The organism is Mycobacterium sp., from assembly GCF_035633495.1.
GTDB lineage: Bacteria > Actinomycetota > Actinomycetes > Mycobacteriales > Mycobacteriaceae > Mycobacterium.
The window spans coordinates 1-57,671 of the sequence record NZ_DASQEU010000101.1 but is presented as its reverse complement, the minus strand read 5'-3'; the positions used below and the strand labels follow the sequence as shown (position 1 = coordinate 57,671).

At 67.2% G+C, this 57,671-nt stretch carries 50 protein-coding genes, 1 tRNA gene, 1 other RNA gene and 2 pseudogenes (1 of these 54 running past the window's edge); 26 read left to right on the top strand and 28 right to left on the bottom strand.

Annotation, left to right across the window (positions count from 1 at the left end; translation table 11 throughout):
* Nucleotides 1-509, bottom strand: partial view of a putative inorganic carbon transporter subunit DabA gene (locus VET27_RS15815; RefSeq protein ID WP_526519733.1) — the 5' portion only. Its footprint begins 2,056 nt before the window's first position; 509 of the gene's 2,565 nt are visible here — the first part of the coding sequence; the start codon lies at nucleotides 507-509; its stop codon lies off the left edge, out of view.
* Complete coding sequence (locus VET27_RS15810) at nucleotides 506-2,023, bottom strand: proton-conducting transporter transmembrane domain-containing protein (protein ID WP_526519731.1); 1,518 nt, start codon at nucleotides 2,021-2,023, stop codon at nucleotides 506-508. The genes VET27_RS15815 and VET27_RS15810 overlap by 4 nt, the downstream gene beginning before the upstream one ends.
* Before the next feature lie 85 nt (nucleotides 2,024-2,108).
* Here VET27_RS15810 and VET27_RS15805 point away from each other — a divergent pair, with 85 nt between their 5' ends.
* Entirely contained in the window at nucleotides 2,109-2,369 is a 261-nt protein-coding gene (locus tag VET27_RS15805) for a hypothetical protein (protein WP_526519729.1), read from the top strand.
* A 21-nt stretch (nucleotides 2,370-2,390) separates the two neighbouring features.
* On the opposite strand, the gene VET27_RS15800 is transcribed toward VET27_RS15805, so the two are convergent.
* The 7 genes from VET27_RS15800 to VET27_RS15770 form a co-directional block, all read right to left on the bottom strand.
* Nucleotides 2,391-3,251 (bottom strand): TIGR03619 family F420-dependent LLM class oxidoreductase, encoded by an 861-nt coding sequence (locus VET27_RS15800; RefSeq protein WP_526519727.1) that lies wholly within the window; start codon nucleotides 3,249-3,251, stop codon nucleotides 2,391-2,393.
* On the bottom strand, nucleotides 3,248-3,877 hold the full coding sequence (locus tag VET27_RS15795; protein ID WP_526519799.1) for a PaaI family thioesterase: 630 nt from the start codon (nucleotides 3,875-3,877) through the stop codon (nucleotides 3,248-3,250). The genes VET27_RS15800 and VET27_RS15795 overlap by 4 nt, the downstream gene beginning before the upstream one ends.
* Nucleotides 3,878-3,879: 2 nt before the next feature.
* Nucleotides 3,880-6,834 carry a bifunctional [glutamine synthetase] adenylyltransferase/[glutamine synthetase]-adenylyl-L-tyrosine phosphorylase gene (locus VET27_RS15790; protein ID WP_526519725.1) on the bottom strand — a complete coding sequence of 985 codons (2,955 nt, stop codon included), beginning with the start codon at nucleotides 6,832-6,834 and terminating at the stop codon, nucleotides 3,880-3,882.
* A gap of 36 nt (nucleotides 6,835-6,870) precedes the next feature.
* On the bottom strand, nucleotides 6,871-8,211 hold the full coding sequence (gene glnA / locus VET27_RS15785) for a type I glutamate--ammonia ligase (protein WP_526519723.1): 1,341 nt from the start codon (nucleotides 8,209-8,211) through the stop codon (nucleotides 6,871-6,873).
* Between the two features lie 48 nt (nucleotides 8,212-8,259).
* The gene (locus tag VET27_RS15780; protein ID WP_526519721.1) at nucleotides 8,260-9,780 is read right to left on the bottom strand and encodes an alpha/beta fold hydrolase; all 1,521 of its coding nucleotides are present in this window, start codon (nucleotides 9,778-9,780) and stop codon (nucleotides 8,260-8,262) included.
* Between the two features lie 122 nt (nucleotides 9,781-9,902).
* A complete protein-coding gene (locus VET27_RS15775; protein WP_526519797.1) occupies nucleotides 9,903-11,411 on the bottom strand; it encodes an alpha/beta fold hydrolase in 1,509 nt (502 codons plus the stop codon).
* Nucleotides 11,412-11,456: 45 nt separating this feature from the next.
* Nucleotides 11,457-12,848: a WS/DGAT/MGAT family O-acyltransferase gene (locus tag VET27_RS15770; protein WP_526519719.1), complete on the bottom strand. Its 1,392-nt coding sequence runs from the start codon at nucleotides 12,846-12,848 to the stop codon at nucleotides 11,457-11,459.
* 155 nt (nucleotides 12,849-13,003) lie between these two features.
* Here VET27_RS15770 and panB point away from each other — a divergent pair, with 155 nt between their 5' ends.
* Entirely contained in the window at nucleotides 13,004-13,846 is an 843-nt protein-coding gene (gene panB / locus VET27_RS15765; RefSeq protein WP_526519717.1) for a 3-methyl-2-oxobutanoate hydroxymethyltransferase, read from the top strand.
* A 7-nt stretch (nucleotides 13,847-13,853) separates the two neighbouring features.
* Here panB and VET27_RS15760 read toward each other — a convergent pair whose 3' ends face one another.
* Entirely contained in the window at nucleotides 13,854-14,633 is a 780-nt protein-coding gene (locus VET27_RS15760; RefSeq protein WP_526519715.1) for an enoyl-CoA hydratase/isomerase family protein, read from the bottom strand.
* 118 nt (nucleotides 14,634-14,751) lie between these two features.
* Here VET27_RS15760 and VET27_RS15755 point away from each other — a divergent pair, with 118 nt between their 5' ends.
* Nucleotides 14,752-16,269: a CYTH and CHAD domain-containing protein gene (locus VET27_RS15755; protein ID WP_526519713.1), complete on the top strand. Its 1,518-nt coding sequence runs from the start codon at nucleotides 14,752-14,754 to the stop codon at nucleotides 16,267-16,269.
* A 13-nt stretch (nucleotides 16,270-16,282) separates the two neighbouring features.
* On the opposite strand, the gene rnpB is transcribed toward VET27_RS15755, so the two are convergent.
* Nucleotides 16,283-16,681, bottom strand: an RNA gene (rnpB, locus tag VET27_RS15750) — RNase P RNA component class A.
* Between the two features lie 29 nt (nucleotides 16,682-16,710).
* Here rnpB and VET27_RS15745 point away from each other — a divergent pair.
* Together VET27_RS15745 and VET27_RS15740 are read left to right on the top strand one after the other, a co-directional pair.
* Nucleotides 16,711-17,163 carry a helix-turn-helix domain-containing protein gene (locus VET27_RS15745; RefSeq protein ID WP_526519711.1) on the top strand — a complete coding sequence of 151 codons (453 nt, stop codon included), beginning with the start codon at nucleotides 16,711-16,713 and terminating at the stop codon, nucleotides 17,161-17,163.
* Between the two features lie 10 nt (nucleotides 17,164-17,173).
* A complete protein-coding gene (locus tag VET27_RS15740; protein WP_526519709.1) occupies nucleotides 17,174-17,593 on the top strand; it encodes a VOC family protein in 420 nt (139 codons plus the stop codon).
* A 46-nt stretch (nucleotides 17,594-17,639) separates the two neighbouring features.
* On the opposite strand, the gene VET27_RS15735 is transcribed toward VET27_RS15740, so the two are convergent.
* Nucleotides 17,640-18,326: a class I SAM-dependent methyltransferase gene (locus VET27_RS15735; RefSeq protein WP_526519707.1), complete on the bottom strand. Its 687-nt coding sequence runs from the start codon at nucleotides 18,324-18,326 to the stop codon at nucleotides 17,640-17,642.
* Nucleotides 18,327-18,373: 47 nt separating this feature from the next.
* Between VET27_RS15735 and relB the strand changes: the two genes are divergently transcribed.
* Nucleotides 18,374-18,946, top strand: a complete 573-nt coding sequence (gene relB / locus VET27_RS15730; RefSeq protein WP_526519705.1) for a type II toxin-antitoxin system RelB family anti-toxin — start codon at nucleotides 18,374-18,376, stop codon at nucleotides 18,944-18,946.
* Here the strand turns inward: relB and VET27_RS15725 are convergent.
* Entirely contained in the window at nucleotides 18,935-21,835 is a 2,901-nt protein-coding gene (locus VET27_RS15725) for an MMPL/RND family transporter (RefSeq protein ID WP_526519703.1), read from the bottom strand. The genes relB and VET27_RS15725 overlap by 12 nt on opposite strands.
* Nucleotides 21,832-22,236 carry an MmpS family transport accessory protein gene (locus tag VET27_RS15720; protein ID WP_526519795.1) on the bottom strand — a complete coding sequence of 135 codons (405 nt, stop codon included), beginning with the start codon at nucleotides 22,234-22,236 and terminating at the stop codon, nucleotides 21,832-21,834. Before VET27_RS15720 ends, VET27_RS15725 begins: the two co-directional genes overlap by 4 nt.
* A gap of 195 nt (nucleotides 22,237-22,431) precedes the next feature.
* Between VET27_RS15720 and VET27_RS15715 the strand changes: the two genes are divergently transcribed.
* The gene (locus VET27_RS15715; RefSeq protein ID WP_526519701.1) at nucleotides 22,432-23,052 is read left to right on the top strand and encodes a TetR/AcrR family transcriptional regulator; all 621 of its coding nucleotides are present in this window, start codon (nucleotides 22,432-22,434) and stop codon (nucleotides 23,050-23,052) included.
* Here VET27_RS15715 and VET27_RS15710 read toward each other — a convergent pair.
* The 3 genes from VET27_RS15710 to VET27_RS15700 are packed head-to-tail and all read right to left on the bottom strand — an operon-like array spanning nucleotide 23,027 to nucleotide 26,000.
* Complete coding sequence (locus VET27_RS15710; protein WP_526519699.1) at nucleotides 23,027-24,136, bottom strand: bifunctional RNase H/acid phosphatase; 1,110 nt, start codon at nucleotides 24,134-24,136, stop codon at nucleotides 23,027-23,029. The two genes, VET27_RS15715 and VET27_RS15710, sit on opposite strands and share 26 nt — an antisense overlap.
* A complete protein-coding gene (locus tag VET27_RS15705; protein WP_526519697.1) occupies nucleotides 24,133-24,870 on the bottom strand; it encodes a zinc ribbon domain-containing protein in 738 nt (245 codons plus the stop codon). The genes VET27_RS15710 and VET27_RS15705 overlap by 4 nt, the downstream gene beginning before the upstream one ends.
* Entirely contained in the window at nucleotides 24,867-26,000 is a 1,134-nt protein-coding gene (locus VET27_RS15700) for a Nif3-like dinuclear metal center hexameric protein (RefSeq protein ID WP_526519695.1), read from the bottom strand. Before VET27_RS15700 ends, VET27_RS15705 begins: the two co-directional genes overlap by 4 nt.
* 134 nt (nucleotides 26,001-26,134) lie before the next feature.
* On the opposite strand from VET27_RS15700, the gene VET27_RS15695 reads away from it, so the two are divergent.
* From VET27_RS15695 to VET27_RS15685, 3 genes are read left to right on the top strand one after another with little or no spacing between them, the layout of a single operon-like run.
* Nucleotides 26,135-26,782 carry an HAD-IA family hydrolase gene (locus VET27_RS15695; protein ID WP_526519693.1) on the top strand — a complete coding sequence of 216 codons (648 nt, stop codon included), beginning with the start codon at nucleotides 26,135-26,137 and terminating at the stop codon, nucleotides 26,780-26,782.
* Entirely contained in the window at nucleotides 26,775-27,269 is a 495-nt protein-coding gene (locus VET27_RS15690; protein ID WP_526519691.1) for a low molecular weight protein-tyrosine-phosphatase, read from the top strand. The genes VET27_RS15695 and VET27_RS15690 overlap by 8 nt, the downstream gene beginning before the upstream one ends.
* Nucleotides 27,269-28,093 carry an SURF1 family cytochrome oxidase biogenesis protein gene (locus VET27_RS15685; protein WP_526519689.1) on the top strand — a complete coding sequence of 275 codons (825 nt, stop codon included), beginning with the start codon at nucleotides 27,269-27,271 and terminating at the stop codon, nucleotides 28,091-28,093. Before VET27_RS15690 ends, VET27_RS15685 begins: the two co-directional genes overlap by 1 nt.
* Here the strand turns inward: VET27_RS15685 and VET27_RS15680 are convergent.
* Nucleotides 28,047-29,021, bottom strand: coding sequence for a cobalamin biosynthesis protein (locus VET27_RS15680; protein WP_526519687.1), 975 nt, complete (start codon nucleotides 29,019-29,021; stop codon nucleotides 28,047-28,049). The two genes, VET27_RS15685 and VET27_RS15680, sit on opposite strands and share 47 nt — an antisense overlap.
* A gap of 319 nt (nucleotides 29,022-29,340) precedes the next feature.
* On the opposite strand from VET27_RS15680, the pseudogene VET27_RS15675 reads away from it, so the two are divergent.
* A pseudogene (locus tag VET27_RS15675) lies at nucleotides 29,341-29,643 on the top strand (ANTAR domain-containing protein); the annotation flags it as partial.
* Nucleotides 29,644-29,993: 350 nt separating this feature from the next.
* On the opposite strand, the gene glgX reads toward VET27_RS15675, so the two are convergent.
* Nucleotides 29,994-32,087, bottom strand: a complete 2,094-nt coding sequence (gene glgX, locus VET27_RS15670) for a glycogen debranching protein GlgX (RefSeq protein WP_526519685.1) — start codon at nucleotides 32,085-32,087, stop codon at nucleotides 29,994-29,996.
* A gap of 130 nt (nucleotides 32,088-32,217) precedes the next feature.
* Between glgX and VET27_RS15665 the strand changes: the two genes are divergently transcribed.
* Nucleotides 32,218-33,828, top strand: coding sequence for a WS/DGAT domain-containing protein (locus VET27_RS15665; protein ID WP_526519683.1), 1,611 nt, complete (start codon nucleotides 32,218-32,220; stop codon nucleotides 33,826-33,828).
* A 480-nt stretch (nucleotides 33,829-34,308) separates the two neighbouring features.
* On the opposite strand, the gene VET27_RS15660 is transcribed toward VET27_RS15665, so the two are convergent.
* A complete protein-coding gene (locus tag VET27_RS15660; protein ID WP_526519681.1) occupies nucleotides 34,309-34,746 on the bottom strand; it encodes an SRPBCC family protein in 438 nt (145 codons plus the stop codon).
* Entirely contained in the window at nucleotides 34,736-37,381 is a 2,646-nt protein-coding gene (gene adhE, locus VET27_RS15655; RefSeq protein ID WP_526519679.1) for a bifunctional acetaldehyde-CoA/alcohol dehydrogenase, read from the bottom strand. The genes VET27_RS15660 and adhE overlap by 11 nt, the downstream gene beginning before the upstream one ends.
* Nucleotides 37,382-37,885: 504 nt before the next feature.
* Here adhE and VET27_RS15650 point away from each other — a divergent pair.
* The 4 genes from VET27_RS15650 to VET27_RS15635 all read left to right on the top strand — a co-directional run bounded on the left by VET27_RS15650 (nucleotide 37,886) and on the right by VET27_RS15635 (nucleotide 40,941).
* The gene (locus tag VET27_RS15650; RefSeq protein ID WP_526519677.1) at nucleotides 37,886-38,767 is read left to right on the top strand and encodes a 2-oxo acid dehydrogenase subunit E2; all 882 of its coding nucleotides are present in this window, start codon (nucleotides 37,886-37,888) and stop codon (nucleotides 38,765-38,767) included.
* 62 nt (nucleotides 38,768-38,829) lie between these two features.
* Nucleotides 38,830-39,663: a lysophospholipid acyltransferase family protein gene (locus tag VET27_RS15645; RefSeq protein ID WP_526519675.1), complete on the top strand. Its 834-nt coding sequence runs from the start codon at nucleotides 38,830-38,832 to the stop codon at nucleotides 39,661-39,663.
* Nucleotides 39,663-40,097, top strand: coding sequence for an SRPBCC family protein (locus VET27_RS15640; RefSeq protein WP_526519673.1), 435 nt, complete (start codon nucleotides 39,663-39,665; stop codon nucleotides 40,095-40,097). Before VET27_RS15645 ends, VET27_RS15640 begins: the two co-directional genes overlap by 1 nt.
* A gap of 613 nt (nucleotides 40,098-40,710) precedes the next feature.
* Nucleotides 40,711-40,941: a hypothetical protein gene (locus VET27_RS15635; RefSeq protein WP_526519671.1), complete on the top strand. Its 231-nt coding sequence runs from the start codon at nucleotides 40,711-40,713 to the stop codon at nucleotides 40,939-40,941.
* Nucleotides 40,942-41,014: 73 nt separating this feature from the next.
* Here the strand turns inward: VET27_RS15635 and VET27_RS15630 are convergent.
* The 4 genes from VET27_RS15630 to VET27_RS15615 form a co-directional block, all read right to left on the bottom strand.
* Nucleotides 41,015-41,089 (bottom strand) — tRNA-Val (locus VET27_RS15630).
* A gap of 46 nt (nucleotides 41,090-41,135) precedes the next feature.
* Nucleotides 41,136-41,600, bottom strand: coding sequence for a peroxiredoxin (locus VET27_RS15625; RefSeq protein WP_526519669.1), 465 nt, complete (start codon nucleotides 41,598-41,600; stop codon nucleotides 41,136-41,138).
* A 3-nt stretch (nucleotides 41,601-41,603) separates the two neighbouring features.
* Nucleotides 41,604-42,026, bottom strand: coding sequence for a DUF3052 family protein (locus VET27_RS15620; RefSeq protein ID WP_526519667.1), 423 nt, complete (start codon nucleotides 42,024-42,026; stop codon nucleotides 41,604-41,606).
* Nucleotides 42,027-42,110: 84 nt separating this feature from the next.
* Entirely contained in the window at nucleotides 42,111-42,617 is a 507-nt protein-coding gene (locus VET27_RS15615; protein ID WP_526519665.1) for an Rv2240c family protein, read from the bottom strand.
* Nucleotides 42,618-42,838: 221 nt separating this feature from the next.
* Here VET27_RS15615 and aceE point away from each other — a divergent pair, with 221 nt between their 5' ends.
* From aceE to VET27_RS15580, 7 genes are all read left to right on the top strand, one after another.
* Entirely contained in the window at nucleotides 42,839-45,631 is a 2,793-nt protein-coding gene (aceE, locus tag VET27_RS15610) for a pyruvate dehydrogenase (acetyl-transferring), homodimeric type (RefSeq protein ID WP_526519663.1), read from the top strand.
* Nucleotides 45,632-45,679: 48 nt separating this feature from the next.
* Complete coding sequence (locus VET27_RS15605; protein WP_526519661.1) at nucleotides 45,680-46,969, top strand: PucR family transcriptional regulator; 1,290 nt, start codon at nucleotides 45,680-45,682, stop codon at nucleotides 46,967-46,969.
* 142 nt (nucleotides 46,970-47,111) lie between these two features.
* Nucleotides 47,112-48,029: an ACP S-malonyltransferase gene (locus VET27_RS15600; protein ID WP_526519793.1), complete on the top strand. Its 918-nt coding sequence runs from the start codon at nucleotides 47,112-47,114 to the stop codon at nucleotides 48,027-48,029.
* Between the two features lie 74 nt (nucleotides 48,030-48,103).
* Complete coding sequence (gene acpM / locus VET27_RS15595) at nucleotides 48,104-48,397, top strand: meromycolate extension acyl carrier protein AcpM (RefSeq protein WP_526519659.1); 294 nt, start codon at nucleotides 48,104-48,106, stop codon at nucleotides 48,395-48,397.
* Nucleotides 48,394-49,644 carry a 3-oxoacyl-ACP synthase KasA gene (gene kasA, locus VET27_RS15590; RefSeq protein WP_526519657.1) on the top strand — a complete coding sequence of 417 codons (1,251 nt, stop codon included), beginning with the start codon at nucleotides 48,394-48,396 and terminating at the stop codon, nucleotides 49,642-49,644. The genes acpM and kasA overlap by 4 nt, the downstream gene beginning before the upstream one ends.
* Nucleotides 49,645-49,668: 24 nt before the next feature.
* A complete protein-coding gene (gene kasB / locus VET27_RS15585; protein WP_526519655.1) occupies nucleotides 49,669-50,940 on the top strand; it encodes a 3-oxoacyl-ACP synthase KasB in 1,272 nt (423 codons plus the stop codon).
* Between the two features lie 17 nt (nucleotides 50,941-50,957).
* Nucleotides 50,958-52,379: an acyl-CoA carboxylase subunit beta gene (locus tag VET27_RS15580; protein WP_526519653.1), complete on the top strand. Its 1,422-nt coding sequence runs from the start codon at nucleotides 50,958-50,960 to the stop codon at nucleotides 52,377-52,379.
* 1 nt (nucleotide 52,380) lies between these two features.
* On the opposite strand, the gene VET27_RS15575 is transcribed toward VET27_RS15580, so the two are convergent.
* Together VET27_RS15575 and VET27_RS15570 are read right to left on the bottom strand one after the other, a co-directional pair.
* Nucleotides 52,381-53,955, bottom strand: a complete 1,575-nt coding sequence (locus VET27_RS15575) for a glycerol-3-phosphate dehydrogenase/oxidase (protein WP_526519651.1) — start codon at nucleotides 53,953-53,955, stop codon at nucleotides 52,381-52,383.
* A complete protein-coding gene (locus VET27_RS15570; RefSeq protein WP_526519791.1) occupies nucleotides 53,952-54,536 on the bottom strand; it encodes a TetR/AcrR family transcriptional regulator in 585 nt (194 codons plus the stop codon). The genes VET27_RS15575 and VET27_RS15570 overlap by 4 nt, the downstream gene beginning before the upstream one ends.
* Nucleotides 54,537-54,586: 50 nt before the next feature.
* Here VET27_RS15570 and VET27_RS15565 point away from each other — a divergent pair, with 50 nt between their 5' ends.
* The 3 genes from VET27_RS15565 to VET27_RS15555 are packed head-to-tail and all read left to right on the top strand — an operon-like array spanning nucleotide 54,587 to nucleotide 57,392.
* The gene (locus tag VET27_RS15565) at nucleotides 54,587-56,167 is read left to right on the top strand and encodes an FAD-binding oxidoreductase (RefSeq protein ID WP_526519789.1); all 1,581 of its coding nucleotides are present in this window, start codon (nucleotides 54,587-54,589) and stop codon (nucleotides 56,165-56,167) included.
* Nucleotides 56,164-57,060, top strand: coding sequence for a diacylglycerol kinase (locus VET27_RS15560; protein WP_526519649.1), 897 nt, complete (start codon nucleotides 56,164-56,166; stop codon nucleotides 57,058-57,060). Before VET27_RS15565 ends, VET27_RS15560 begins: the two co-directional genes overlap by 4 nt.
* Nucleotides 57,061-57,107: 47 nt before the next feature.
* A complete protein-coding gene (locus VET27_RS15555; protein WP_526519647.1) occupies nucleotides 57,108-57,392 on the top strand; it encodes a hypothetical protein in 285 nt (94 codons plus the stop codon).
* Between the two features lie 156 nt (nucleotides 57,393-57,548).
* Here VET27_RS15555 and VET27_RS15550 read toward each other — a convergent pair.
* A pseudogene (locus tag VET27_RS15550) lies at nucleotides 57,549-57,671 on the bottom strand (transcriptional regulator); the annotation flags it as partial.

Below are 57,671 nucleotides of genomic sequence, written 5' to 3'. Positions count from 1 at the left end.
CCGGGCATCGGCCACGCGCCGGCACCGAAGAACGCCGAGCACCACTTGGCCGCCTGGGTATCGACGGTGGCGGCGACGTCCGGGGCCACCTGCTCGCAGCGTATCCGGTAGCGGCGCAACGGTTCCGGCGCGGTGCTGCCATGCATCAGGTCACCGCGTACCAACTCCACCGGGGTGAACTCGCGGTGACCGAGGCGCACGGTCGGCCGGTCGAGCAAATTCGGGTAGCGGCGGGTGAGCGCCTCGTCGAGGTCGGCGTCGGTGATCCGGCCCTCGCGATGCAACTCGCGGAAAGTCCGCTCGCCCAAGGTGCCCCGGGCGCCGTACAGGTCGCCCGAGCGCCGGATCGCCTGCTCGAACGGCGTGGTCTCCAGACCGGCAAGTGGGTTCACCGCGATGAAGGTTTCCAGGGGGTAATGGGTGGGCAGCACCCGTGCGGCCAGCGTGATGTCGCTGCGCAATCGCGCTCGGCGGGTGTCGAGGCTTGCGGTGAGTTCGGTGGTGGTCACGAACGGGCTCCTGTCAGTCGATCGGGCCGCGACGATGGGATGTGACCGGCGGTCAGCACCCGCGCGTACACGGCGCGGTGCAGCCGGCCCGGCGTCCACCGCAGCACTGCCACGCAGCCCAGCACGCCGACGGCCGCGGCGGTGACCAGCCAGGCGGTGACGGAGGCCGGTACCGCGGTCGGCAGGGCCGGAGCCAGGAACCCGCTGACCGCACTGATCAGCCCGACGTAGCCGAGGGAGACCGGCACCAGGACTGCGCCCGCCGTCAGCGTGCCGCCGGCGCCCGGGCGGCGCCGCAGCCAACCCCAGGTCACGGCGGCGCCGGTCACCCCGGCGAAGATCAGCAGCGCATGCTCGGCGGCGTGGTCGCCGGCGGGCAGCGGGATCGCCAGTACCGCCGCGTAGAGGGCGGCGGCGGGCAGGGTGACCGCGATGATCGCGTTGATCACCGCCACCCGGCGCGCCACCGGGCGCGCGGGTGGGCGTGCTGCCAGCCGACGGTGGTGCGCGATGGCGGATCCCGAGGACAGGAACAGCGTGGCCTTGTAGAACCCGTGAGCGACGAGATGGAACACCGCCGCCGCCCAGAGCCCCAGCCCGCAGGTCAGGATCATGAAGCCCATCTGGGCCATCGTCGAATGTGCAAGGGCCCCTTTGATATCCGGCTTGACCAGCATGATGGCCGCGCCGTAGACCATGGTGGCGGCGCCGGCCAGGATCGTCAGTCCGCGGGCCAGGTCACCGGCCACCAGCGGGCTCAGCCGGATCAGCAGGATGCCCCCGGCGTTGACCACACCGGCGTGCAGCAGGGCCGAGACCGGGGTCGGCGCCGCGAGGGTGGCCGGCAGCCACCGGTGGAACGGAATCTGGGCCGACCGCGACAACGCCGCCGCGACGATGAGACACGCCACCACCGGCAGCACCGGCCCGGCCGGCGCTGCGGGGTCGATGGCGCGCAGGTCTACCGTGCCCCACTGGGCGGTGGCCAGTGCGACCGCGATCCACAGCGCCAGGTCGCCGAGCAGGAAGGCCGCGGCGGTGCGCCGCACTCCGTCGCGCGCGGCGGGCAGGTGCCAGTACGTGCCCAGCAGCAGGCACAGTGCGGCACCCGCAACGGTCCAGGCAACCGCGAGACCGACCAACGTGGTCGCCGTCATCAGCCCCGCGGACGCCGCGGTCAGCAGACTCGCTCCGGAGGTGAACCACGCGGCGCGGGGATCACCCGCGAGGTAGCGCACCGCGAATGACTGGACGATGGCGCTGACCCCGAACACGAGAAGCAGCATCACCGCGCCGAGCCGGTCGGCCGACACGGCCAGAACCCCGATCACCGCCGAGACGTCGGCATCGCGGCCCGCCCGTACGGTGAGGACGACCGCGCCGATGAATCCGAGGCCCGCCGTCAGTGCACCGACCTGACCCACCAGCCGCGGCCGGCGCTTCCCGATTGCCAGGGCCGCCGGCGCGATCAACGCTGGAACCGCCAGCATCGCCCCCAGCACCACGCTCAACATGCGACACAAATTACATGTTTTCTATTACGTGTGTCAAGCTTCCGGTATCGCTTGGCCACGGGCGGTCGTCCTACACCCACGCGTCGTGTTTCCGGTCATCGCAGCCCGCAACTGCACTTCCGGCGTCGCGGAGTGGACGTTTCTGACCAATCACGCCCATGCCCTGCTGTGCATCGCCCAGGATCGAGAGTTCCGACTGCGCGACGTGGCCGAGCGGGTGGGCCGACGCAACTACTACCGGATCCGGGACGACCGGCCGTTGCGACATCCAGTGGAACGTGGTCACCGCATCGGCGACATCCTCGCGGTCCTGCACGACCACGAGGGAGCCGACGGGGTGGCTTGACGGCGGAGCCTACGGCGACAATCAGTCGTCGAGTGCCAAATCCTTGCGGAAGCGCCTCATGCCGTCGATCTTCTCGGCCGTCGTGGCGTTCGGCCCCGTGTAGAACATCCACGGCATCGTCAGGACGTGGGTGATGCCCGCGGCCTCGGCGCGCTCGTAGTCGGGAATGGTCAGCGCGTCGGTGAGCGGGGTCAGGATGGTGAATCCGTCCATGGTGAAGCCCTTTTCGGCGCGGAGCTCACGCAGGCGCAGAGCACTCGCAACGGCCCGGTCGGTGCTGATCAGATCGCCGATCCACCCGTCGTTGCGCGCGGCTCGACGCAGCGCGACGTCGCTGAGTCCGCCGACGTAGATCGGGATGCGCGGCGGAGTGGGTTCCATCTCGAGGCGGGGTGCCTGGTAGAACTCGCCGTCGAACTCCGTCCACCCCGGCTCCCAGAGCGCACGGAGGAGCTCGAGCATCTCGTCGGTGCGCTTGCCGCGCCGGTCGAAACGCTGGCCCATCAGCGTGAACTCTTCCTCGCACCACCCGACGCCGATACCCAGTTCCACCCGTCCGCCAGCCAGATATGCCGCCGTGCCAACGGCTTTCGCCACCGAGTACGGATCTCGCATGCCGGGGATGTACACCGTCGTGACGAAGTGCAGCCGTTCGGTGACCTGGGCCAGCGCCCCGATCAGCACCCACGGGTCAGGCCAGTCGGTGAACGGCTGCCAGCGGCGTTCACCGTCCTTCGTGTACGGGTAGGGCGTGGCCAGCTTCTCGAGGTTGACGACGTGGTCGGGGATGCCGAAGCCGTCATAACCGAGATCGTCTGCTGCCTTGGCCAATTCGACGACTTCGCGGGTCTCCAGGAACGCGGGGCTGACGTAGAACTTCATCCGGCGTCTCGTGCCCACGCCGGTCGGATGAACACGCCGTCGGCCTCCACACTCCAGCCGTCGGCGTTGCCGAGGTAGCCACGCGCATACGTCTTGATGCCCTCGCTCCTTTCGATGAACGCCTCGGCGCGCAGCGGGCCGAGTGGCGTGCCACGCAGGTAGCGAAGCGTGATGGTGCCGGTGAACAATGGCTTGGTCAGTGCGTCGCTGGCGACCTCTCCGAGGATGTGGTCCAGGACGAGGGCGCAGATCCCACCGTGAACCAGACCAGGTGGACCCTCGTATGCCAGACCGAGTTCGAACTCGGCCCAGCACCGCCCGCCGTCCTCGTGGTGGATGTCCATCGGCGGAGCGATTGCATTGCGCAGTCCCACCGCGGGATTGGCCCAGGCAAGGGGTCGCCCGGTATCCGCGTGTCGCAACGTCGACGTCTTGTTCCGCTGCGCACTGCGGAGCCTTTCGGTGACCCCTTCGATGGCGGCTTGGGCTTCCCGCACGGTGGCCTCGTCGACGTCGGTGCGAATGCCCGCATCGATCAGGTCACGCACGGCATTGGTCAACGGTCCGTGCGGCGCACGCTGCCGCTCGTATTCGTCGGCACTGATGAGGTCGAACGGAGAGTCCATGGTCATTCGCCGAAGACCCTGCGTACCACCGTCTTCGCGCGACGGGTCACCCGCAGGTAGTTGTCGAGGAACTCGCCGCCGTCGCTGTTTGCCCAACCCGCCGCCGCCGCCACCGCGTTGAGTTGACGCCCCGGCCCCGGCAGTTGGTCGGTCGGTTTGCCGCGGACGAGCACCAATGCGTTGCGCGCCCGCGTCGCGGTGAGCCACGCCTGCCGAAGTAGGTCGACGTCGCCCTCGGCGATGAGTTCTGCGCCGCCGATGGCGTTGAGGGTGTCCAGCGTGGAGGTGCTGTGCAAGGCCGGAATCTGGTGCGCGTACCGGAGTTGGAGCAGCTGGACCGTCCACTCGACGTCGGCGAGGCCGCCGCGCCCCAGCTTGGTGTGCGTGTTCGGATCAGCGCCACGCGGCAGACGCTCGGCGTCGATGCGCGCCTTCAGACGCCGAATCTCCAGCACCGCTTCGGCGGACACGCCGCCGGGCGGGTATCGGGTCTTGTCGACCATCAGCAGGAAGCGGAGACCGAGATCCTCGTCGCCCGCGACGCGGTGTGCCCGCAGCAGCGCCTGGACCTCCCACGTCTGTGCGAACCGGGCGTAGTACGCCGCGTACGAGCCGAGCGTGCGCACCAGCGGCCCGCTGCGTCCCTCGGGTCGCAGATTGGTGTCGACTTCGAGCGGCGGGTCCGCGCTTGGGGTGCCCAACAACGCGCGCACCTGCTCGGCGACGGTGACCGACCACTTCACCGCAACGGATTCCTCGACGTCGCCGACCGGTTCGCAGACGAACATCACGTCGGCATCGGAGCCGTAGCCCAACTCGCCGCCGCCCAACCTGCCCATGCCGATGACCGCGATCCGCGCCAACGGACCGCCGGCAGGCGTGTTCGCCCGGACCACCACGTCCAAGGCGGCATGCAGCACGGCAACCCACACCGAGGTCAACGCCCGGCAGACGTCGGTGACCTCGAGCATCCCCAACAGGTCGGCCGACGCGACGCGCGCCAACTCGCGACGACGCAGCGTCCTCGCCGCCGCGATCGCGCGCAGTGGCTCGTCGTGCCGACCGGCCGACGCGACCAGCGCCCGGGCCAGACCGTCCGGTTCGACCTCGAGCAACTTCGGTCCCGCGGGCCCGTCGGCGTACTGCCGGATCACCTCGGGCGCACGCATCAACAGCTCGGGAATGAACGCCGAGGTGCCGAGTACGCGCATCAGCCGCTTGGCGACGGCGCCCTCGTCGCGCAGCGAGGCCAGGAACCAGCGCTGGTCGGCGAGTTCGTCGCTGATGCGACGGTAGGCCAGCAGCCCGGCATCCGGATCGGGAGTATCGGACAGCCAGTCCAACAGCGTCGGCAGCAGCACCTGCTGAACCCGCCCGCGCCTGCCACTGCTACCGGTCAGTGCGGCCAGGTGTGTCAGCGCGCTCTGCGGTCCTTCGTATCCCAGTGCGGCGAGCTGACGTTCGGCCGCCGCCGGCGACATGCTCGGGGAGAACTCGACGGCGGCGCCGTCGACGGACTCCAGTAGCGGTTGGTAGAACAGCTTGGCGTGCAGGCGTGACACCCGCAGGCTCTGGCGCTTGAGTTCCTCCCGCAGCACGCCGAGCGCATCGTGCTGGCCGTCGGGGCGCATGTGCGCCGCGCGGGCCAGCCACCGCATCGCCTCTTCGTCATCGGGCTCGGGGAGCATGTGAGTGCGCTTGAGCCGCTGCAGTTGCAGGCGGTGTTCGAGCAGCCGCAGGAACTCGTACGACGCGGTGAGGTTGGCGGCGTCGTCCCGCCCGACGTACCCGCCCGCCCCCAGCGCGGCGATCGCGTCGACCGTCGACGTCACCTGTAGCGATTCGTCGTTGCGGCCGTGGACGAGTTGCAGCAGCTGCACCGCGAACTCGACGTCGCGCAGCCCTCCCGTGCCCAGCTTGATCTCGCGCGCCCTGACGCCGGCGGGCACCAGCTCCTCGACGCGCCGACGCATCGACTGGACCTCGGAGACGAAGTCCTCCCGCTCGCACGCCGCCCACACCATCGGCTTCAGCGCCGCCATGTACTGCTCGCCCAATTCGGCGTCACCGACCGCCAGGCGTGCCTTCAACAGTGCTTGGAACTCCCAGGTCTTGGCCCACCGCTCGTAGTACGCCACGTGGGACTCCAACGTGCGGACGAGCTGACCCTGCTTGCCCTCGGGCCGCAGCGCGGCGTCGACCTCGAAGAAGGCGTCGTCGGCGAACCGCATCATCTCGCCGGCGACCCTGGTGCTGATCGCGTCAGCCTGCTCCGCGACGAAGATGACGTCGACGTCGCTGACATAGTTCAGTTCGCGCGCCCCGCACTTGCCCATGGCGATGACCGCCAGCCGGGGCCGCGGCGCGTCGTCCTTGCAGACGGTCCTGGTGGCGACGATGAGCGCCGCACCCAGCGCCGCATCGGCGAGGTCGGCGAGGTGCTCCCCCACGGTCGGGAACGTCAGCACGGGTTCGTTCTCGACCGTCGGAGCGACGTCCAGCGCGGCCAACACCAGCAACCGATCGCGGTAGAGGATGCGCAGATCGCTTGCCTCCGAACACTTCTCGGCCTTCTCGGCGAAGACGCGACGCAGTTCGGCGGCGCTCGGCAGGGATACGGTGCCCGCCAGCAGGTGCCACGAACGCGGTTGTGCGACGAGGTGGTCGCCGAGCGCCATCGACGAGCCGAGCACACCGAACAGTCGACCACGCAGCCCGCGGTCCTTGACCAGAGCGCGGTTCAGCTCGTCCCAGTCCTCGTCGAGCGCATCGGCGAGCCGCACCATCGTCCGCAGGGCGGTGTCGGCGTCGGGGGCGCGGGACAACGACCACAACAGCTCGACGTGGGTGTCGGTGTTCCAAGCCAACCGGTCCAGATCCGCTCGGGCGGGTGGTTCGACCAGCCCCAGCCTGCCGACGCTGGGCAACGTCGGTCGTTGCGTCGCGGGTTTGGCCACGGCACGACGTTATCGCACCGACCTACGGAGCCTGGCCTACAGAGACAGGTACGCCTTCAGCTCGTACGGCGTGACGTTGCTGCGGTAGGTCTCCCATTCGGCGCGCTTGTTGCGCAGGAAGAAGTCGAAGACGTGCTCGCCGAGCGCTTCGGCGACCAGTTCGGAGTTCTCCATCTCGCCGAGGGCGACGCCGAGGCTGCCCGGCAGTTCCTTGTAACCCATGGCGCGGCGTTCCTCGGGGGTCAGAGTCCAGACGTTGTCCTCGGCCTGCGGCCCGAGCACGTAGTTCTTCTCGACACCGCGCATGCCCGCCGCCAAGAGAACGGCGAAGGCCAGATACGGGTTGCAGGCCGAATCGGGGCTTCGGACCTCGATGCGTCGTGACGACGCCTTGCGCGGCGTGTACATGGGCACCCGGACGAGGGCGGACCGGTTGGCCGCACCCCAGGAGGCTGCGGTCGGCGCCTCGCCGCCGTGGACCAACCGCTTGTACGAGTTGACCCACTGATTGGTGACGGCGCTGATCTCGCTGGCGTGCTCGAGGATTCCGGCGATGAACGACTTGCCGACTGCCGACAGCTGTAGCGGGTCGTCGGGAGTGTGGAAGGCGTTGGTGTCACCCTCGAACAGGCTCATGTGGGTGTGCATCGCCGAGCCGGGGTACTCGCTGAACGGCTTGGGCATGAAGGACGCGCGCACGCCCTCGTTGAGCGCAACCTCCTTCACGACGTATCGGAACGTCATCACGTTGTCGGCCATCGACAGGGCGTCGGCGTAACGCAGGTCGATCTCCTGCTGGCCCGGCGCGCCCTCGTGGTGGCTGAACTCCACCGAGATGCCCATCGCCTCCAGCGCGTCGATCGCGTGGCGACGGAAGTTGGGCGCCGAGTCGTGTACGGCCTGGTCGAAGTAGCCGCCGTTGTCGGCGGGTACGGGTTCGGAGCCGTCGTACGGGCCGGGCTGCAGCAGGAAGAACTCGATTTCCGGGTGTACGTAGCAGGAGAAGCCGAGATCGCTCGCCTTGGCCAGCTGCCGTCGGAGCACGTGCCGCGAGTCCGCCCAGGAGGGTGATCCGTCGGGCATGGTGATGTCGCAGAACATTCGGGCGGAGTGGTGTTTGCCCCCGCTCGTCGTCCACGGCAGCACCTGGAAGGTGGACGGATCGGGGCGGGCGACGGTGTCGGATTCCGACACCCGGGCAAAGCCCTCGATCGACGAACCGTCGAAACCGATGCCCTCTTCGAACGCACCCTCTAATTCAGCCGGCGCGATCGCGACGGACTTGAGGTATCCGAGCACGTCGGTGAACCACAGCCGCACGAACCGAATGTCACGCTCCTCGAGCGTCCGGAGCACGAATTCCTTCTGCCGATCCATGTGCGAAGCGTAGGCACCGGCTGTTAATTCCGTGTTACACGCCTGCTGCTAACACTGCAGACCGTCCGGCGGCGGGACCGAATCGACGAGGAAGGCGACGACCGCGGAATCGACGCAGGCGTCCCCGTTGAAGACCACGGTGTGCTGCGTGCCGTCGAACGTGATCAGCGACGCATCCATTTCGCGCGCTAGATCCACGCCGGCCTGGTACGGCGTCGCGGGATCGTGCGTCGTCGACACGACGACGACCTTGCCCGGTCCTGGCGACGTGACGCCCTGGGGCGTCGAGGTCGGAGGCACCGGCCACATGGCGCAGGCGTCTCGGGGTGCCAGTCCGGTGAACTCGCCGTAGGCCATGAACGGCGCCGCCGCCCGAGCCTGGCGGTCGGCCTCGGCCCACACCGCCGGGTCGGTCGGGTAGGGCGAATCCACGCAACGGATCGCGGTGAACGCGTCCTGTTGATTGGAGTAGTGCCCGGCGGTGTCGCGCTCCTGGTAATCGTCGGCCAGCAACAACAGGTCACCGGCGTCGGTGCCGCGTTGCAGGCCCAGCAGGCCACTGGTGAGGAACTTCCAGTAGCGCTGGGTGTAGAGCGCGTTGACCGTGCCGGTGATGGCGTCCTGGTAGCTCAGTCCCCGCGGGTCCGACGTGGGCCCGGGCCGTTCGACCAGCGGGTCCACCAGCTGGTGATACCGCGCGACGAACTGCGACGGGTCCTGACCCAGCGGGCAGTCGATCGACTGGGCGCAATCAGCGGCGTAGTCGTCGAACGCCGTCTGGAAGCCCGCCAGCTGACGGATGTTCTCCGCGATGGGATCCGAACTCGGGTCGACGGCGCCATCGAGCACCATGGCACGCACGCGGTCACCGAACCGTTCGGCGTACTTGGCGCCGAGTTCGGTTCCGTAGGAGTAGCCGAGGTAGTTGATCTGGCTCTCCCCCAACGCGGCGCGGACGACGTCCATGTCGCGCGCGGTGGAGGCCGTGCCGACGTTGGCCAGGAAGTCCCGTCCGGTCCGGTCGACGCAGTTCTGCGCGATCTGCTGGTAGATCTGCTCGATGTGGGCGACGCCGGCGGCGCTGTAGTCCGTCATCGGTTCGCGGCGGTAGGCGTCGAACTCGGCGTCGCTGCGGCAGCGCACCTGCGGGGTGGAGTGGCCGACGCCGCGTGGGTCGAACCCGACCAGATCGAAGCGACGGCCGACGTCGGTATCGCCGAGGCTGGCCGCCATCCCGGCGACGGTGTCGACGGCCGAGGCCCCGGGACCACCCGGGTTGACCATGAGCGTTCCAATTCGGTCACCGCTGGCCGGCACCCGGATGACCGCCAATCGAGCTTGGAGCCCATCGGGTTTCGCGTAGTCCACGGGCACGCTGATCATCCCGCAGTGCGCACTGGGAACGGTGGTGGCGGAACCGAGGAAGTCGGCGCAGCTGCCCCACACCGGTGGCTGGCCGTACTGGAGCGTGGGCTGCACCTCGGGTGACGCCCACGCCGTGGGACCGGTGGAGGTGGACGTCACCAGGATTGCGAGCAGCGCCGCGATCAGCCTGCCCACCAACCACATGGCGAATATGTTTGCACGCGCGGCGCTTCGAGGCAGCTGCCGAGTGTCGGCAGAGACTACTCGGCAACCAGACGGTGATCCGATGGTGACCTAGACCGAATCCGCTTGGCGTACTTGACTCGTCAGCACGTGGAGTTCGGCGGTGGTACCACCACGTCGATCAGGTATTTGGCAGCGATGTCGTCGACGCAGGCGTTGCCCTGGAAGACCACCGTGTGCTGGGTGCCCTGGAACGTCAGCAGCGACCCGCCGAGTTGCTTGGCCAGGTCGACGCCGGCCTGGTACGGCGTGGCGGGATCGTTCGTCGTGGACACCACCAGAACGGGCGGTAGGCCCGCGACCTCGATCTGGTGCGGCTTGGACGTCGCGGGAACCGGCCAGAACGCACAGGTGCTCAGCGGCGCGTGCCCGGTAAACTGCCCGTAGCTCATGAACGGCGCAACCTCGCGGGCGCGGCGGTCCTCGTCGATGACCGTCTTGCGATCGGTGATCGGCGGCTCGTCGACACAGTTGACCGCCACGCGTACGTCGGTCGAATTGTTGTAGTGCCCCTGCTCGTCGCGCCCCATGTACAGGTCAGCCAACGCCAACATGGTGTCACCGGAGCCCCTCTTCAACTCGGAAAGGCCCTGCGTGAGGTGGCGCCAGAGGTTGGGCGAATACAGCGGCAGGATGGTGCCGACGACGGAGTCGCTGTAGCTCAGTCCGCGCGGGTCGTTGGTCTTGGCGGGGTTCTCGACCAACGGTTCGACGAGGCTCTTGTAGACGTCGACGGCCTTGGCCGGATCGGTGCCGAGCGGACAGTTCGGGCTCTTCGCACAGTCCGCCGCGTAGTCGTTGAACGCGGTCTGGAATGCGGCCGCCTGTCGGATGTCCGCCTCGACCGGGTCGGCGTTGGGGTCGACGGCGCCGTCGAGGATCATCGCGCGCACGTTCTGCGGGTAGGCCTCCGCATACGCCGATCCGATGCGGGTGCCGTACGAGTAGCCGAGGTACGTCAGCTTCTGGTCGCCGAGCGCGGCGCGGATGGCATCGAGATCCTTTACCACGCTTACCGTTCCGACGTTGGCGAGGAACTCGTCGCCCATCTTCTCGACACAGCGTGAGACGAAGTCCTTGGTCTCCGACTCGATGTGGGCGACACCCTCCGGCGTGTAGTCGACCTCCGGGTCCGCCCTGAGCTTGTCGTTCTCGGCATCCGAGTTGCACCACACCGCGGGAGTCGACGCTCCCACGCCGCGAGGATCGAAGCCGACGAGGTCGAAGCCCTGCCGGACGGATTCGGGCATGGCGCCCACCAGCGAGGCAGCCGCCTGGACACCGGACTCACCGGGTCCGCCGGGGTTCACGATCAGTGAGCCGATCTTGTCCCCGGTGGCCTTGAACCGGATCATGGCGATCCGCGCGACGGCACCGTCAGGCTTGGTGTAATCGACCGGGACCGAAAGCATTCCGCATTCGGCACCCGCGGGGATGCGGACGTCCGACGACGCGAGATCGCACTGCGACCAGTCGAGCGGTGTCCCCGGCCTGGGGGTGGCGATGACGCCGCGCCCATCGACCAATCTGCTGCAGCCCGCCACCAGCAGCACCACCATGGCGGCCGCCAGGACCCCGCGTCTGAGGTTCATGGCTGTCCATGCTGCCATGCAGCCTCGTCGGCCCAGTTGAGAGCACTACCGCGTGGCGTTTAGCAACTCCTTGAGTGCGACCTCGAAGTCGTCGGCCATGTCCCACAGGTCGGGCAGCAATTCGGGGCACGAGATCAGGCCGACGTCGAGTGTGCCGTTGAGCGACATCACGGTGATGTTCAGCCCGGAGCCGTGGAAGATCGGCCCGAGTGGGTACATGGCCTTGACCTGTGCACCCAGGAAGTACAGCGGCACCTGTGGTCCCGGCACGTTGGACACGACCAGATTGTGCACGGGCAGGGCACTCGTCAGCCGACTGGATGCGTAGACGCGCATCGCGACGCCGAACACCGCGGGTGCCGCGAACTGCGACCAGTCCTGCAGGAGCGTCGCCCCGATCGCCGCACTGTGTTGTTTGGCAACGGAATTCGCATCGGCGATCGCCTTCAGTCGCTCACCCGGATCTTCGATGTCGGTCTGCAGGCTGGAGAACATGCCCGACACCTGGTTGCGGCCCGGTCGATCCGACTTGTCGTGCACCGACACCGGGACCATCGCCACCAGCGTGCTGTCGGGGAGTTCGTCACGGTCGATGAGATACCGCCGCAACACTCCCGCCACCAAGGCCATGACCACGTCGTTGACCTTGACGCCGAAGTGGTTCTTGACGGTCTTGATGTCCTCGAGGTCCAGTTGCGCGAACGCGACGTTGCGGTGACTGGTGACGGTGTCGTTGAACCTCGTCTTCGGTGCCGTGAACGGGGCCGCCATGGTCAGCCCGCTGCGCGCCCGTTTGACGGTGTCCACCACCGTAGAGAGCGTGGAGGGCAGCACGTTCACCAGCTTCAGTGGACGGGTGGCGTACTTGATGGCGCCGCCGACCGCGATTTCGAGATCCGATCCTCCGCCGACTCCCTCGACCGGATCGGGGGGCGGCGCGTCGGCCTCGGTGGTGCACAGCTGCGACATCAGGTTCGCGCCGGTGACGCCGTCCACGCCGGCGTGGTGCACCTTGGTCAGCACCGCGAGCCTGCCGCCGTCGTGCGCATCGGTGCCCGCGACGTTCTCGATGATCCACATCTCCCACAGCGGCCTGCTGCGGTCGAGGGTCAGCGAGGCGATGTGTCCGCAGATCTCACCCAGTTCGACGCGGCCACCCGGTGACGGAAGCCCGATGCGATGCAGGTGCCGGTCGACGTCGAAGTCCTTGTCCTCCATCCACACCGGGTGATCGAGGTTGAATCGGTTGTCGGCGAGCTTCTCCCGGAACTCGGGCATCGCCTTGATGCGCAGGCTGAGGGCATCGCGCATGCGGTCGAACGTGTATCCGCCGGGAATGGTGGAGGTGTCGATCTCCAGGATCGAGCACACGTGCAGTGGCTGCGCAGCGGTTTCGAGGTAGAGGAAGCTGGCGTCGAGTCCGCTGAGCCTTTGCATGTCGCCGATGTTAGGCCCGCCACGTGCCCAGGTGTGAGGAACTGCACTTCACCGAAGGTTCACCTTCGGCGGCCGGGGTGACACACTTGACGTGTCAGACGACCCGGGGACCCGGATGGGCCTCGAGGATCGAACCGGCGAGATTAGGGACAATGATGTCTGAGCAGACGGTTTACGGTGCTGTCACCGACGCCTCCAAGCCACGGACCAAGGTCCGCACCCATCACTTGCAGAAGTGGAAGGCCGAGGGCCACAAGTGGTCGATGTTGACGGCCTACGATTACTCCACCGCCCGAGTCTTCGACGACGCCGAGATCCCCGTGCTGCTGGTGGGTGACTCCGCGGCCAACGTGGTCTACGGCTACGACACCACCGTGCCGGTGACGGCCGACGAACTGATTCCCCTCGTGCGCGGCGTGGTGCGCGGCGCACCGCACGCGCTGGTGGTCGCCGACCTTCCGTTCGGCAGCTATGAGGCAGGACCGCAACAGGCACTGGCCACCGCCACCCGTTTCATGAAGGAGACCGGCGCGGCAGCGGTCAAGCTCGAGGGCGGCGAGCGGGTGGCCGACCAGATTGCGACACTGACCCAGGCTGGCATCCCGGTGGTGGCCCACATCGGCTTCACTCCACAGAGCGTCAACGGACTCGGCGGCTTCCGCGTGCAGGGCCGGGGCGACGCCGCGGAGCAGACCATCCATGACGCCATCGCAGTTGACGAGGCCGGCGCGATCGCCGTCGTGCTCGAGATGGTGCCCGCCGAGTTGGCCACGCAGATCACCGGGAAGCTGACCATTCCGACGGTCGGCATCGGCGCCGGACCCAACTGCGACGCGCAGGTGCTGGTCTGGCAGGACATGGCGGGCATGACCGCGGGCAGGACGGCGAAGTTCGTCAAGCGCTTCGGCGACGTCGGCGGCGAATTGCGCCGCGCGGCAACGCAGTACGCGGCCGACGTGGCGACGGGAGCGTTTCCCGCCGAGGAACACTCCTTCTAGCGGGCCCTCAGGGGAACTCGGGTTTGCGCTTGCCCAGGAAGGCGGCGATGCCTTCCTTCCCGTCGGCCGACGAGGCACTGGCCGCGATCAGCCTTGCCTCGAGCTCCATCTGCTCCTCGTAGCCTGCGCCATATGTCGTCAGCAACAGCTTCTTGACGGCGGAGTGCGAATGCCTTGCGCCAGAAGCAACTCGGGTGGCGAGCTCGTCCATCTTGGCGGGCAGTTCCGCATCGGGCACGACGGTGGTGACCAGACCCCACTGCGCTGCCTCGGTGGCCGACAGCACGCGGTTGGTGATCATCAACTCCTGGGTCTTGCGCAAACCGATCAGGCGCGGCAGCAGATAGGACGAGCTGCCATCCGGGCTCAGGCCCACCTTCGTGTAGGCCATCGTGAACGACGCCGACTCGGCCGCGAGGACCAGGTCCCCGGACACCCCCAGCGGAAAGCCCGCTCCCGCTGCCACACCGTTGACGGCCGTGATCAAGATCGCGTCCATCCGGGCGAACGTCGACAGCGCGCGGTGCAGGTCGTCGGCGATGCCCTTGACGAACGCTCCCGCACTCGAAGCCGCCGCCATCGCCTTGAGATCTCCACCCGCACTGAAGAACTTGCCTGCGCCGGTGAGGGTGACCACCTTCGTGGACGCCGTGTCACACAGCGCCGCGGCCTCGGCGAGCTCCCGGGTCAACGTGTCGTTCATCCCATTTGCGGCGTCGGGCCGATCGAGAACGATGCTGGTCATGAGGCCGGACTCCGCGAACTTCAGCGTTTCGAAATCGGTCATGGCGAGACGCTATCGCACGGGCGTGCCCCGCCCACGGCTCGCGTCGTCCTCCGTTCACTTCGATGTGGCAGCCTGTTCACAATTCAACGAAACGAAGACCTGCCAACTGAAGGTGAAGATGCCAGCTGACAAGCGCAAGCCGTCGCGCCATACGGAGATCGAGCGCAAGTTCGCGGTCGTCGAGGGCACCGTCTCCCCGTCGTTCGAGGGGCTTTCCTCGGTCGCGAAGGTGGAACGCTCACCCGTGCAACAACTCGACGCCGTGTACTTCGACACCCCGGATCAGGACCTCGCCGCGCGCCGGGTCACGTTGCGCCGCCGCACCGGTGGACCCGACGCGGGCTGGCACCTCAAACTCCCGGCCGGGGCCGACGCCAGGACCGAGGTCCGCACCCCGCTCGGCGATTCGGGAGCTCCCGACGACACGGTTCCCGTCGAACTGCGCGACGTCGTGCTCGCGATCGTGCGGGACCGACCACTGCGCCCAGTGGCGCGGATCTCCACCAGCCGTACCGTCGACGTCCTACACGGGCACGACGGCGCAGCACTTGCCGAGTTCTGCGATGACACGGTGCACGCCTCGGCGGAAGGTGACGGGGAACCTCAGGAGTGGCGGGAGTGGGAACTCGAACTCGTCGAGAACGCCGGCTCCGAAAGCGATTCCGCACTTCTCGACCGGCTCTCCAACCGACTCTTCGATGCAGGCGCCGAACCCGCCGGTCACGGCTCGAAGCTGGCCAAGGTACTGGGAACCACGCCGCAGGCGGCAAAGCCGCGGGCCAATGACCCGGTGCACGGCGCCGTCGCGGAACTGATCGAGGAACTGTTGGTCTGGGACAGGGCCGTGCGTGCCGACGCCTGGGACTCCGTGCACCAGATGCGGGTGGTGACCCGCAAGATTCGCAGCCTTCTGCGCGCATCGGAGGACTCGTTCGGGATTGCCGACGACTCGTGGATCCTGGAGGAGCTCAAGCAGCTGGCCGGAATTCTCGGGGTGGCGCGCGACGCCGAGGTGCTCGCCGAGAAGTACGAGAACGCGCTCGACCAACTGCCCGCCGAACTGGTCCGGGGCCCGGTGCGCGAACGTCTCGTCGAGGGCGCCAAGCGGCGCTATCACGCCGGCTGGAAGCGTTCGCTCGTGGCGATGAGGTCGGAGCGTTACTTCCGGTTGCTCGACGGCTTGGAGGCGCTCATCGCCGCGGAGGCGCCGTCGTTGGAGGCGGGCACGGAACCCGAGCAGGTGACCGTCGGCGCGGCTTACGCGACGGTCCGCAAGGCCGCGAAGAAATCCGACGCTGCCGCCGCGGACCCCGACGTCTCGGCCAAGGAAGCCGACGAGGCGCTGCACAAGATCCGCAAGCGGGCCAAGCAACTTCGCTATACGGCGTCCGCCCTAGGCGAGGACAAGGTCGCCGAGATGGCCAAGGCGATTCAATCGCTGCTCGGCGACCATCACGACAGCGTCGTCAGCCGGACGCACCTGGCGCAAGAGGCCATCGTCGCCCACGCGACCGCGGAGGACACGTTCACCTACGGTGTGCTCCACCAACGTGAATCGGAGGTCGCCCGGCAGTCCGAGGAGCAGCTCGGCCGTGCGCTCAAGCAACTGAAGAAAGCAGCGCGCGCAGCCGAGTAGCCGCCGGGCGAGGCGGACGAGTTGGCCTGTAAGCCGGATTCTGTTCCGCGCCGCCATGACTGGCGGCGCGGCGGCGACCATCCATCTGGACACACCGTCACCGGGTGCCTCGAGCGGCCTACCCGCAGGCTCGGGCGAGCAGCCCTCGAACGTCTGCGCAGCCGCAACCAGGTTGCGACCTTCTTGGCCTTGCTTCGGGTGGGGTTTGCCTAGCCACTCCGGTCACCCGGAGTGCTGGTGCGCTCTTACCGCACCGTTTCACCCTTACCACCGCACGGGTGGCGGTCTGTTCTCTGTGGCACTGTCCCGCGAGTCACCTCGGATTGCCGTTGGCAATCACCCTGCTCTGTGAAGTCCGGACTTTCCTCGACGTTCAGGCGAACCTGAACGCCGCGGCCGCCCGGCCAACTCGTCCGCGCTGATCACCGTACTCTGAGACGCATGGCAAGGCTGCCACCGGCCCGGTATCTGCTTCGCGCCAGGGACTTCGTCGACGCGCGATACGCGGAGCCGATCACCGTGGACGATCTCGCCGCCGCTGCGGGTCTGTCTCGCGCCCACTTCTCGCGCATGTTCACCAGGACGTTCGGCGAATCGCCGCGAGCGTATCTGCAGACCCGCCGGTTGGAGCGTGCCGCGGCGCTGCTGCGGTACACCGACCGGTCGGTGGCTGACATCTGCGTTCTGGTCGGCCTGCAGAGCGTCGGCTCGTTCACCACCAGCTTCGCCCGGGCGTACGGGAAACCTCCTGCGGCGTACCGCGCCAGCCTGCCACCCGCGGCCACTCGCGTCCGGGTGCCGAGTTGCATTCTCCAGCGGGACACTCGACCGCCCGCCGACAGTCGAGTGAAGACAGCACACGGGGAGAAGACGGTCGGCGGTAACCCGTCGTAGCGTCGACCGCGTGATGAGAATTGGAAGTGCCCACCTGTGGGTTCACGATCAGGCAGCCGCGCTCGAATTCTGGACCGAGAAGGTCGGCATGGAGATCCGGGAGGACGTGTCGTTCCCGGAGGAGATGGGCGACTTTAGGTGGTTGACCGTCGGCCCACCCGGGCAGGACGACGTCAGCATCGTGCTGATGGCCGTCCCCGGCGCACCGGTGATGGACGAGGACACCCGCGTCCAGGTGCTCGATCTGACGGCGAAGGGTTTCGCGGGCACGGTGTTCCTGATCACCGACGACGCGCAGGCCAGCTACGAGGAACTGACGGCACGCGGCGTCGAGTTCACCGAACCGCCCAACCAGATGCCGTACGGAATCGATTCGGGCTTCCGGGACCCTTCGGGCAACAGCGTGCGGCTCACCCAGCTCAATCCCTAGGGCGACGCGCTCGACTCTGCGTCGGCGGCGGCCGCCACTCGCACTTCTAGGCCCTAGCCGCAGAGTGGGCGCGGGACTCACGACGCCGAAGAACCATCACGCTGTCCTGCAGTGTCACGACCTCACCGTCGGGGCTCGTGGCCGTCCGGTCGACGGCGTCGACTCGGACGCGGTCCCATTCGGTCGAGGGCAGATCGAGGTCGGCGAGCACTGCTTCGGCGCTTGGGAACGGGTGGTCGTGCGGCACCTTCGTCGCCCATGGTGGCATCCCCCCGTGGTCGACGATGACGAGATGACCACCTGGCGCCACGGCGTTGGCGGCGTTGCGCAGGATCTGGGGCCGCTCGAGTCGCACCGTCGAGTGCAGGAACTGCGCCGAGATCAGGTCATAGGTCCCGTCGGGAAAGCTGTCGGACAAGTCGTGCCGCTGAAACTCGATGCGGTCCAACACTCCTCGGGCGCGGGCCTCCTCGGCAGCACGTTTCATCGCCGTCTCGGAGATGTCTACTGCCGTCACCTGCCAACCGCGCTCGGCCAACCAGACGGCGTCGCCGCCCTCACCGCAACCCAGATCCAGCGCACGCCCTGGCGGCAAATCCGAGACGACGTCGGCGAAGTGGGCGTTGACCCGGCCACTCCAGATGCGCTCGCGCTCGGCGTAGTGCGCTTCCCAGTACTCCCTAGCCGACCTGCTCGGATCGGTCACGTCTTGGTCGTGCATCGAGGACTCCATGGGAACCACCTTGCCGACCATGGCGCAATCTGCCAACATCTTTTGCCATGCAGGCAAAGACCGACGACGTCGACCTCCGGGTCAGGCGACGGCTGCGCGAATTGCGCACTCAGCAAGGGCTGACCCTCGACGAGGTCGCGACCCGGGCCGACATCGACGTCTCGACGTTGAGTCGGCTCGAGTCGGGCAAGCGCAGGCTTGCACTCGATCACCTACCGCGACTTGCGGCGGCCCTGTCGGTGAGCACCGACGACCTGTTGCGTGCGCCCGACGCCGAGGACCCGCGGGTGAAGGGTGCATCGCAAACCCGCCACGGCGTGACGTACTGGCCGCTCACGCACAACGGCCCGGCTGCCGGCCTGCACGCCTTCAAGATCCGCGTGAGTGCGCGCAGACGCACCCCACCTGAGGAGCTCCCGGTGCACGACGGTCAGGACTGGATCTACGTGCTCTCCGGCCGCATGCGCCTGATTCTCGCCGACCGCGACTTCACCATCAAACCCGGTGAGGCCGTTGAGTTCTCGACGTGGACACCGCACTGGTTCGGCGCGGTCGACGAAGCCGTGGAGGCCGTGGCCATCTTCGGCCCGCACGGCGAACGGCTACACCTACACTCCTGACCCGGCGTCCTTGTTTTCAGGCGCGAGCAGTCGTCGAACGGAGATGCGGGAACCGTAAGGCTGCAGCATCTGGCTGGCCGGGCGAGTGCGCACGTTCAGCGGCCACCAGAACCAGCGGCCGAGAAGGGCTGCGATGGACGGTGTCATGAACGACCGCACGATCAGCGTGTCGAACAGCAGCCCCAGGCCGATGGTGGTGCCGATCTGGCCGAGGACCACCAGATCGCTGAAGACGAACGAGGACATGGTGCCGGCGAACACCAGGCCGGCCGCAGTGACGACCCCACCGGTGCCCGCCATCGCGCGGATGATGCCGGTGTTTAGTCCTGCCCCGATCTCCTCCTTGAACCGGGATATCAGCAGCAGGTTGTAGTCGGCGCCCACCGCCAGCAGCAGAATCACGGCCAACGCCTGCACGATCCAGTACAATTGAATGCCGAAGATGTACTGCCACACCAGGACTGCGAGCCCGAACGAGGCGCCCAGCGACAGCACGACCGTACCCACGATGACGATCGCGGCGACGATACTGCGGGTGATGAACATCATGATGAGCAGGATCAGCGCTATCGCGGCCAGCGCCGCGATCAGCAGGTCGTACTTCGCACCGTCCTGGATGTCCTTGTAGGTCGCGGCGGTACCGGCGACGTAGACCTTGGCGTCCGACAACGGGGTCGCCTTGATGGCGTCGAACGCCGAGTTCTTGATGGCGTCGATGTGCGAGATGCCCTCCGGGCTTGCGGGAGTGCCCTCGTGGGTGATGGTCATGCGCGCGGCCTTGCCGTCGGGCGACATGAACAACTTGAGGCCGCGCTTGAAGTCCGCGTTGTCGAATGCCTCCGGAGGCAGGTAGAAGGAGTCGTCGTTCTTGGCGTCGTCGAAGGCCTGCCCGAGTGCGGTCGCGTTCTTCAGCGCCTCCTGGCTCTGCGCGTCGGTGCCCGCCGTGGTGGCGTAGTTCGACTGGAGCAGGTCGCGGTTGGCTTCCTGAATCGCGATCTGGGGTGGCAACAAAGCCAGGAGTTGTGGTTGCAGGGCATTGAGTTTGTCCAAACTCGCCGTGATCTGCCCGAACTTGTCGCTGAGCTGGTCGATGCCGTCAAGCGTGTCGAACACCGATCTCAACGCTGCGCAGGAGGGGATGTCGAAGCAGTGTGGCTCCCAATAGAAGTAGCTGCGCAGCGGCCGGAAGAAGTCGTCGAAGTTGGCGATGTTGTTGCGCACCTCGTTGACCGTCTCGACGGTGTCGTGAAATGCCTTGGTCTGTTCGTCGGTCGCGGCGGCGCTGGCCTGCTGCAGCGCCAGCTGTTGTTGCAGGATGTCGATCGACTTGGTGGTCTGGTCGACCTGTTTCAGGATGTCCGCAGCTCTGGCTTGCTGGTAGCTGAGATTCATGATCTGACTGGCGCTGGATGCGCTGATCTGAAACGGTATGGAGCTGTGGGTAATTGGCGTACCCAGGGGCCGGGTGATCGATTGCACCAGGGCGATGCCGGGGGTGTGTAGCACGGCCTTCGCGACGCGCTCGAGGATCAGCATGTCCGCCGGATTTCGCATGTCGTGATCGGATTCGATCATCAACAGTTCGGGATTCAGCCGGGCCTCGGAGAAGTGCCGTTCAGCCGCCGTGTAACCGACGTTGGCGGGTGCCGAGGCAGGTAGGTACGGGCGCGCGTCGTAGCTGACCTTGTACCCCGGCAGGGCGAGCAGACCGATCAGCGCGATCGCCAGCGATACGACGAGGATGGGACCGGGCCACCTGACGATGGCCGTGCCGGTCCGTCGCCATCCACCAACGCGTGCTTTGCGTTTCGGCTCCAACAACCCGAATCGGCTGCCGATCACCAGGATGGCGGGCCCGAGGGTGAGCGCGGCGGCGAGCGTCACCAGGACGCCGATGGCGGCGGGGACGCCCAGGGTCTGAAAGTAGGGCAGCCGGGTGAAGTACAGGCACGCCACCGCCCCGGCGATGGTCAGCCCCGACCCGACGATGACGTGCACGGTGCCGGCGAACATGTCGTCGTACGCCGCTTCGCGGTCCAGTCCCCTGAGACGAGCCTCGTGGTAGCGGCCGACGACGAAGATGGCGTAGTCGGTGCCGGCGGCGATCGCCAGTAGCGTCAGCAAATTCGTCGAGTACGTGGACAGGCCGATGACGCCCTCGTTCGCGAGCATGGCGACCACGCCTCGGGCGGCGGACAGTTCGACGAGGACCGCGACGAGCATGATGAGCGTGGTGACCAGCGAGCGGTAGACGATGAGCAACATCACCGCGATGACGAGAAAGGTTATGAGAGTGACTTTCTCGGTGCCTTCGCTGCCCACCTCGAAGTTGTCGGTGACCAAGGGCGCCGCACCCGTGACGTAAGCCCTGACACCCGCCGGTGGCGGCGTGTCCGCCACGATCTCGCGAATGCTGTCCACGGACCGGTTGGACTGCGCCTCGCCCTGGTTGCCACGCAGGTAGATCTGGACGAGGGCGGCCTTGCCGTCCTTGCTCTGCGCGCCGCCCGCCGTCAGGGGATCTCCCCAGAAGTCCTGCACGTGCTCGACGTGCGCGGTGTCCCTCTGCAACTTCTGAACCAGGGTGTCGTAGAACTGATGCGCGTCCTCGCCCAGCGGCTGGTCGCCCTCGAGCACGATCATCGCCGCGCTGTCGGAGTCGAATTCACCGAACTTCTGTCCGATGTGCCTCATCGCTTCGATCGACGGCGAATCGGGCGCGTTCATCGACACCGAGCGCTCGGCGCCGACGACCTCCAGCTGGGGAGCGGCGATGTTCGTCACCGCGGCGACGGCGATCCACAGCAGCACGATGGGCAGGGCGAGTCGACGGATCGTGCGCGCCACCCGCGAACCGTGGGCCGAGTCTTGGACGCTGTGCTCGCTCATGCGGACTTGTCCAGGCAGGCGATGTATCCGTTCACGTTGCTCGAGGACCTTTCGTCCTTGACGATGCCGTTGACGGTGATGCGACAGGTGATGTTGGCTGAATCGCCCTGGGCGCGGAGGTCCGCGAAGAGCGTCGGGTCATCGGTGGTCAAGGTGTGCGACCACGGAAGGGGCGTGTCGTCGACCCGCTGGGGCTGGGCGTTTTCGTCCAGGAAGTTGATGGTGGCCACGGATCCAGGACTTCCGAAGACCTCGAAGAGGACACGTTTGGGGTTGTAGCCGGTGTTCTCCAGGGAGTCGGCACTTGGCCTCGACACCGCATTGTTGGAACCGAAGATGCCCTGCAACCGATAGACGCTGAAGGCGACCATCGCCACGACGATCACCGCCACGATCACCATCCAACGCCGTTTGACGAGGCTGCCGATCGAAAACCTTTTCACCACTAAGCCTTTCGACGGCCGCGAGACGGCACTGCTAACAAGAAACCATTCTTAGCTCGACTAAGGGCGATCCGAACAAAGACGGTACGGTACGGGACAGGACTGCGCAACCGCTGTCAACGAACCTCCCCGCTGGCCGTCTGGACGGGGTCTATGGTGGGCGGCGTGACCTCAGATTCCGCCTGCGATGCCGCGTCACCGACGCCGCGTTGGACCGCGCGGGAGTGCGAGTTCTTGGCGGTGACGCTGCGACTGTTGCAGGAGCACGGATACGACCGGTTGACCTTGGAAGCAGTGGCAGCTGAAGCCAAGGCCAGCAAGGCCACCATGTACCGCCGCTGGCCGTCGAAGGCGGAATTGGTGATAGCGGCGTTCATCGAGGGGACTCAGGTGTCAGCGGTCGCGCCGCGCACCGGTTCGCTGCGCAGCGATCTGCTGGAAATCGGTGCTCAGGTGTGCAAACAGGCGGACGAGCACGCCAGTACCATGCGGGCCGTGTTGACCGAGATGTCACGTATCCCCGAGTTGAGTGCGGCGATGCAGGACGAGTTCGTCCATCAACGCAAGTCGTTGATGACCCAGGTGCTCACCGAAGCAGCCGACCGCGGGGAGATCGACGCCGCGGTGATCAGCGGCGAGGTCTGGGACGTGTTACCGGGCTATCTGGTGTTCCGTCATCTGATGCCCGGACGGCCGCCGACCGCCGAGACGGTGCGTGCGTTGGTGGACGAGGTGCTGATGCCCAGCCTCACTCGAGGTAGGCCGTCTGGTTGACCAGCCGCACCGACGAGCCCCCGTCCGGATAGAACTCGGCGATGGACAGCGCGGCCAGGTCGAGGTGCAGGCGATACAAGATGCCCGGACCCGCGTCGAGCGCCAACCGCAGGATCGACTTGATCGGCGTGACGTGCGATACCACCAGAACGGCTGCCTCGCCGTGTTCGGCGATGATCCTGGTCCGCGCCCGACGCACCCGTTGGGCCACGGCGTCGAAGCTTTCCCCGCCGCTGGGCGGTGCCACGCTGGTGTCGCGCAGCCATTGACCGTGCAGACCCGGATCCCGTTGCGCCGCTTCACTGAACGTCAGGCCCTCCCAATCGCCGAAGTCCGTCTCGATCAGGTCGTCGTCGACGGTGACGTCGAGACCTAGGGCCTTCGCCGCGGCCGTCGCGGTGTCATACGCCCGCTGCAGGGGTGACGAGACCACTGCCGCGATCCCGCCTCGTTGCCCGAGGTGGCGGGCCGCGGCATCGGCCTGGCGCCGCCCGAGTTCGGTCAGCGGCGGGTTCCCCCGTCCCGAGTACCGGCGCGCCACGGACAACTCGGTCTGCCCGTGGCGCAGCAGCAGGAACCGGGTCGGAGCACCGCGGGCGCCGGTCCAGCCAGCCGGCGAAACCGCTTCTGCCGCTTTGGCCTCCGGCGCGGTGGCGGCGACCCCACGATCTGCCAACTCCTCCGCCGCCGCGTCCATGGCCTCGTTGGCCAACCCATCGGCATGTGCGTTCTTGGCTCGCGGGATCCACTTATAGGTGATGTCGTCGAATGCGCGTGCCAACTCCAACGCGCGCTGCCGCAACGGGATCAGATCGGGATGCCTGACGCGCCAGCGGCCCGACATCTGCTCCACGACGAGCTTCGAATCCAATTGTGCGACGACGTCGGTGGCGCCCATCTCGGCCGCCTCCTGCAACCCCGCGATCAGACCGCGATACTCCGCGACGTTGTTGGTGGCGCGTCCAATCGACGCCTTGCTCTCGGCGAGTACGCGTTCGCGGCCGGCGGACCAGACGACGGCTCCGTAACCGGCGGGTCCCGGATTGCCGCGCGACCCGCCGTCGGCCTCCACGATGACCTTCATTCGCTGAAGTCCCTGACGCGCACCAGGATTGCAGAGCACTCGGGGCAATGCAGCACCTCGTCCTCGGGCGCGGCCGCGATGCGGGCCAACTCTCCGCGGTCGATCTCGATGCGGCAGGCACCGCACCGTCGGCCTTGCAGCCGGCCCGCTCCGGCGCCGCCGCCTGCCCGCTGACGCTCGTAGAGGGCCACCAGGGCGGCGTCCAGCGAGCCGGACAACTCGTCGCGGCGGGACACCGCCTGGTGCCGAGACTGGTCGATGAGCACCAGCGCCTCGTCGCGTGCCGCCCTGACTTCCGCGAGTTCGCCTTGCAGGTCGTCGATTCGGTTCAGCTGCACTGCCTGATCGTTCTGCAGGGACTCGCGGCGCTCCATGATCTCGAGCAGTGAATCCTCGAGGCTGCCTTGACGTCGCTGCAGCGTCTCCAACTCGTGCTGCAGCTCGCCGACGTGCCTGGCGTCGACCGTGCCACCGTCGAGCAGCGCACGGTCACGATCCTCGCGCTTGCGCACCGAGTCGATCTCGCTCTCGAACTTCGCGATCTGGCCCTCGAGGTCCTCGAGTGCGATCCCCAGAGCCGCGAGTGCGTCGTTCGCCTCGCGGTGGGAGGCCTGGACGGCATCGAGCCGCTGCTGCTCGTCGAGGTGTTTGGCGCGATGCTCCAGTCGGCTCAAATCAGCATCGATCGTGGCCAGTTCGAGCACCGAACGTTGTTGTAGTTCTCCGGCTTTCATGAGCTCTTCGCGTCCTTCTCTATGTTCCATGGGTCCGTTCGGACCGGGCTGATGCGCACCTCGAGCGCATCGTCGAAGTTCGTTCGCAGCAGTGCGGCCACTTGATGGCACCAGGGGTACTCACTCGCCCAATGCGCGACGTCGACGAGCGCGACGGTCGAAGCGCGCAGATGCTCGTCGGCCCGATGATGCCTGAGATCCGCGGTGAGGTAGACGTCGACGCCCGCGGCCGCCACGGTGTCGAGAAGCGAATCACCTGCTCCCCCGCAAACCGCGACCCGTGACACCAGCGCGTCTGGATCGCCTGCGGCCCGCACTCCCCACGAGGTCGCGGGGAGCCGGTGCTTCACTCGAGAAACGAAGGCCGACAGACTTTCCGGACTCGGAAGCGCACAGATGCGACCGATGCCCACGTCTGATGGCAACGGTGCGAGCGCCAGTACGTCGAAGGCTGGCTCCTCGTACGGGTGCGCACCGCGCATCGCACGGAGAACCGCGCGACGCAGCCGCGCGGGCGCGATGACCTCGATGCGGTCCTCGGCCACGTGCTCGACCTCACCGACCGTACCGATGGCTGGGGATGCGCCCTCGTGCGGCAAGAACTGCCCCGTGCCCGCCACGGTCCAACTGCATTGGGAGTAGTCGCCGATCTCGCCCGCACCGGCATCGAACATCGCCTCGCGCACGGCCGCTCCGTTCGAGGCGGGGACGTAGACCACCCACTTGTCCAACCGGATGCCGTCGGATATTGGCGAGAGGACGTCCTCGACGATGAGTCCGAGCGTCTCGGCGAGCGCGTCCGACACCCCCGGGCATGCCGAGTCGGCGTTGGTGTGGGCAGTGAACAGTGCACTGCCACCGCGGATCAGCCGGTGCAGAATGGCACCCTTCGCCGAGTTCGCCGCCACCGTGTCGACGCCGCGCAGGAGCAGCGGGTGGTGCGCGAGGAGCAGTCCCCGGTCCGGCATCTCGGCGATCACGGCGGACGTCGCGTCGACTGCGATCGTCACGGACTCGACCCTGTCCGACGGGTCACCACAGACCAGACCGACGGAGTCCCAATCCGCCGCCAGGGCGGGCGGGTACGCACGCTCCAGCACCTCGATGACGTCGGACAAACGCGCGCTCACAGCGGCACCCATCCCGACCCGAGCCGCTCTACCAGCCACGATGCCGGATCTGCGGCCCTTACGTGGACCGCGAAGTCCTGCGCATCCGACGACCGGGAAAGACTGCCCACAACAAGACAGTAGACAATGGAACGGTGAGCCCCCAGCTAGTCATATTCGACCTCGACGGCACGCTCACCGATTCTGCCGCGGGGATCGTCGCGAGCTTCCGGCACGCCCTCGGTGAGATCGGCGCCCCGGTGCCCGATGGCGACCTCGCGGGCCTCGTCGTCGGACCTCCGATGCATCACACGCTGACGTCGATGGGGCTCGGCGACCGGGCACACGAGGCATTCACCGCCTACCGGGCCGACTACACCACCAGGGGCTGGGCGATGAACAGCCTGTTCGACGGAATCCCCGAATTGTTGGCCGATCTTCGTGCCTCGGGTGTGCGCCTGGCGGTCGCCACGTCGAAGAACGAACCGACGGCCCAGCGGATCATCGAGCACTTCGGCATCGATGGCCACTTCGAGGTGATCGCTGGTGTCAGTCCCGACGGGGCCCGCTCTTCCAAGGCCGACGTGGTAGCACACGCGCTGGCTCAACTGGGCCCGCTGCCGGAGCGGGTGCTCATGGTCGGTGACCGCTCCCACGACGTCGACGGTGCCGCGGCGCACGGCATCGACACGGTGGTCGTCGAATGGGGTTACGGCGCTTCGGACTTCGATGGTCCCGACTCGATAAGCGCCTACTTGCACGTGGCGACGATCGACGATCTCCGGGAGGTGCTCGGTGTCTAGCAAGCTGCACGTGACCTTCGTCTGCTCGGGGAACATCTGCCGGTCTCCGATGGCGGAGAAGATGTTCGCCCACCAGATCGCAGGGCGCGGTCTGGCCGACGTGGTGCGGGTGAGCAGTGCGGGCACCGGCAGTTGGCACGTGGGTGATCCCACCCACGAACGCACCGGCCACGTGCTGCGAGAGCGCGGTTATCCGACGTGGCACCGCGCCGCGCAGGTCGACGACGATCACATGGCAGCCGACATGGTCATCGCCATGGGCCGCAACCACGTACGCATCCTGCGGGATCTCGGGGTGCCGCCGACACGGATCCGCATGATGCGCTCGTTCTATCCGCGGTCGGCCGCCCATCCCTTGGACGTCGAGGACCCGTACTACGGGTCGATGGAGGACTACGAGGAGACCTTCGAAGTCATTGAAGCGTCGCTGCCCGGCCTGCACGAGTGGGTCGACGAACGACTCGCGGAACGTGGGGTGGCCAGCTGATGCGCCGGTTCGCGTTCATGTTCAAACCGCAGTGGCTGGCGCTCTACGTGGTCGCGATTGCGTTCGCCTACCTGTGCTTCACCGTGCTGGCGCCGTGGCAGCTCGGCAAGAACACGACGACGTCGCGCGAGAACACCCAGATCTCCGAGTCACTGTCCGAGGCGCCAGTACCTGTGACGACCTTTCTGCCGCAACAGGATTCATCGGCGCCCGGCGAGCAATGGCGCCAAGTCACCGCCACCGGCCGATACCAGCCCGACGCACAAGTGCTCGCGCGACTGCGCGTAATCGACGGCGACCCGGCGTACGAGGTGCTGCTGCCGTTCCACGTCGACGGCGGCCCCACCGTGCTCGTCGACCGCGGCTTCGTCAAGCCCGAGCGGGGCACGGAGGTGCCCGATTTCGCCCCACCACCCACGGGCACCGTGACGATCACCGCACGGCTGCGCGATTCCGAACTCGTCGCCGCCGGCAAGGACCCGTTCCGGGAGGACGGGGTCCAGCAGGTGTACTCGATCAACACCGGCCAGGTCGCCCAGGTGACGGGTGTGCCGCTGGCGGGGTCATACCTCCAGCTCGTCGACGGTCAGCCCGGCGGTCTCGGCGTCATCGGCCTGCCCCACCTCGACGCGGGCCCCTTCCTGTCCTACGGCATCCAGTGGATGGCGTTCGGGATCATCGCGCCGATCGGCGTGGGGTATTTCGTCTTCGCCGAGGTCAAACAGCGCCGCCGGGAGAAGGCTCAGACCGATTCGCGGGCCGCGTCGACCGCGCCGCTCAGCGCGGAGCAGAAGCTCGCCGACCGCTACGGCAGACGGCCGTGACGAGCACGGCGGTGACGGCAGCCCCCGCCTGAACGGCGCGTGAGAGCCGTACCGACCGGGCGATGTCGGCCAACTCCGGAGCACGACCCTCCCCCAGCGTCGGCCGAATCTCGAGCCGATGGGCGTACTGCGTGGCGCCGCCCAGCCGAACACCCAGCGCACCGGCGAACGCCGCCTCCACCACGCCGGCGTTGGGGCTGGGATGCCGGGCCGCGTCTCGGCGCCAGGCCGCCAGGGCCGCGCGCGGCGAGCCTCCGACCGCCGGGGCACACGCCGCAACCAGGATCCCCGTCGCGCGGGCCGGCAGGTAGTTTGCGACGTCGTCGAATCGTGCTGCCGCCCAGCCGAATCGCGCGTAGCGCGGTGACCGGTGACCGATCATCGCGTCCAAGGTGTTGGCCCCCCGGTAGATCAGCAACCCGGTCACCCCGCCGAACGCACCCCACCACAGTGGCGCGACCTGGGCGTCCGAGGTGTTCTCGGCGACCGACTCGACGGTGGCTCGAGCGATGCCCGCCTCGTCCAGTGACGCGGGATCGCGCCCGCACAGGGACGGCACCAGCGCGCGTGCCCCCTCGACGTCGCCGTGCTCCAGCCGGGAAGCCATCTCGGCACCCGTGCGCGACAGAGACGTCCCACCCAGCACGACGAACGTGACGACGGCGGTCACCGCCGCGGTCCAGCCAGGGCCGCGTCGAGCGGCCGCGGAGTCGGCCACGGCGCCGAGCGCGGCGAGCCCACCGAACAGCACGCCCGTGTGCGCCACGCCGGCCGCTCGAACGTCCGAGTAGGTCAGCCGTTCCAGGGCCGACGCGGCGGTACCGAACGCCGCCACCGGATGCCCACGGCGCGGATCGGCCAGCAGCAGGTCGGCGAGACAACCCGCCGCAAGACCGACCGCCCGACCGCGGCTCGAGGACTCGAACACTCCGGCAGCGTCTCACGAGCACCGCAGCCGGCCCCACGGAGGAGGAAGCAGTGCCACTCGCCCTCATCAGCTGGCCCGATGAATGCGTGTAGGTGAGGGTCTCGGCGGGTACTCAGCCTCGTCAGGTTCGGGGCAATCTCGAGCAGGACGTTCTGAATGGTTGCCCTAGACCCAGGCGACGGATGGACATGGCCCGTCTGCCGGCCCAGGACAACATGGATCGTTGTTCGCGAGGGAGAGGCAGATGAGCACCGAAGCCGGTGGGCCGGATCCGATCGATGGCTCGGGGCTGTCCGCAGATCGGCGGGAGATCTATGAAGCCGTCCGCGAAATCGCAGAGCAGCGCGCGGTCATCGAGCAAGCCAAGGGCATGCTCATGTTCATCTACGGCATCGACGCCGATGCGGCATTCGACCTGTTGCGCTGGCAATCCCAGCAGCACAACGTGAAGCTCCGCCTCATTGCCGAACAGATCGCCAAGGACATGGCCGAACTCGCCAAGACGACTCCACAACGGAGCCGCATCACCAACGACAGACTTCTGCTCACCGCGCACCAGCGGATCGCTCGCGGCACGGCAACGCAACGGCCAATCCAAGACCCGTGCATAGCCTTGCGATGAGGGGGGCGCGGAGGGGATCGAACTCACGACCGCTGGTGTGTAAAACCAGGCCTGACCGTCCAGCGCGTATGACAGCGTGCTGTTACGTCTCGAAAAGTCCAGTTCAGGGTCTGGTCGGCGTCCAGTCCGTTCCCGCAGCGTCGGCCCCCTGACCCCCACACTGCCGGTGTGAGACCGGATGTGCCGGTCTGTGTTCGCGCGTCTAGCGCGACGAATCGTCAATGTCGGCAGGCTGTTCCGATGTCTATGTGTCCATGGGGTATTTGCGGGTGATGGAGAGTCTTAGGACACCGCTAGGACACGGCGAACGGACGTTGGTCTTATGGGCAAAGCCATTTGCCCGCTATCGGTTAGGGCGCGGCCAGCGTGTCGTGGAGGTCGGCGCACAGCAGAACCACCGAGTGGGCGTCCGCCCGGTAGGTGGCGGCCCGGACCGGTGGTGCGCTCTCGAGATCGGCGATGTCGTCGGGGGGTTCGAGGGCGGTATCCACGACACGGCGCCACGGCAGGGCCGGGCTGGCGACCGGGGGGAGCTCGAAGTCGAGGGGATGCTCATAGCTGTTGAGGATCGCGTGCACCATCCGCGTCCCGATCACGCTCCGCACGGTGAGTGCCAGCGTGTGAGAGTCTTTCGACCAGTCGGGCTGATGCAGTCGAACGCCGTGGAATTCCACCAGCGAACGCGCCAGGAACTCCCTCAGCGGCAGCCCGTGCATGACTTGCGTCATGTCCAACTCGAGGCGTACGTCGACCAGTTCCCGTACGAAGCGGCGGATGTCGGCGTACTGATCCGTCCGTGACCAGTCGAACCAGCTGATTTCGTTGTCCTGGCAGTAGGGGTTGTTGTTGCCCCGCTGGGTGCGGCGGACCTCGTCGCCCATGCCGATCATCGGCACGCCCATCGCGATCAAGGTGATGGCGAGCAGGTTCTTCACCAAACGGGTGCGCATGGCCTCGATCGTGGGGTCTTCGGAAGGCCCTTCGACGCCGCAGTTGGTGGAGTAGCTGTCGTCCGTGCCGTCCTGGTTGTCGGAGAGGTTGGCCTCGTTGTGCTTGTGCGCGTAGCAGACGAGGTCGTTGAGGGTGAATCCGTCGTGACAGGCGACGAAGTTGATGCTGTGCTCGACCTCGGCGGGCCGACCGCCGAACAGGTCTTGGCTGGCGAGCAGGCGATTGGGCAGCAGCGCCACGGTGCCGCGGTCACCGCGGGCGAACCGGCGGATGTCGTCACGGAACTTCCCGTTCCACTCGCGCCAACGGTCACCGACGAACGACCCCAGCTGATACAGGCCTGCGGCGTCCCAGGCCTCGGCGATCAGCTTGGTGCCGGCCAGGACGGGGTCGCTCTCGATCTCCCACAGGACCGGCGGGTCGGCCATCGGAGAGCCAGCGGTGCCCCGCGCCATGGCCGAGGCGAGGTCGAAGCGGAAGCCGTCCACGTGCATCTGGTCCACCCAGTGATGCAGCGCGTCGACGGTCATGCGACGCACCACGGAGTGGTTCGCGTTGATGGTGTTGCCGCATCCGGTGTAGTCCAGGTACGTCGCCTGGTCCGCCGGGTCGAGCAGGTAGTAAGCCCGGTTGTCGAGCCCACGCCAGCAGAACGTGGGTCCCGCGGCGCCGCCCTCGGCGGTGTGGTTGAAGACCACATCCAGAATCACCTCGATACCGGCTCGGTGGAGCTCCTTGACCATGGTGCGGAACTCGTCCAAGGCACCGAGGGGCTCGCGGGTGGAGGCGTAGGCCGCGTGCGGGGCAAAGAAGGTGACCGGGCTGTAGCCCCAGTAGTTGACCAGCCCCGGTGGCGCGTCCTGAGGGTCGAACGCCTGTACGGGCATGAGCTCCACCGCAGTGACCCCCAGGGAGCGCAGGTAGGGGATCTTGGCCACCAGGCCGGCGTAGGTGCCGGCGAGGTGCCGGTCCACCCCGCTGTTGGGATGGGCGGTGAACCCCCGGACATGAAGTTCGTAGATGACAGTGCGCGCGAAGGGCCGCGCAAGAGGGACGTCGCCTTCCCAGTCGTATACCGAGAGATCGGCGACCACACTCTTCATCGCCGTGCGCGGATCCCGCCCAGACCGCGTGCCGGCCATCCGGTCATAGCCGGTCGGCACCGTCACCACGACGCCGTAGGGATCCAGCAGCAACGCCGACGCATCGTGCCGCAGGCCCGCAGCCGGATCGAAGTCGCCGTTGGCGCGCCACACATAGACCTGTCCCGGCTCCACTTCGGGCACCAGCACATGCCAGAAGTACGACGTCTTGTTCCGGACGGGGTCCAGCGGGATCGTTCGGGACGGCCGCGCGTCATCGACATCGTCGAAGAGCAGCAGGTCGAGCTGTGCCGCCGTGCGCGACCACACCGAGAAGTTGGTGCCGCCGTCGACCCGATGGGCACCCTGCGGAGAGGGACGACCCGAGGCCACGCTCTGACCGAGGTCCATGCCTTTCATTGTGAGCCGAGTGCGGCTCGAAGATCGGCGTTGGGCTGATCTGAAGCCTTGCCGAGCGCATGATCATGGAACGTGCCGCGGTCGCCCGGCTCGCGGTCGACCGCTTTGTCGGAGGTGCACAATGGCCGACCGACGCCCGCTCGGCGTCCAGGACGCGCTGTGGCTGGAAATGGACCGGCCCAACAACCTCATGGTTGTCGACTCGGTGATCTGGACGGCCGAACCGCTCGACTGGAGCCGGGTCCGCCAGGTCACCGAGGAACGCCTCAGCACCCGCTACCCCGTGTTCCGCAGCCTGGCGGTCAAGGACCGCGACCGCTCGTGGTGGTGGGAGCTCGACGACGATTTCGACTTCGGGGCGCACGTCACGGTCGTCGACCTGAAGGACCCCGACGACGCCCGTGAACTGCAGGCGCTCGTGGCGAGCCACCGCACCGAGATGCTCGACCGTGGCCGGCCCTTGTGGCAGGCCATCTGGGTGAACCGTTACCGGGGCGGCAGCGCCGTGATCCTGCGGACACACCACGCCATCGCCGACGGCATGCGGATGGTCGAGCTGGCGATGAGCCTGTTCGACGCGGCGCCCGAGGGCGGTCCCATCCTGGGCCCTGGCGTCGAGCAGCATTCGGCCCGGCCCCACCCGCCGGGGCAGCCGATGACTCGCCGGGCGCGGTCGGGAGCCGCCAAGGTAGCGGAGGCGACGCAGGGCGCGGTGTCGTTCATCGGTGAGACGCTGAGCGACCCGTTCGGACGGGTCACGGACGTCGCGGGTGAGGTGGTCGAGGTCGCGGGCGAGCTGCCCCGGATGATCGGTCGCGCAGCCGACTTCGGTCGACTGGCGCTGCGGAACCCGGTCGGGGCAGGACACACGATCATCACATCGGCGTTGGCGACGGCCTCGGATGTCGCGGGCTCAGTGGGCTCGACTGTGCGGGCCGCGGTGCCGGGGGGCGGGCCGCTGGTCGATATGTTCTCCGCCGCGCCTGGTGACGTGGACACCATCCGCAAGCTGCTGCTGGGCACCCGTAACGATTCGACGCTCTGGACGGGTACGGCCGGCCACGATAAGGGCGTGGCGTGGTCCGAGCCGGTCTCGCTGGCCGAGGTGAAGGCGGTGGCAAGGGCGTACGGCTGCACGGTCAACGACGTGCTGGTGACGAGCGTGGCCGGGACGTTGCGTGACTACCTCGAGGCCCACGACGCCCGCTGCTCGTCGGTGGCCTTCATGGTTCCTGTGAACCTGAAGCCGATCGACCTGTCGCTGCCCGACAGCCTCGGCAATGAGTTCGCCCTCGTGCAGCTCGAACTGCCGACGGATCAGTCTGACGCCCGCCAGGTTCTTGCCGTGGTCAAGCGCCGGATGGACCGGATCAAACACGGCCACGAGGCGGGCGTGGCGTTCCGCCTGCAGGAGGCCATCGCAGGGTTGAACCGCGGTTTGTACGAGGCGTCGGTGGACCTGTTCACCAACCGGACACTGGGGACGCTCACGAATGTGCCAGGTCCCCCGATGCCGGTGTATCTGGCGGGTAGCAAGGTGGAAGCGATGGCCGGCTGGGCACCCGTATCAGGCAACCAGCCGATGAGTTTCACGATCTACAGCTACGACGGCAAGGTCACCGTGGGCATCGCCTGCGACAAGGATCTGGTGCCCGACCACGAGACGGTGGTCGACGGATTCGCCGCGGCCTTCGACCGGTTACTCGCAGCCACCCCTGGCGTCACCCGCTGAACGCCCTCGGCGGCCGACCCGAAACAGGCGCGCTCCGGTCGCGCCGGGGCACGAAACTCGCCAAATCGCCTGTCCGGCAGTACACGTCGACCTGGTTGCGTTGGGCCAGCACCTCCCCCGGATCGACGAACAGCGGTCATAGCAAGGACCTTTGGCACTTGTGAGGGTGATTACCCTCGGCCGCACGGTTCGATTCAAAGCGGCAACCTCAACCCATCGATGGCGAATTCCCCTTGAGGAGTGGACATGAACGTCGTCGTCGCCGTCGTCAGTGCGGTCATCGTCGTGGCGCGCTGATTTTGGCTGCGCAATGTTTTCGGCCAGCACACCCTCGACGAGACGTTGGCGGACACCGAAGTGATCAACGCCAGCATCCGGCAGATCCTGGAGAAGCGCGCGAAAATCATTGCCGCGGAGGGTGAATCGCTGGCAGCGGCGTTGGAACTGAACTAATCCGGGCACGACGATGCCGAGGAACAGCTAGGTCTCGAGATGTTTCTTCAGTCCGGTCAACGTGCTGTCGACGAGACCCTTGATCACTCGGTTCCGAATGAAGCCGGGAAGCGGCAGGTTGTGGTGGATGGTCAACTCGTAGGTCACCGACGTCTTTCCGGGTGCCAACTCTTCGAGCGTGTAGTGGCCTTCCTGTCCCGTCTGCAGCTTTCCTTTCACCATCGTCCAGCTCATGCCATCGTCCTGGTGTTCGTAGGACAACGTGTAACTGTCCGTGCCGACGGTCGCCGACGCCTTGAACCGGGCCGTCGCCGGCAAGTCGCTGTCCTCGTACGCCTCAAGTAACTCGACCTCCAGGATCTCGGGGATCCACTCGACCTGGCTCTCCACATCACGGATGGTCGCCAGAACGTCGGCGAACGGCGCCTGGATGTGCACTGTCTTCGTCGCGGAGTCAGTGGGCATGATCACCGTCTCCGTAGTAGCCGAGCCGAAGCAGCGTGGTGATCTCGCTGACCAACGGCATCCGCGGGTTGGTGCGGTTGCTGAGGTCCTGGAAGGCCGTCATCGCCAGCTGCGGCAGTGCTTCGAGGAACTCGTCCTCAGAGATGCCGATCTGCCTCAACGAGCGCGGCATGTTCAACCGATCGAGCAGATCTTCAACCCTCTGGAACAGTCGACGGCGGCTCTCCTCCGGCTCGTGGCCTCCGAACAGTATTGCTCCCAACTGCGCGTACTTCTCCGGCGCAACGTAGGAGGAATACCCCGGCGCCGGCATGAACTTGCTTGGGAGGCTTGCGTTATAGCGCAGCACATGCGGCAGGAACACACCATTGGCCCGGCCATGGGCAATCTTGAACCTTGCGCCGACCGCATGCGCGAGGGCATGGTTCGTCCCGACGAATGCGTTCGAGAACGCGAGTCCGGCCAGAGTCGCCGCGTTGGACATGTCGGTGCGTGCGGACAAATCGGCCGGGTTCTCGTACGCCTTCGGCAGTGCATCGAAGATAAGGCGCGCCGACTGGACGCAGAAGGCGTCGGTGTACGGCGAAGCGAAGATAGACGCGACGGCTTCCAGGGAGTGCGTCAACGCGTCGATACCGGTGTCGGCGGTCAACGACGGTGGCATCGACAATGTCAGGATCGGGTCGACGATCGCGGTGTCGGGAAGGAGGCAATAGTCGACGAGCGTTTCCTTCCGGTCCCCGACCGTCAGCACTGCGGCCGGCGACACCTCGGACCCGGTGCCCGATGTCGTGGGAACCGCGATCAGTTGGACCTTGTGCCCGTCGCGCGGGAAGTTGGCGACCCGCTTCCGCGGATCCAGGAATGGCAGAGTGAGATCCTCCAGGCTCATTTCCGGGTGCTCGTAAAACAGCCGCATGGCCTTCGCCGCGTCGAGCACAGAACCGCCGCCGACGGCGACGATCGCCCCGGGGCGGGCTCGCTCAAGCAGCGCAACGCCACGGAGGATGGTGGTTTCGTCCGGCTCCGGCTCTACCTCACTGAACACCTGTAGGTGACGGGCCCGCAGGTTGCGCCGCAGTTGGTCGACCACCCCGCGCGACTCGCTCTGCGCATCGGTAATGACCACGACCACGTCACAGTCGACGTCTCGAAGGTTCTCCAGCGCTCCGGCGTTGAAGTAGATGTTGGACGGGACCCGGAACCATTGCGGCGGGGTGCGCCGCTTCGAGACGGTCTTGATGTTGAGCAGTTGCAGGTAGTTGATGTTCTCGGTCGTGCTCGATCCGCCCCACGTCCCGCACCCGAGGGAGAACGTCGGGGTGAGGCTGTTGTAGATGCCGCCGAGCGCACCGACCGCAGTGGGGGCGTTGACCAGGATCCGTCCGGTGCGCACCGCGAGGCTGTACGCGTCGATCACCGCCTGGTCGTTGGCGTAGATCGCCGACGTATGGCCCAACCCACCGTGCTCGGTGACGAGGACGGCGGCGTCGATGGCGTGCCTGACATCGCGGGCTCGCACCAGGCCGAGGACGGGCATCAGCTTCTCCTGCACCAACGGATGCTCGGCGAGCTCCTCGAGATTCGCCGGCAGTGGTGCGAGAAGCACCTTCGCTGCGGGGTCCACGGTGAAGCCCGCCCGCGCAGCGAGTTCGGGCGCCTGCTGTCCCAATGCTTCGCGATTGACCGTCTCGCCGCAACCGAAGGCAAACTCGGCAAGCGCGTCGACTTCCTCGTCGCTGAGCAGGTGGGCACCCATGCGCACGAACTCGGCGACCATCTCGTCGTACACCTCGTGGTCGACGATGCAGGTCTGCTCCGCCGGGCAGATCACCGAAGCGTCGAAGGTCTTCGAGATCAAGATGTCAACGACCGCCCCCTTCACATCGGCCGTCCTGTGTATGTAGATCGGGGCGTTGCCCGGACCGACACTCAGCCCGGGCTTCCCGGAGGCATTCGCGAGTGCAACGATCTTCGATCCGCCTGTGACCCAGATGAAGTCGACCTTCGGATGCTTGAAGAGGTAATGCGTCACCTCGCGCGCGGCATCGGGTATCACCTGCAGCGCTCCCGGCGGCATGCCGGCTGACTCGGCTGCGGTGCGCAGGATCTCGACACTCCGCTGGCACGAGCGCACCGCTATCGGCGACGGGCGGAACAACACGGCGTTGCGGGTCTTGGCGGCGACGATCGACTTGTAGAGAACAGTGGAGGTCGGATTGGTCACCGGGGTGATGGCGAGCACGACACCGATCGGCTCTGCGACATGAACGATGCTGCGCTCGACGTCCTCATCGATCACACCTGCGGACTTCTTTTCCCGCAGATAGTCGGAAAGGAATTCGGTGGCCACGTAGTTCTTGACGACCTTGTCCTCGAAGACACCGAAACCGGTCTCCTCGATAGCCAACGCCGCCAGCTCGGGGGCCGCACGGACACCCGCGCGCACCATGGCTTCGACGATGGCGTCGACCTGCCCTTGATCGAGTTCGCGGAAGGCGCGACTGGCAGCCTCAGCGGTGTCAACCATTGCATCGACCCGGTCCATGCGGTCGTCGCGTACTTCACCCGCTTCCGGTGGCCCGGCGACGGAAGCTCGCAGCATCGATTCGGGTCGGACCTCGGACTGAGTCATAGTCACCCCATGGAATTGGCATGAGCCCCGCCCGGCGACCCGAAAACCTCGGGGTCGGGCGAGTCCGCGCCGCCGGCACTGCCTGTTGACACGGCCGGCATGCGCACGCCCACGCGATCAGTGTGACAAGACCTGGGCGACATGGCAGCGGATTGCCGCAATGCGCGCCGGGACCCTACTCGACAATCAGGCGCAGAAGGCATTCGATGGCATCCGTGAGTTCTGCACAACGATCCCGCGCCGTAAGCTTCATGCTCGGCGTCAGGTCGCAGGCCTCGACGGACAGTTCGCGGTCCGTCGTCGAGAACTAGCCGGCATGTTCACGGTGCTCCGAGCGGTGGTCACCATGTTGATCGCTTTCCCAGCAGCACCGTCGACCCCGCTACGCCGCCGACACAGTGACCTTGTCCTCTGGCCTTACGCGGGCTCTAGTCGAAGGATCAGGAAGTAGCCGCGTAGGGGGCTTTAGAGCCCGATTGCGTGGCCCGAGCAGAGGAGTGTTCGATGACCGAGGCCACCTCCATCGCCTTTTCGGTGTGGCGGAAGATCGCCATGGCAACCTGGCGTCCCCGGACAGACCCGACGATTTCGGCCACGATGGACATCGAAGCCGCGGCGCTGCTCAAGTACGTCGACCAAGTCCGTGTCGCCACCGACCAGCACGTGACCCCGGTGGACCTCGTGGGCAGGGCTGCCGGCAAGGTCTTCGAAGCCCTGCCGGGGCTCAACGGGCGGGTCGTGTTCGGCAGCTTCCTGCCCTCCCCCACCATCGACTGCTTCTTCGTTGTCTCGCTGCGGACAGATCCGGTGTCCGGAATCGAAGCAGCCCGAACCGACCTCTCGGGCGCCGTGGTGCGCCGCGTCAACGAGAAGCCGCCCTGGGTGATCGCCAAGGAGCTCGCCGATCGTGCCGACCGCATCCGCCATGACCGTGACCCCCAGTTCAAGCAGACCAAGGCCCTGGTCAAGGGGCTGCCGCCGCTGTTGCTGCGCCCGGTGATGGAGGGCATCGGGTTCATCACCGAGAGCCTCCAGCTGCCCATTCCGCTTATTGGCCTCGAGGCCCGACCGTACGGCTCGGTACTGGTCAGCAATGTGGGAACCTACGGCCTGGACAGCGCCTCTGCCCCGGTGCCGACCTTCTGCCACGTGCCGGTCACGATCCTGGTCGGCGCTGTGACAGACAAGGTGTTGGCGCGAAACGGTCGACCCGTCGTGCGTCCGGTGCTACCCCTGACGATCAATCTTGACCACCGGTTCGTCGACGGCTACCAGGCGGCGACGATGGCCCGCATCTTCCGCGAGTATCTGGCTGATCCCGCCGCCATCGACCCAGTGCCTCCTGCGCTCCCGGTACGACGTACCAGTGCTGCAGCGATCGGATGATCGCTGACATCCCAGACTGTGACACCACCGCTGAATCGGGCCACCTGTGCCAGGGTGGAGCGATGGCGGGTGTGGCGAACGTCCTGGGCTGGGCCAAGCAGCAGCTCATCGCCCGGGTTCCCAAGGCGGATCTGGACCAGCGCGACCCGGACTACATCCGAGACCAGTTGCCCGGCCTGTGGATGCTCGCCTCCCTGTACTTCCGGGCCGACGTTGGTGGACTGCATCGCGTTCCTGCGGACGGACCGGTGCTGCTGGTGGGCAACCACAGCGGCGGCAACGTTCCCCCGGACACCTTCGTGTTCACCCTGGCGTTCAGCTCCTACTTCGGTGTCGAGCGGCCGTTCTACCAACTCGTGCACAACCTTGTCGCCGTCTACCCGATGTTGGGCTGGCTTCGCAAGTTCGGCACTGTGGCGGCCAGTCCCGACAACGCCCGGCTGGCGCTCGAGTCCGGCGCCGCCGTGTTGGTGTATCCGGGCGGCGACTACGAGGTGTACCGCCCGTCATGGCAGCGACACCTCGTCGACCTCGGTGGCCGCAAAGGCTTCGTGCGACTCGCCCGCGAGACCGCTGTGCCGATCGTTCCGGTCGCCAGCGTCGGCGGCCAGGAAACCGCGTTGTTCCTCGGACGCGGGCAGTGGCTGGCCAGATTGCTGATGCTCGACAAGGTGCTGCGACTCAAGAGCATGCCGATCTCCGTAGCGCTGCCGTGGGGCTTGAACATCACTGACTGGTTGGGCCACATCCCGCTGCCGGCGAAGATCGTCATCGAGGTGCAGGAGCCGATCGAGGTCACCGACGACGACCAGGCGGTCTATGACGAGGTCGTGGCCAGCCTGCAGGCCGGCGTGGATCGGTTGGCCGCCGAACGTCGATTCCCGGTGATCGGCTGATGCGCGTCGAACGCCGGATCTTTGTCGGCGCGGATCGCGACGCCGTGTGGAAGGTGCTCGGCGACCCGGGCTGCTACCCGTCTTTGCTGCCTCACCTGGAGCGGTGGGAGACCATCACCGAAGGCCCGCTGGGGGTCGGGTCGCGCTACACCGTGTTGTGGAGGATCGGCTCGATACCGGTGGGTGGCATCACCGAGGTGGTGGAGTTCGACAAGGCGCGAGACCTGGCCTGGATCAACATCACCGGCGTGACCCAACGCGGCCGCTTCCGGCTGCGCGACGCTGGGCCGGGCCGAACCCTCGTCACATTCCGGCTTGCTTACCACTCGGATGGCGGGCTGCTTGGCTTGATCGCCGACCGCCTTGCGGCCCGCCAAGTCGGCCGCTCACTCTCAGAAAGCCTAAAAAACCTTCAACGCCTCGTGCAGCCTTAGACCAGACACGACGCGAAAACGAGAGCCTCTTCCATGTGTCGGTGTGACTCAGGCGCAGACCGGCTACAACTTGTCTCGAGGTCAACCGGGGGTGATTTTCGGGCGTACCGTGCTGACCCCGCAATTGCGCTGAGCAGTGGGAACAGTCCCACGTCGTGCCCCACCGATTCACGGCATTCGCACCCCGTTGTGACAAGCTCGTGAGAACGTCGGGCGGCTCCAGCCAATAGCGCTGGACCGAAGCGCCCGGGTTTGCGACACCGAGTCCGGCGAAATCTTGACCACCGACGGCGCAGCACCGCGACCGATCCGAGCAGCCTGGCGTCCGATGCTTCACTTCCCGGACCCCGACAACATCGACTGGGATGCCCTTCGCCGCCGGACCCAACGTCGGGCAGATGTTTGGCAACTCCATCAACCCGTGCATTGGCGACGACGACAGGAACGACGCTCTCGACTCGCTGCGCCATTCGATTGATCGGAAGAAGCGCCAGCGCGACCCGAGCCTGCCGCACTTGGTGGCGATCGCGCCGACGTTCCCGCGCATTGCCGTCTCACCAAACGAGTTCGCCAACACCTGGGACGTGTTCGGACCGCTCATCGACGAACGGCTTTGGCCGAACCCGAAATATCGGGGGCGTCGGGAATCCTCGAGCACAACACCCGCCGCGTGGCCCCACCGTCCGGGCTTTCCTACTTCGTCGGCTACGGCCCGAACCCGAACGCAACGGTGGCAGTACCCGAGACGATGGACCGCGCATTGAAGGGCGAAGCGGAGTTCCATGTGATGTGGCAGCGGCCCAGGCGTCCCGAAGCGGGACCGCTGCCGTCGCCGGGCGGCTGAGTCGTGGGCACATTGCTCGCACAGCGGGGGTTCGGGCGATTTGACTGGTTCGATGTTTGAGCTGGGTAAATGATGGTGGGCGCGGAGGGGATCGAACCCACGACCGCTGGTGTGTAAAACCAGAGCTCTACCACTGAGCTACACGCCCGTGCTCGGGCAGGCTACACGGCCACGAGGCGCGACGGGAAATCCCGTCAGCGGTCCCGCAAGGCTGCGAGTGCATCCACCCATACCGCTTGATCGCGCAGCTCCCCCGGACCCTTCATCTCGGCCGATCTGACGACGCCGGCACGGTCGATCACGAAGGTCCCGCGGTTGGCGAACCCGGCGTCGTCGTTGAACACTCCGTACGCCTGCGCCACCTCGCCGTGCGGCCAGAAGTCCGACAGGACGGGAAACGTGAAGCCGCTCTGTTTGGCCCAGACCTTGTGCGTCGGTGGTGGCCCTACTGACACCGCAAGAGTCTGGGTGCGGTCGTTGACGTAGTCCGCCAGATGGTTCTGGATCTCGTCCAGCTCGCGCTGACAGATGCCCGTGAAGGCAAGCGGAAAGAACACCAACAACACGTCCTTCGCGCCCAGGAAGGCGCTCAGCGTGACGGGTCGACCGTCTTGATCCTTCAGCGTGAAGTCGGGCGCCGGTACGCCAACGTCCAACACGCCCTAGCGCCGGCCCGCGGACTTCGACTTCGGCTGGACCAGCCTGCTCGCGATCCAGTCGCCGAGGTTGGCCGACGAGGTCTGCATGAGACCGGCCGTCGGCGCGGATTCGGCGATGTCCGACGGGCGCACGTGCCCGGGATGACCGGTCTTGGGCGTCACCACCCACACGACGCCGTCTTCGGCGAGGGGTGTGATGGCGTCCATCAGGCGATCGACGAGATCACCGTCGTCGTCACGCCACCACAGCAGCACCACGTCGATGACGTCTTCCGCGTCCTCGTCCAGAAGCTCGCCACCGCATGCATCCTCGATGTCGAACCGAATGTCGTCGTTGGTGTCCTCGTCCCAGCCCAGCTCCTGGACGAGTTGATTCTTCTCGATGCCCAGCTTTCGGGCGTAGTTCGGCGAGTCCGCCGCAACCACCGTTTCCTCCTTCGGCCAGCGTGTCAGCTTTGACCTATCGTCGCACGGCTTGGGCCTTCACCCGACGCCTGGCGCTCCGAAGGATCAATATGCGGCGTCACAGGCCGCCCCTGCCGCGGTCTTTGAATCGTTGAGTTGGCGGATCGCGACGTTGAACTCATCCGGCCCCGGGTCCCGTGCGAGCACGCCCGCCAACTGCCGCGCGGAGTCGACCCAGCCGTTCAAGGCCCTGGTCAGATCGGGCGACAGCTGAGTCGACAGACTTCCTGCGACCAAGTCAGCGCTGCGGTTCAGCGAGTCGACGGCCGGTCCGACCTTGCCCGGCGCATCCGGGGCGTCGTTGTTGTAGGCCTCGACATACGCGTTCACCGCTTGGACAGATTCATCGCTACTCGAACCGAGCGCATCGCAGGAGGTGCGCACGGCAGCCTTGGTCACCGCCACCTGGCGCTCGGATTCGGACGCCGCGACCGACGACGCCACGGACGCGCGGTACTCGGGTGCCGCGACGCCGTCGGACGTGGCGGACCCCTGGGTGATGGACGTGCAACCCACGACGATCATGACGAGGCCCGCGAGGCTGCCCGTCACGAGGCAGGCGACTCGAAGTCGCCGTGCTGGGCCCCAAGTCGTCACAGTCTTCAGACCGTACCGCTTGGCCCGATTCATCGCCGGTTCATTTCTCCTATGCCAACCCCGGCCGAGCACGTGCGGGACGATGGGGGCACGATGGAGAGGACGCTGAAGATGAAGATGAACGTCACGTGGGACGGGGTCACGAGCTCCCGATCACGCCTATCAAGGAGCGGCAGTTGACCACCGAGTTCGCCCGCCAGGACCTGGCCCAAAACTCCGGCACCGCAGGCGAACCCGACCGGGTGCGCGTGATACGAGAAGGCGTCGCCTCCTACCTGCCGGACATCGATCCCGAGGAGACCAGCGAGTGGCTCGAATCGTTCGACGCCCTGCTGGAACGGTCCGGACCGGCCCGGGCGCGGTATCTGATGTTGCGACTGCTGGAGCGCGCTGGCGAACAGCGCGTCGCGATTCCGGCTCTGACGTCGACGGACTACGTGAACACGATTCCGACGGAATTGGAGCCGTGGTTCCCTGGCGATGAGGACGTCGAACGGCGTTACCGTGCCTGGATCCGGTGGAACGCCGCCATCATGGTGCACCGCGCACAGCGGCCGGGAGTCGGTGTGGGAGGGCATATCTCGACGTACGCGTCGTCTGCGGCCCTCTACGAGGTCGGTTTCAACCACTTCTTCCGCGGTAAGTCCCACCCCGGTGGGGGCGACCAGATCTACATCCAGGGTCACGCCTCGCCCGGTATCTACGCGCGTGCGTTTCTCGAAGGCCGGCTAACCGCAGACAAGCTCGACGGGTTCCGTCAGGAGCACTCCCACCCCGGTGGCGGCATCCCGTCGTACCCGCACCCGAGGTTGATGCCGGACTTCTGGGAGTTCCCCACCGTGTCGATGGGCCTCGGCCCGATGAATGCCATCTACCAGGCGCGGTTCAACCACTACCTGCACGACCGCGGCATCAACGACACCTCCGATCAGCACGTGTGGGCGTTCCTCGGCGACGGCGAGACCGACGAGCCGGAGAGCCGCGGCTTGGCCCACGTCGCCGCCCTGGAGGGGCTCGACAACCTGACCTTCGTCATCAACTGCAACCTGCAGCGCCTCGACGGGCCGGTGCGTGGCAACGGCAAGATCATCCAGGAGTTGGAGTCGTTCTTCCGCGGCGCGGGCTGGAACGTCATCAAGGTCGTGTGGGGCCGCGAGTGGGACGCGCTGCTGCACGCGGACCGCGACGGCGCCCTGGTCAACCTGATGAACACCACGCCCGACGGCGACTTTCAGACGTACAAGGCCAACGACGGCGGCTACGTCCGCGACCACTTCTTCGGCCGCGACCCGCGGACGAAGGCGCTGGTGGACAAAATGTCCGACGCCGACATCTGGAACCTCAAGCGTGGTGGTCATGACTATCGCAAGGTCTACGCCGCCTACCGGGCCGCCATGGAGCACAAGGGTCAGCCGACGGTGATCCTGGCCCACACCATCAAGGGCTACACGCTGGGCAAGCACTTCGAAGGCCGCAACGCCACGCATCAGATGAAGAAGCTGGCGCTCCAGGACCTCAAGGACTTCCGGGAGGCTCAGCGCATCCCGATCTCCGACGCCCAGCTCGAGGAGAACCCGTACCTGCCGCCGTACTACCACCCGGGGCCCGACGCGCCCGAGATCCGCTACCTGCTGGACCGACGGAGAACCCTCGGCGGATTCCTGCCCGCCCGGCGAAACAAGTCGAAGGCGCTGCCCCTCCCCGGTCGCGACGCCTACAAGTTGCTGAAGAAGGGCTCGGGCACCCAGGCCGTCGCCACCACCATGGCGACCGTCCGCACGTTCAAGGAACTGTTGCGCGACAAGGAGATCGGCAAGCGGATCGTGCCGATCATTCCGGACGAGGCGCGCACGTTCGGCATGGACTCGTGGTTCCCCAGCCTCAAGATCTACAACCGCAACGGACAGCTGTACACGGCCGTCGACGCGGAACTCATGTTGGCCTACAAGGAAAGTGAAACCGGGCAGATCCTGCACGAGGGCATCAACGAGGCAGGCTCGACGGCGTCCTTCACCGCGGTCGGCACGTCGTACTCGACGCACAACGAGCCGATGATCCCGATCTACATCTTCTATTCGATGTTCGGCTTCCAGCGCACCGGTGACGGGTTGTGGGCGGCCGCGGACCAGATGGCCCGTGGGTTCGTGCTCGGCGCGACCGCGGGACGCACCACGCTGACCGGCGAGGGTCTGCAACACGCCGACGGACACTCGATGCTGTTGGCCGCCACCAATCCCGCGGTCGTGGCCTACGACCCGGCCTTCGCCTTCGAGATCGCCTACATCGTCGAGAGCGGGCTGTCTCGGATGTACGGCGAGAACGCCGAGAACGTCTTCTTCTACATCACCATCTACAACGAGCCGTACGTGCAGCCCGCGGAGCCGGAGAACTTCGACCCCGAAGGGTTGCTCCGCGGGATGTACCGCTACCGGGCGTCGAAGGACAAGCGCACCAACGTCGCGCAGATCCTGACCTCTGGCGTGGCGATGCCAGAGGCGCTGCGGGCCGCGGACCTACTCGCGGCAGAGTGGGACGTCGCCGCCGACGTGTGGTCGGTGACGAGTTGGGGTGAGCTCAACCGCGACGGCGTGGCCGTCGAGAAGGAACTGCTGCGCCACCCGGAACGGCCCGCCGCCGTTCCGTACGTCACCAAGGCGCTCGAATCCACCGCTGGACCGGTCGTGGCGGTATCCGACTGGATGCGGGCAGTCCCCGAGCAGATTCGCCCGTGGGTGCCCAACACGTACGTCACGCTCGGCACCGACGGCTTCGGCTTCTCCGACACGCGGCCCGCCGCGCGCCGGTACTTCAACACCGACGCGGAGTCGGTGGTGGTCGCGGTGCTGGAGGCGCTGGCCCGCGACGGAGAGATCGATCCGTCGGTCGCCATCGCCGCCGCCAGGCAGTATCAGATCGACGACGTCATGGCCGCGCCGGTGCAGACCTCCGACCCGGGCCCTGGCGCGTAAACCTCGCCATTGGAGGAATCCACTAGAAATCGGGCGTACCTTTTAGAGATGGCGGACGACCAACCCTCGGCTGCGCGCACGTCGCCGCTCGAACTGCTGGACTCCGTCCCCGAATCACTCCTCCGTCGCGTCAAGCAGTACTCGGGGCGACTGGCCACCGAGGCCGTCCACGTGATGGCCGAGCGATTGCCGTTCTTCGCCGAACTCGAGGCGTCCCAGCGCGCGAGCGTCCAGCTCGTCGTGCAGACGGCGTTGGTGAACTTCGCCGAGTGGATGCGCAACCCGCGCAGCGACGTGGGCTACACCGCCGAAGCGTTCGCATTGGTTCCGCAGGAACTCACTCGGCGGATCGCCCTGCGACAGACCGTCGACATGGTGCGGGTGACGATGGAGCACTTCGAGGAAGCCGTGCCGATGCTGGCCCGCAACACCGACCAGATGACGGCCCTCACCATCGGCATCCTGCGCTACAGCCGGAACCTCGCGTTCGCGGCGGCATCGGGATACGCCGACGCCGCCGAGGCGCGAGGCGCCTGGGACACCCGGATGGAGGCCAACGTCGTCGACGCGGTCGTCCGTGGCGACATCGGGCCGCAGCTCCAGTCGCAGGCGGCCGCGCTGAACTGGGACGCGACCGCGCCGGCGACGGTGCTCGTCGGGTTCCCTCAACCCGGGCGCGCCGACTACGCGAGCGAGGACGTTCACGAGATCGTCAACCGCAACGGCCGCGCGGCGTTGTCCGACGTGCACGGCACATGGCTGGTGGCGATCGTGTCGGGGCACCTGTCCCCCACGGACAAGTTCCTCGCAGAGCTTCTCGAGGTGTTCGCCGACGGGCCGGTGGTGATCGGCCCGTTCGCGGCGTCTCTGGTGGCGGCCCACTACAGCGCTGCGGAAGCCATCGCGGGCATGAACGCCGTCGCAGGCTGGAGCGGCGCGCCGCGACCGGTGTCCGCCCGCGAACTCCTGCCCGAGCGGGCACTGCTGGGCGACCCGTCGGCCATCGCCGCGCTCGACTCGGACGTCATGCGCCCGCTCGCCGACGCGGGTCCCGCACTGACGGAGACACTGGACGCCTATCTCGATTCCGGGGGCGCGATCGAGGCCTGTGCTCGCAAATTGTTCGTTCATCCAAACACCGTCCGCTACCGGCTCAAACGGATCGCCGACTTCACGGGCCGCGATCCCACGCTGCCGCGCGACGCGTACGTGTTGAGGGTGGCTTCTACGTTGGGCAGACTGGGTCGGCAAGCCCCTCATTCCATCACGGCGAATGCAAACTTGGCTCGGCTGACAGGCGGCTCGGGGACCCGCTCGGGCGGCCAACGCGGGGGGTAATAGGTCGCGAGGAGATCTCGTTGCGGTCGCATCACATGCGGTTTTGTATGTTCTCCACAAAAACATAAGACGAGGTTCATAAACTCTTACACCACGCAAAACCGGTTTCACAGTGTTCTCTTAATCCGTGCCCCAAACACCCGTGCTCGCGCTGCTCGCTCCCGGCCAAGGATCGCAGACTCCCGGCATGCTTTCGCCGTGGCTCGAACTGCCGGGTGCCGACGAGCGCATCGCCTCGTGGTCCGAGACCATTGGCCTGGACCTGGCCCGGTTGGGCACCGCGGCAACCGCCGACGAGATCACCGATACCTCGGTCACGCAACCCCTCGTCGTCGCCGCGACGCTGCTGGCACATCAGGAACTGACCAAGCGCGGCCTGCTGGCCGGCGCCGAGACGGTGGTGGCAGGGCACTCGGTCGGTGAGATCGCCGCCTACGCCATCGCGGGTGTGCTCTCCGCAGACGACGCGGTGACGCTGGCCGCCACCCGCGGCTCCGAGATGGCCAAGGCGTGCGCGGTCGAGCCGACCGGCATGGCCGCCGTGCTCGGTGGCGACGAGGCCGAGGTGCTGGCTCGCCTCGACGCTCTCGACCTGGTGCCCGCCAACCGGAACGCCGCCGGACAAATCGTCGCGGCAGGCGCCCTCTCGGCACTGGAGAAGCTCGTCGAGGACCCGCCCGCCAAGGCGCGCGTACGACTGTTGGCGACCGCGGGCGCGTTCCACACTCACTTCATGGCCTCGGCGCGCGACGGCTACTCGGCCGCCGCCGATGCCGTCACCGCCTCCGAGATCTCGGGGTCGACCACGACCCTGCTGTCCAACGCCGACGGCCAGCCCGTGACGTCGGCCGGCGACGCGATGTCCAAGCTCGTCGCGCAGCTGACCCGGCCGGTGCGCTGGGATCTCTGCACCGAGACCATGCGGCAGCGCGAGGTCACCGCGATCATCGAGTTCCCGCCTGCGGGCACTCTGGTGGGCATCGCCAAACGAGAACTTCGGGGTGTACCGACGTACGCCGTCAAGACCCCCGCAGACCTGGACGGGCTCTCCGAGCTCTAAGCCAGACAACTCCATGTCGTCGCTCCATCAGGGAGCGTCGATGCCAAGAGAAACACAAGAAAGAAGGAGCCATAGTGGGCGCCAGCCAGGCAGAAATCATCTCGGGTCTCGCAGAGATCATCGAAGAGGTCACCGGCATCGAGCCGTCCGAGGTCACCCCCGAGAAGTCGTTCGTCGACGACCTGGACATCGACTCGCTGTCGATGGTCGAGATCGCGGTGCAGACCGAGGACAAGTACGGCGTGAAGATCCCGGACGAGGACCTCGCCGGTCTGCGCACCGTGGGCGACGTCGTTGCCTACATCCAGAAGCTCGAGGAAGAGAACCCCGAGGCTGCCGCCGCACTGCGCGATAAGTTCACCCAGTGACACGCCCTTCCACTGCTAACGGCGATTTCCCCAACGTCGTCGTGACCGCCGTCACGGCGACCACCTCGGTCGCTTCGGACATCGAGAGCACGTGGAAGGGTCTGCTGGCGGGCGAGAGCGGCATCCGTGTCCTTGAAGACGAGTTCGTCGACAAGTGGGATCTGCAGGTCAAGATCGGCGGGCACCTCGCGGAGCCCCTCGATCCCCTGATGACCCGACTGGAACTGCGGCGTATGTCGTACGTCCAGCGGATGTCCAAGTACGTCGGCAATCAGCTGTGGGAATCCGCCGGCAGGCCCGAGGTCGACCCCGACCGTTTCTCGGTCGTGATCGGCACCGGCCTCGGCGGTGGCGAGAAGATCGTCGAGATGTACGACGCGATGAACGAGGGTGGCCCCCGCAAGGTGTCCCCGCTCGCCGTTCAGATGGTCATGCCCAACGGCGCGGCCGCGGTGGTGGGTCTCGAGCTCGGGGCCCGCGCCGGGGTCATGACCCCGGTGTCGGCATGTTCGTCGGGCTCGGAGGCCATCGCCCACGCGTGGCGTCACATCGTGATGGGTGACGCCGACATCGCCGTCTGCGGTGGTGTGGAGGGCATGATCGAGGCGCTGCCGATCGCGGCGTTCTCGATGATGCGGGCCATGTCGACCAGGAACGACGACCCCGAGGGTGCGTCGCGGCCGTTCGACAAGAACCGCGACGGCTTCGTCTTCGGCGAGGCCGGGGCGATGATGATCATCGAGACCGAGGAGCACGCCAAGGCTCGCGGCGCCACGCCGCTGGCCCGGATCATGGGTGCCGGCATCTCGTCGGACGCCTTCCACATGGTGGCTCCTGCACCGGACGGTCTTCGGGCCGGCCATGCGATGAAGCGCGCGATGGAGACGGCGGGGTTGTCCCCCAAGGACATCAACCACGTCAACGCGCACGCCACGTCCACCTCGATCGGCGACGTCGCCGAGGCGAATGCCATCCGGTCCGCCGGTGTGGAACACGCCGCGGTGTATGCGCCGAAGTCGGCACTGGGTCACTCCATCGGCGCCGTCGGCGCGCTGGAGTCGATCCTCACGGTGCTGGCGCTGCGCGACGGTGTCATCCCGCCGACGCTGAACTACGAGACGCCCGACCCCGAGATCGATCTCGATGTCGTCGCGGGTGAGCCTCGATACGGCGACTACCAGTACGCCATCAACAATTCGTTCGGCTTTGGTGGACACAATGTCGCCCTGGCCTTCGGGCGTTACTGAGCAGCCGATCCGGCGCTGAGAGGAATGGCAGGGTTGTCCCGTTTGACTCGCTTGTCGACGGGGAGCGGTCTCCCCAACGTGGTCGTCACTGGTTTTGCCATGACGACCGCGTTGGCGACCGATGCCGACGGCACCTGGAAACGGCTGCTCGACGGGGAGAGCGGCATCCGCACGCTGGATGACTACTTCGTCGATCTGTACGACCTGCCGGTGCGCATCGGCGGCCACCTGCTTGAGGACTTCGAGAGCGAACTGACGCCGGTCGAACTGCGTCGGCTCTCCTACCTGCAGAAGATGGCAACCGTCGTCGGCAGGCGCGCCTGGGACAACGCCGGCTCGCCGGATGTCGACACCAGGCGCCTGATGGTGTCGATCGGCACCGGCATGGGCTCGAGCGAGGAACTGCTATACGCCTACGACGGCATGCGGGAGAAGGGCTTCAAGGCCGTGTCACCGCTGGCGGTCCAGATGTACATGCCGAACTCGCCCGCCGCGGCCGTCGGGCTGGAACGCGGAGCCAAGGCCGGCGTCGTCACCCCGGTGTCGGCGTGCGCCTCCGGCAGCGAGGCCATCGCCAACGCATGGCGCAACATCGTGCTCGGAGAGGCCGACGTCGCCATCTGCGGTGGCGTCGAGACCAAGATCGAAGCGGTGCCGATCGCCGGTTTCGCACAGATGCGAATCGTGTTGTCCACCACCAACGACGACCCGGCGGGCGCATGCAGGCCGTTCGACAGGGATCGCAACGGCTTCGTGTTCGGCGAAGGTGCCGGGCTCATGGTCCTCGAGACCGAGGAGCACGCCCGGGCGCGCGGGGCCAACATCCTGGCGCGGCTGATGGGCGCTGGTGTCACCTCGGACGGGTACCACATCGTGGCGCCCGATCCGACCGGCGATCAGGCGGGGCACGCGATCACGCGAGCCATCCAGCTCGCGGGCCTGCAGCCGGGCGACATCGATCACGTGAATGCGCACGCCACCGGAACGTCGGTCGGCGACGTGGCCGAGGGCAAGGCCATCAACAACGCGCTCGGTGACAACCGGCCCGCGGTGTACGCACCGAAGTCGGCACTGGGCCACTCCGTCGGCGCAGTCGGCGCGGTGGAGTCCATCCTGACCGTGATGGCGCTGCGGGACGGAGTCGTCCCGCCCACGCTCAACCTGCGCAACCTCGACCCGGAGATCGACCTGGACGTGGTCGCCGGCGAACCGCGGCAGGGCAATTTTCAATACGCAATCAACAATTCGTTCGGATTCGGCGGGCACAACGTGGCGATCGCCTTCGGTAAGTACTGAGACCTAGGAGACAAATGATGACGACGATGGCCCCCGAAGCGGTAGACGAGTCACTGGATCCGCGCGATCCCCTACTGCGCCTGCGCGCATTCTTCGACGACGGCACCGTGGAACTGCTCCACGAGCGCGACCGCTCCGGATTGCTTGCGGCGTCCGGCGCCGTCAACGGCGTCCGCACCGTCGCCTTCTGCACCGACGGCACCGTGATGGGTGGCGCGATGGGAGTCGAGGGTTGCCGCCACATCGTCAACGCCTACGACACCGCCATCGAGGAGCAGAGCCCGATCATCGGCATCTGGCACTCGGGCGGCGCGCGGTTGGCCGAGGGCGTCAAGGCCTTGCACGCCGTCGGCGTGGTCTTCGAGGCGATGATCCGAGCTTCGGGCTACATTCCCCAGATCTCCGTGGTCGTCGGATTCGCCGCAGGCGGCGCGGCTTACGGGCCGGCGCTCACCGACGTCGTCATCATGGCGCCCGAGGGCCGCGTCTTCGTCACCGGCCCCGACGTGGTCCGCAGCGTCACCGGCGAGGACGTCGACATGGCGTCGCTCGGCGGTCCGGACACCCACCACAAGAAGTCCGGCGTGTGCCACATCGTCGCCGACGACGAGGCCGACGCCTATGAGCGCGGCCGCCGTCTGGTCGGATTGTTCTGCCAGCAGGGGCATTTCGACCGCACCAAGGCCGAAGCGGGTGACACCGACCTGCGTGCCCTGCTGCCGGAGTCGGCGCGCCGCGCGTACGACGTGCACCCGCTCGTCTCTGCCCTGCTCGACGACGAGACGCCGTTCGACGAGTTCCAGGCCAAGTGGGCGCCGTCCATGGTGGTCGGCCTCGGCCGGTTGGCCGGGCGGTCAGTCGGCGTGCTGGCGAACAACCCGTTGCGGCTCGGCGGCTGCCTGAACTCCGAAAGCGCCGAGAAGGCGGCACGATTCGTGCGACTGTGCGACGCGTTCGGCATCCCGATCGTCGTCATCGTCGACGTGCCCGGTTACCTGCCCGGCGTGGACCAGGAATGGGGCGGCGTCGTGCGCCGCGGCGCGAAGCTGCTGCACGCATTCGGTGAGTCGTCGGTTCCGCGCGTCACGCTGGTCACCCGCAAGATCTACGGCGGCGCCTACATCGCGATGAACTCGCGATCGCTGAACGCCACCAAGGTATTCGCGTGGCCGGACGCCGAGGTCGCCGTCATGGGCGCCAAGGCTGCGGTCGGCATCCTGCACAAGCGCAAGCTCGCCGCCGCTGCGCCCGAGGACCGCGAGGCCCTGCACGAAGACCTGGCCGCCGAGCACGAGCGGATCGCGGGCGGCGTGGACAGCGCCATCGAGATTGGCGTGGTCGACGCGAAGATCGACCCCGCTCACACCCGCAGCGTGCTGACCCAGGCCCTGGCCGAGGCACCCGCGCGCCGCGGCCGCCACAAGAACATTCCGCTGTAGGTCAGCCCACGAACTCCTGGGCCGTCTCCATCGCGCGCCGGCGGTCCTCGGCGACCAGACCGATTCGGGTACGGCGGTCGAGGACGTCGTCGACGTTGAGCGCCCCCTCATGAGTCGTCGCGTACTCGAACTCCGCTCGGGTGACGTCGATTCCGTCCGCCACCGGCGCGTTCGGGCGGTCGCAGGTGGCCCGGGCGACGACGTTGGACGCCTCGGCACCGTAACGCGCGACGAGCGACGACGGCAGGTCGACGGGCGACCGCAGCGTGTACACCGGATTCGCCGGCGCACCGACCAGCGGGAGGTTGCGGGTACGACACGGCGTTGCGGGCAGCGCGCGCAGGGCCACCGCCCGGTCCAGTACGTCCTGCGCCATGTAGCGGTACTCCGTGAGCTTTCCGCCGATCACGCTGAGCACGCCGTTCGTCGACTCCACGACGGCGTGTTCGCGTGAGACGTCGGCGGTCCTCGGGTCCTTCCCCGGTCGCTTCGCTCCTGCCCTCCGAACCTCCCCCGTGTCGATCAGCGGCCGCAGTCCGGCATAGGCGCCGATGACGTCATCGGGACGCAGCGCAACGTCGAGCGCGGTGTTGACGGTGTCGAGCAGGAACGCCACCTCCCCGGGAGTCGGCTCGGGCACGTCGGGAATGGGCCCCGGTGCGGCCTCGTCGGTGAGCCCGAGGTACACCCGCCCGAGTTGTTCGGGCATGGCGAACACGAAGCGGTTGATCTCTCCGGGAATCGGAACCGTCAGTGCCGCAGTGGGATTGCCGAAAGTCGCCGCGTCGAACACCAGGTGCGTGCCCCGACTGGGCCGCAACCTGATCGACGGGTCGACGTCGCCCGCCCACACCCCGGACGCGTTGATCACCGCGCCCGCGCTGATCTCGAGGGACTCACCGGTGAGCTGATCGGTCAGCCGCACCGAGGTGCCGGTGGCGTCCGATGCGGCGACGCGGGTGAGGATCCGCGCGCCGTGCTGGGCCGCGGTGCGGGCGACGGCGACGACCAACCGCGCGTCGTCGATCAGCTGGCCGTCATAGGCGAGGAGGGCGCCGTCGAGCCCATCTCGGCGCACCGTCGGCGCCAACTCGACCGCGCGGGCCGCATCCACGCGACGGGACCGCGGCAACGTCGACGCAGGAGTGCCCGCCAGCTTGCGCAGGCCATCACCCGCAGAGAAGCCGAACCGGACCAGCGCACGCGAGGCGTTGCTCATCGAGGGCAACAGCGGCACCAGTTGAGGCATTGCCTTGACGAGGTGAGGAGCGTTGCGCGTCATCAGGATTCCGCGTTCGACGGCGCTGCGGCGCGCGATGCCCACGTTGCCGGTGGCCAGGTATCGAAGTCCACCGTGGACCAACTTCGAACTCCACCGGCTGGTCCCGAAGGCGAGGTCGTGCTTCTCCACCAGTACGACGGACAGCCCGCGCGTCGCCGCGTCGAGCGCGATCCCCGTGCCGGTGATGCCACCGCCGATGACGACGACGTCGACGCGCGCGACGTCGCCGAGTGCCGCCAGGTCGGCGGTGCGACGAGCGGCGTTCAGGGCGGTCGACGGGGCTGAGGTGGTCATGGCTGGAGGTATCCGTTCAGCGCCAGGGCCAACTCGGTGACCAGACTCTCGGCAGGCAGGATCGGCTCGACCAGCTGGGCCGACAGGATCGTCGACTGGGTGATCAAGAGGCTCATCGCGGCGAGTTGCCTGGCGTCGCCGGCCCTGACGCTGCCCTCGTCCTGAGCGGACTTGATCTCGCCCGCGACGGTGTCGAGGAGGATCTGCTGGCTGGTGCCGAGCCGTTCGGAGAGATAGAACATCGCGAGGTCGGGCGCCTGGTGCAGCACCGACATGACGACGTCGTCGCGGCCCACCCGCTGGGCCACGCCGACGATGCGCTGGACCAAGGGCCCGCGGCCGACGCCCGCGCTGGGTACGGCGTCGAGGGCGTGGGTGATCCTGCTGGTCAGGAGCGCCGCGAGGATCGACCTCGTGTCGGGAAACCGGCGGTACACCGTGGGCCGGCTGACGGCTGCGCGACGGGCGATCTCCGCCAGCGTCACGCGATCGGCGCCGAACGCGAGGACACATTCGGCAGCGGCGTCGAGGATGCGGTCTTCGACGGAGTGCGGCCGTTCATCGTTACTGATTAACATGATCTGTAATACTGTAACGCATGATCCGATCGGAAGACCAGTCACTGCCCCCGATGAAGTGGAACGCCTGGGGAGATCCGGCCGCGGCCAAGCCCCTCCCCGACGCGATTCGGTCACTTCTCGTCCATGCCCTCGGGATCGAGACCGTCCCCGGGTCCGCTCCCGAGGCCGATCAGGTACGCCTGCGGCCGTCGGCGTTGTCGGACTCGGACCGCGAGGCGTTGGTGGCCATCGTCGGCGAGGCGCAGTGCATTTCGGACGACTACGGCAGGCTGTTGCGAGCCGGCGGCAAGTCAACCCTGGACCTGTTGAGGCGCCGGGACACCGGCGTGCAGGACGCGCCCGACGCGGTGCTGCTGCCCGCCGACGAGGACGAGATCGCCAAGATCCTGACGCAGTGCGCGCAACGGAGCATCGCGGTCGTTCCCTTCGGCGGCGGCACCAGCGTGGTCGGCGGACTCGATCCGATTCGTGGCGACTTCAAGGCCGTCGTCTCGCTGGATCTACGTCGCCTCGACGCGTTGCACGGCATCGACGAAGTCTCGGGAGAAGCCGAGCTGGGCGCCGGGGTCACTGGCCCCGATGCAGAGAGACTGCTTGCCGCGCAAGGCTTCTCGCTCGGCCACTTTCCGCAGAGTTTCCAGTTCGCCACGATCGGAGGATTTGCGGCGACGCGCTCGTCGGGTCAGGACTCCGCGGGGTACGGGCGATTCGACGACATGGTCCTCGGCCTGCGAGCCGTGACCCCGGCGGGAGTCCTCGACCTGGGGCGTGCGCCGGCATCTGCCGCGGGCCCGGATCTGCGGCAGCTCGTCGTCGGCTCCGAGGGTGTGTTCGGCGTGATCACCCGGGTGCGGGTCCGGGTGCATCCGATCCCGGAGACGACGCGCTACGAAGCGTGGTCGTTCCCCGAATTCGCGACGGGTGCGGCCGCGTTGCGGGCCGTCGTGCAGGACGGGGCGGGCCCCACCGTCATCCGGTTGTCCGACGAGGCGGAGACCGGCGTCAACCTCGCCACCACCGAGACCATCGGCGAGCAGAGCATCACCGGTGGGTGTCTGGCGATCACCGCGTTCGAGGGCACGGCCGAACACGCCGAGAGCAGGCACGCCGAGACGCGGGCGGTGCTGGCGGCGCACGGCGGCACGTCGCTTGGCGAGGGACCCGCGAGGGCGTGGGAACACGGCCGCTTCGGGGCCCCGTACCTCCGCGACTCGCTGTTGGCCGCGGGCGCGCTGTGCGAGACGTTGGAGACCGCCACGAACTGGTCGAACGTGAGCACGCTGAAGGCCGCGGTGACCGAGGCCCTGACCACGTCACTCGCCGAAACCGGTACCCCGGCACTGGTGTTGTGCCACATTTCCCATGTGTATCCGACCGGTGCCTCGTTGTACTTCACCGTCGTGGCCGGGCAGCGGGGCAACCCGATCGAGCAGTGGCGTACGGCCAAGATCGCCGCGTCCGAGGCCATGGTGCGCCACGGCGGAACCATCACCCATCACCACGCCGTGGGGGCCGACCACCGGCCGTGGATGCGCGACGAGATCGGCGATCTCGGCGTCGAGGTGCTGCGCGCCGTGAAGGCGGTGCTCGACCCCGCGGGAATCCTCAACCCGGGCAAGCTGATTCCGTGACCGTCGGCCGCGTCACCGTCCTGACGAATCCGGCGTCGGGACACGGCAGTGCGCCACACGCCACCGAGCGCGCAGTCGCGCAGTTGCATCGACGCGGTGTCGACGTCGTCGCCGTCGCGGGCACCGACGCCGAGCACGCGCGGCGACTCGTCGAGGCTGCCCTCGAACGCGGCATGGACGCGCTCGTCGTCGTCGGAGGTGACGGCATCGTCGCCCTCGCGCTGCAGGTACTCGCGCAGACCGAGATACCGCTCGCCATCATCCCGTCGGGCACCGGCAACGACCACGCGCGCGAATTCGGCATCCCGACAAGGGATCCCGAAGCCGCCGCCGACGTCGTCGTCGACGGCCGGGTCGAGACGGTCGACCTCGGCCGCATCCGTGGCGCCGACGGCACCGACCGCTGGTTCGGCACGGTGATGGCCGCCGGGTTCGACTCGCTCGTGACGGACCGGACCAACCGGATGCGCTGGCCACACGGCCGGATGCGGTACAACGTCGCGATGGTCGCCGAGTTGTCGAAGCTGCGACTGCTTCCCTTCCGCTTGACGTTCGACGGCGAGGAGTTGGTGACCGACCTGACGCTGGCAGCCTTCGGCAACACGCGCAGCTACGGCGGCGGCATGCTGATCTGCCCCGACGCCGACCACTCCGACGGCGAACTCGACGTGACGATGGTGCAGTCCGCGTCCCGCACCAAGCTGATCCGCCTGTTCCCGACGGTGTTCAAGGGCACCCACGTCGCCCTCGATCAGGTGCGGACGGCGCGGGCGAAGGTCATCACCGTCGATTCGCCCGGCATCAACGCCTATGCCGACGGCGAGTACGTCTGCCCGCTGCCGGTCGAGGTGTCGGCAGTGCCGGGAGCACTACGAATCCTCCGGCCTGCGTGATGGAGTGGGAGTTCGACGACGGCGACTGAACTACTGGCGAACTTCCGGTGGCACTGGTGCAGCGGTGTGCTCGGCGGCGCGAGCCGGACGTCCGCCAGTCGCCGAGCCCGTTCCGCCAGCACGCCATCCACTACCTCAGTCACGGTGATCAGGTCGAGCTCGGTGATCACAAGCGGTCCACCATGATCGGCGACGCGCCGCTGCACGGTCGCCGACTCCGAGGACCCCAATCCGGTGACGAACACCGCCGCCAACGGCCACGGGAGGTTCGTGATCCGCGACACCACGGTGCGCGCATCGGTGTGGGGCAGTGGAAGTCGTACCGCGCCTAGCGGAGTGCGATCGGAGATCAGCCCGGAGCAACTCGACGGACCTGGCCGGCGTCCTGTTCGCCATCGTCACCATGCCCCTACTTTCTACTTACATACGCACTTTAGACGTTCTGCAACTAGTGGATATGAGGATGTTCGGTTCGTTCGCCGGTCCGGTCAGCTCTTGGTGCCGCTGACCAGTTCAGGCGCAGGCCGGTCTTCGAGCGTCTCGGCTTGCCCGGCGACCACGCCGGTCAGGATCGCCCGCGCCGTCGCCAGCAGTTCGGCGACCCGCGGCGA

Bases quoted from the DNA above. Each gene is read 5' to 3' on its own strand.
- VET27_RS15810 (WP_526519731.1), bottom strand. From the start codon at position 2,023: ATGTTGAGCGTGGTGCTGGGGGCGATGCTGGCGGTTCCAGCGTTGATC.
- VET27_RS15800 (WP_526519727.1), bottom strand. From the start codon at position 3,251: ATGAAGTTCTACGTCAGCCCCGCGTTCCTGGAGACCCGCGAAGTCGTC.
- VET27_RS15795 (WP_526519799.1), bottom strand. From the start codon at position 3,877: ATGGACTCTCCGTTCGACCTCATCAGTGCCGACGAATACGAGCGGCAG.
- glnA (WP_526519723.1), bottom strand. From the start codon at position 8,211: ATGGATCGGCAGAAGGAATTCGTGCTCCGGACGCTCGAGGAGCGTGAC.
- VET27_RS15780 (WP_526519721.1), bottom strand. From the start codon at position 9,780: ATGTGGTTGGTGGGCAGGCTGATCGCGGCGCTGCTCGCAATCCTGGTG.
- VET27_RS15775 (WP_526519797.1), bottom strand. From the start codon at position 11,411: ATGAACCTCAGACGCGGGGTCCTGGCGGCCGCCATGGTGGTGCTGCTG.
- VET27_RS15770 (WP_526519719.1), bottom strand. From the start codon at position 12,848: ATGCAAAGGCTCAGCGGACTCGACGCCAGCTTCCTCTACCTCGAAACC.
- panB (WP_526519717.1), top strand. From the start codon at position 13,004: ATGTCTGAGCAGACGGTTTACGGTGCTGTCACCGACGCCTCCAAGCCA.
- VET27_RS15760 (WP_526519715.1), bottom strand. From the start codon at position 14,633: ATGACCGATTTCGAAACGCTGAAGTTCGCGGAGTCCGGCCTCATGACC.
- VET27_RS15755 (WP_526519713.1), top strand. From the start codon at position 14,752: ATGCCAGCTGACAAGCGCAAGCCGTCGCGCCATACGGAGATCGAGCGC.
- VET27_RS15745 (WP_526519711.1), top strand. From the start codon at position 16,711: ATGGCAAGGCTGCCACCGGCCCGGTATCTGCTTCGCGCCAGGGACTTC.
- VET27_RS15735 (WP_526519707.1), bottom strand. From the start codon at position 18,326: ATGGAGTCCTCGATGCACGACCAAGACGTGACCGATCCGAGCAGGTCG.
- relB (WP_526519705.1), top strand. From the start codon at position 18,374: ATGCAGGCAAAGACCGACGACGTCGACCTCCGGGTCAGGCGACGGCTG.
- VET27_RS15725 (WP_526519703.1), bottom strand. From the start codon at position 21,835: ATGAGCGAGCACAGCGTCCAAGACTCGGCCCACGGTTCGCGGGTGGCG.
- VET27_RS15720 (WP_526519795.1), bottom strand. From the start codon at position 22,236: ATGGTGATCGTGGCGGTGATCGTCGTGGCGATGGTCGCCTTCAGCGTC.
- VET27_RS15715 (WP_526519701.1), top strand. From the start codon at position 22,432: ATGGTGGGCGGCGTGACCTCAGATTCCGCCTGCGATGCCGCGTCACCG.
- VET27_RS15710 (WP_526519699.1), bottom strand. From the start codon at position 24,136: ATGAAGGTCATCGTGGAGGCCGACGGCGGGTCGCGCGGCAATCCGGGA.
- VET27_RS15705 (WP_526519697.1), bottom strand. From the start codon at position 24,870: ATGAAAGCCGGAGAACTACAACAACGTTCGGTGCTCGAACTGGCCACG.
- VET27_RS15685 (WP_526519689.1), top strand. From the start codon at position 27,269: ATGCGCCGGTTCGCGTTCATGTTCAAACCGCAGTGGCTGGCGCTCTAC.
- glgX (WP_526519685.1), bottom strand. From the start codon at position 32,087: ATGGACCTCGGTCAGAGCGTGGCCTCGGGTCGTCCCTCTCCGCAGGGT.
- VET27_RS15665 (WP_526519683.1), top strand. From the start codon at position 32,218: ATGGCCGACCGACGCCCGCTCGGCGTCCAGGACGCGCTGTGGCTGGAA.
- VET27_RS15660 (WP_526519681.1), bottom strand. From the start codon at position 34,746: ATGCCCACTGACTCCGCGACGAAGACAGTGCACATCCAGGCGCCGTTC.
- adhE (WP_526519679.1), bottom strand. From the start codon at position 37,381: ATGACTCAGTCCGAGGTCCGACCCGAATCGATGCTGCGAGCTTCCGTC.
- VET27_RS15650 (WP_526519677.1), top strand. From the start codon at position 37,886: ATGACCGAGGCCACCTCCATCGCCTTTTCGGTGTGGCGGAAGATCGCC.
- VET27_RS15645 (WP_526519675.1), top strand. From the start codon at position 38,830: ATGGCGGGTGTGGCGAACGTCCTGGGCTGGGCCAAGCAGCAGCTCATC.
- VET27_RS15640 (WP_526519673.1), top strand. From the start codon at position 39,663: ATGCGCGTCGAACGCCGGATCTTTGTCGGCGCGGATCGCGACGCCGTG.
- VET27_RS15605 (WP_526519661.1), top strand. From the start codon at position 45,680: ATGGCGGACGACCAACCCTCGGCTGCGCGCACGTCGCCGCTCGAACTG.
- kasB (WP_526519655.1), top strand. From the start codon at position 49,669: ATGGCAGGGTTGTCCCGTTTGACTCGCTTGTCGACGGGGAGCGGTCTC.
- VET27_RS15580 (WP_526519653.1), top strand. From the start codon at position 50,958: ATGACGACGATGGCCCCCGAAGCGGTAGACGAGTCACTGGATCCGCGC.
- VET27_RS15575 (WP_526519651.1), bottom strand. From the start codon at position 53,955: ATGACCACCTCAGCCCCGTCGACCGCCCTGAACGCCGCTCGTCGCACC.
- VET27_RS15565 (WP_526519789.1), top strand. From the start codon at position 54,587: ATGAAGTGGAACGCCTGGGGAGATCCGGCCGCGGCCAAGCCCCTCCCC.